Source organism: Streptomyces sp. NPDC029164 (assembly GCF_055563995.1).
The window spans coordinates 37,312-92,511 of the sequence record NZ_JBVHWW010000030.1 but is presented as its reverse complement, the minus strand read 5'-3'; the positions used below and the strand labels follow the sequence as shown (position 1 = coordinate 92,511).

Below are 55,200 nucleotides of genomic sequence, written 5' to 3'. Positions count from 1 at the left end.
GCACTGGAACTGGCCGGCCGGGACCATCTGCTGGGCGATGGCCTTGACCTGAGCGACCGTGTAGGAGCTCTGCAGGGCGAAGTCGCCCGCGTCGCGGGCGGCGGAGCGGCTGGCGACCTCTGCCTTCGCGTCGCGCTCCTTCTTCGCCTTCTCGTCCGCCGCCTTCTGCGCTTCGGCCTTCTTGGCCTTGGCGTCCTCGGCGGCCTGGAGGCGGGCGCTCTCCTCGGCCGAGCGCTTGGCATCGGCGTCGGCGGCGTGGGCGATGGTGTCGGCCTGCTGCGTCAGCGACGCGCTCTGGACCTCAGCCTGGTCGCCGACCGGGATGTCGGCAAGGAGAGTCGCGCCGGAAGCGGTCGTCTCGAGATCGTTCGTGGGGTCGCCGGTGGCAACGCCCACGACTGCGCCGACGGTGGTGACCGCGGTGGCCGAAGCCACGGCGAACCCCCGGACCGAGATCCGGCTCACACGGTGTCCTTCCAGCAGCGTCCGCAGTGACCGCGCGGGCGCAAAAGTGCCCCTCGACTCTGGCCTCCGTGGTTCTACGGTCACTGGAGGCGCGGGCCCGTGGACAACTCCCTCGCGGGGGTTGCTCCGTGAAACTCCGGGCGGCATACGGCATTCGACTGTGGAGTTGTGGTGCTGCGCGTACCTCACGGGAGATACAGAAGTGCCGTATGCGGGGCCTGACGGAAACCAGACTCTGCCGGAACGCGACACCGCAAGGCAATTCTCCGTTGCGTGGGAAAGGTCACACCTGGCATGTCGCCATCTGTTTCGCCAAAGGCCTGTGCAGCACGACGCCGCCCGGCTAGGCTCTCGGGCCTTTGCCGGGCGGCGCCAACTCACCTTCCCGCTATGAGGTTTTTGACCGTTTCGGCCTCCCGGAAGGGGGCGCTGTCGGGGTCAGAGGTTTTCGAGCATCTCGGTGACCAGTGCGGCGATCGGGGAGCGCTCGGACCGGGTGAGCGTGATGTGCGCGAAGAGCGGATGTCCCTTCAACTTCTCGACCACGGCGACGACTCCGTCGTACCGGCCGACCCGCAGGTTGTCCCGCTGGGCCACGTCGTGGGTCAGAACGACCCGCGAATTGGCCCCGATTCGGGACAGAACGGTCAGCAGGACGTTCCGCTCCAGCGACTGCGCCTCGTCCACGATCACGAAGGCGTCGTGCAGCGAACGGCCGCGGATGTGGGTGAGCGGCAGGACCTCCAGCATCCCGCGGTTCAGCACCTCCTCGATGACCTCCCGCCCGGCGACCGCCGAGAGGGTGTCGAAGACCGCCTGCGCCCAGGGGCTCATCTTCTCGGCGGCGTCCCCGGGCAGGTAGCCGAGGTCCTGGCCGCCGACCGCGTACAGCGGCCGGAAGACCATCACCTTCTGATGCTGCCTCCGCTCCAGCACCGCCTCCAGGCCGGCGCACAGCGCCAGCGCGGACTTTCCGGTGCCGGCCCGGCCGCCCATCGAGATGATCCCGATCTCGGGGTCGAGGAGGAGGTCCAGCGCGATGCGCTGCTCGGCGCTGCGGCCGTGCAGCCCGAAGGCCTCGCGGTCGCCCCGTACGAGCTTCACGTTGCCGTCCGCGGTGACCCGGCCGAGCGCCTTGCCGCGCTCGGACTGCAGGACCAGTCCGGTGTGCACGGGCAGCTCGGCGGCCTCGGGCACGTAGAGCCGCTCCTCCGAGTAGAGGAGGTCCACCTGCTCTCCGGAGAGGGCGAGCTCGCTCATGCCCGTCCAGCCGCCATCGGTGATCGCGAGCTCCGCCCGGTACTCCTCCGCGATCAGCCCCACGGAGGAGGCCTTGATGCGCAGCGGGAGATCCTTCGAGACCACCGTGACGTCGTAGCCCTCGGCCTGCAGATTGCGGGCGACGGCGAGGATCCTCGAGTCGTTGTCCCCCAGTCGGAAGCCGGCGGGCAGGACACCCGGGTCGGAGTGGTTGAGCTCGACACGCAGGGTGCCACCCAGATCGCCCAGCGGGATGGGAGCGTCGAGGCGACCGTTGCGAACCCGGAAGTCGTCGAGCAGGCGCAGGGCCTGGCGCGCGAAGTAGCCGAGTTCGGGATGGTGCCTCTTTGCCTCCAGCTCGGTGATCACCACGATCGGGAGCACGACCTCGTGCTCGTCGAAGCGGGAGATCGCGTTGGGGTCTGCCAGCAGGACGCTGGTGTCGAGGACATAGGTCCGCCTGTCGGGCAGGCGGCGCTTCGTGCTGGTCACCACGGAAGGACGTACCCCCTCGGAAGAGGTCGGGCCATGAAGACCGGACCGGTCATCGGCACCCATGCCGGGGCCGATTTCCGGCCCTCCCACTCCGTCCGTGCGCATCGCACGTGCGTCCTGGTGCAAAGGGCCTCCCGGGCGGACGACCCCATGCCGTCCGCTGAGACTCGACACCCGTGGATCGGGCGTCGACCTGAAAGGGATATTCCCCGATCAGGCCAGGCCATGCCATGGCATATGACGGACGCTCGGTGAATCCCTGGTGAAGGGTTCGAGGGAAGGGGCCGAGGGGATCCGCGGGGACCTGCCGGCCCCGCGCGGGATCAGGTGCCGTAGCGCCGGTGGCGGGCCGCGTAGTCGCGCAGGGCCCGCAGGAAGTCGACCTTGCGGAAGGCCGGCCAGAAAACTTCGCAGAAGTAGTACTCGGAGTGCGCGCTCTGCCACAGCATGAATCCGGACAGCCGCTGCTCGCCGCTGGTGCGGATCACGAGGTCCGGGTCGGGCTGGCCGCGCGTGTAGAGGTGCTCGGCGATGTGGTCGATGTCGAGGATCTCGGCGAGCTCCTCGAACGAGGTGCCCTTCTGCGCGTGCTCCAGGAGCAGCGAGCGCACCGCGTCGGCGATCTCCTGCCGGCCGCCGTAGCCCACCGCCACGTTGACGAGTATCCCGTCGACGCCGTGGGTGGCCTCCTCGGCCTCCTTCAGGACGCTCTGGGTCCCGGCGGGCAGGATGTCGAGGTTGCCGACGTGGTGGACGCGCCAGCGGCCGTCCGCGGCGAGGCCCCTGACGGTGTTCTCGATGATGTTGAGCAGCGGTCGGAGCTCGACCTCGGGACGGTCCAGGTTGTCCGTGGACAGCATCCACAGGGTGACGACCTCGACGTCCGTCTCGGTGCACCAGCCGAGCATCTCGGAGATCTTGTCGGCGCCGGCCTGGTGGCCCTGCACCGTGGAACTCCCCGAGGCCTTCGCCCAGCGCCGGTTCCCGTCCAGGATGACGCCGATGTGCTTGGGCGCCGCGTCATGGTCGAGGCGGCCTTCCACCCGGCGTGCGTAGAGCCTGTACACCAGGTCGCGCAGCTTCACGATCTTCCAGCCCCTCCGTGCAATGCCCCCGTGCCATTTGCGGTCTCCCCCGAGGCGGCCACATTACTGCGCGGCGGGATGGGGTACCCAACTCGGTCTGTCACAAGTCCGTGATAGGGAGGACAACGTGACTGATACCAATCCCTATCGGGCAGAGCCCTCGCGCTACGACTCCATGGAGTACCGGCGCACCGGCCACAGCGGCCTCAAGCTCCCCGCGATCTCCCTCGGCCTCTGGCACAACTTCGGCGACGACAGGTCCCTGGAGTCCCAGCGGGCGATCCTGCGCCGGGCCTTCGACCTCGGCGTCACCCACTTCGACCTGGCGAACAACTACGGACCGCCGCCCGGCTCGGCCGAGCTCAACTTCGGGAAGATCTTCGCGCAGGACTTCGCGTCCTACCGCGACCAGCTGATCCTCTCCACCAAGGCCGGCTACTTCATGCACGAGGGGCCCTACGGCGAGTGGGGCAGCCGGAAGTACCTGCTCAGCTCGCTGGACGCCTCGCTGAAGCGGATGGGCGTGGACTACGTCGACATCTTCTACTCGCACCGCTTCGACCCGGAGACCCCGCTGGAGGAGACCATGGGCGCCCTCGCGTCCGCGGTCCAGCAGGGCAAGGCGCTGTACGTGGGCGTCTCCTCGTACACGGCGGAGCAGACGGCCGAGGCCGTGCGCATCCTGCGCGACATGGGCGTGCGCCCCCTCATCCACCAGCCCTCGTACTCCATGATCAACCGCTGGACGGAGGAGGACGGGCTGCTGGACACCCTGGAGGACGCCGGCATGGGCTGCATCTCCTTCGCGCCGCTCGCGCAGGGGATGCTGACCGCCAAGTACCTGAAGGGCATCCCGGCGGACTCGCGCGCCGCGCAGGGCAAGTCCCTCAACCCGGACCTGCTGTCGGACGAGGTGCTCCGCCGGCTCGTCGGCCTCAACGAGATCGCGGCCCGCCGCGGCCAGTCCCTGGCCCAGCTGGCGCTCAAGTGGGTGCTGCGCGACGAGCGGATGACGTCGGCTCTGATCGGCGCTTCCAGCGTGAAGCAGCTGGAGGAGAACGTGGCCGCGCTGGCGTCCGCGCCGCTCTCCGAGGCCGAGTTGAAGGAGATCGACTCCTTCGCGGTGTCCACCCCCGGCACCAACATCTGGGCCCAGCGCGGCTGACCTGCGCGTTCGTCTCACCGGCCAGCCGAGGGGCGGTGAAACGAAAAACGGGCCGGTCCGTGGGGGGGATACGGACCGGCCCGAGGGGGGGGTTCCACCATAACCCTTCGTAAAGCATGCTGCGTGCATTGGCGCGCCACGACTACGCTCCGAAACCACCCAGCAGCACTCCGGTGAGTGTTCCGGCCGCCATGAAGGGGCCGAAGGCGAAGCCCTGCTCGCGGGTCCCTGAGCCGCGGAGCAGCAGGATGAGGCCGTACAGGGCCCCGTAGAGGAGCCCCAGGAAGGCCCCCGCCGCCCATACCCCCCACCCGTACCACCCAAGAGCGACCCCCAGCGAGAGCGCCAGCTTGACGTCCCCGAAGCCCATCCCGGCGGGGTTGATCAGGTGGAGCAACAGGTACGCGGCTCCGAGCGCGCCGCCGCCGAGCAGTGCGAGCCGCCAGTCGCCTCCGGCGCGGGGCAGGAGGGCGGCCACCCCGAGCAGGGCCGCCGCACCGGCCGCGAGCGGGAGGGTCAGTACGTCGGGCAGCCGGTGCACGGCGCGGTCCACGAGGGCGAGCAGCACGACCACCGGGGCGAGCCCCACGTGGACCATGACCTCGGGGCGGGCCCCGACGGCCGCCGCGAGCACGGCACAGAGCGCCCCGACGAGGACGGCGAGGGGGACGGCGGCTCGCCCGTAGAGGTGCGGCGCCGCGTCCGCGGTCGGCAGGGTGTCCGAGCCCCGCACGACGACCTCCGCGGCGACCCGGCAGCGGGCCGGGCCGAGCCAGCCGCGCACCCGGTGCCTCTCCGGACAGCGGTCACGCCAGGGCTCCCCCGGCTCGACGGAGAGCCGGTACGCGGCACGCGGCAGCAGCCATCCGGCGGTGGCGCCGTAGCCGGCGGCGAGAACGATCAGGGCGAGTCCCATGCGGCGACGGTAGCCCCGAGGGCCCCCGCCGCGCGTGGCTTCCGGGGCCCGGCCCCGATCTCCCCGCCGGCGTTCGAGGCGCGGGGTCCGGGACGGAGCCCCGATCTTCAAGCCCCGCCGGCGTTTGAGGCGCGGGGTCCGGGGGCCCGGCCCCGAACCCCGCCGGCGTTCGAGGCGCGGGGTCCGGGGCGGAGCCCCCGGCGCCTAGGCTGGCCGGCATGGCGAACTGGCAGGACGGCCCCGGCACTCTGCACGCCGGCACGCACCGCATCCCCGTGGAGGTCGCCACCTCGTACGGCGCAAGAACCCGCGGCCTGCTCGGCCGGGACGGGATCGACGGCGCCATGCTCCTGACCCCCGCCGCAAGCGTGCACACCTTCCGGATGCGCTTCGCGATCGACGTGGCCTACCTCGACCGGAACCTCCGCGTGCTCGCCGTGGTCACCATGCCCCCGGGCCGCCTCGGGCTGCCCCGCCCGCGCTCCCGGCACGTCCTGGAGGCGGCGGCCGGAGCCATGGCCGGCTGGGGGCTGCGCCCCGGGACCGCCGTCAAGGTGGACGTACCGGGGCGTCTCACGCCCGGCTAGGCGGCACCCCTTCGCGGCAGTAGGTTGGGGCGGTTGAGCTGGGGCATCAGGGGAGCGGCATGACGGAGAACGCGCGGATCAAGGCGCTGGAGCAGATCATGCCGGCGACGCACGGCGCCGACGAGGACATCGACTGGCCGGCGGCCGAGGCCGCTTGGGGGACCCGGTTCCCGGCCGATTTCATCGCGTTCATGGGCCGCTTCGGCGCGGGCTCGATCAACGGCGAGGCGAGCATCCTGCTGCCGCTGCCCAAGCCCGGACTCCAGTGGGATCCGGCGGAGATGGCCGAGGAGACCGAGAACGCCCGGCAGGCCTGGGAGACGGAGGGCGGTCGCGCCGCCTTCGACGTGGACCCGGAGGCGATCATCGCCTGGGGGGTCACCGGCGGCTCGGACATCCTGTGCTGGCTCACCTCCGACCCCGACCCGGACCGGTGGCCGGTCCTCGTCTGCGGGCGGCACACCGCCGACTCCTTCGCGGTGTATCCGTACGGCATGGCCGAGTTCCTCTACCGGCTCTGCTCCGACGAGTTCGACGTGAGCCCCGTCAGCATCACGTTCTGGGACGGCGGCCACCTCAGCTTCGTGCACTGGCGCAAGGCCCAGCGGCGCTGGCAGGAGGGCCGCAACCCGGAGACGGGCGAGCCCGACCCGTACGCCGGCGAGTTCGCCGACTGAACCGCCGGGCCCCTCAAGGCCCTCGCCCGCCCCCAGCCCGTTTCCGTGACCGGAAACGGGCTTTTCGGCAGGTCTACGCGCGTCCGAGTCGTTGATCACATATCGGAAAACACCAGCCGGAAAAGCCGCACTTGGAGCATTGACCACAACTACGCCCCCAATGCAATCAACCACCCCTTCGTCGGGAGAGAATTCCGGCCAACGGGCACATCCAGATACACCTCAGCCCGGAGCAACTCATAAGTAACAACGGGATTCAAAAGAAAATCAGGGGAATACACCCGTGCGACGAAGAATCTTCGGCACGACCGCCACCACGGTTGTGCTCGGCCTGTTGATGCCTCTGGCCGGATGTGGTGGCTCCGGAGACAGTGCAGGTGACGGCAGTACGCTGCATCTGGTCGCCGCCGAATACGGCGACAGCTCGGCCACCAGTTCCAAGCCCTACTGGGACAAGATGACGGCTGATTTCACCGAGGCCAACCCCGGAATCAAGGTCGACGTCAAGCTCCTTCCGTGGGCCGACATCGACCGCGAGGTCTCTCGTATGGTCAAGGCCGGCAAGGCGCCGGATGTCGCGCTCATGGGCTCTTACTCGGACTTCGCGGCCCAGGGTCAGCTCTATCCCGCGGACGAACTCCTCTCGGTCACCGCCGAGGCGAATTTCCTCCAGCCGCTCGCCGACGCCGGTTCCGTCGGCAACACCCTCTACGGCCTGCCCTTCGTGGCGAGCAGCCGCCTCCTCTTCTACAACCAGGCGCTCTTCACCAAGGCCGGCATCAAGGAGCCCCCGAAGACCTGGTCCGAGCTCAAGGCCGCCGCGAAGGCGCTCAAGGACAAGGGCGTGGCGTACCCGTACGCGCTGCCCCTCGGCCCGGAAGAGGCGCACGCCGAGGCGATGATCTGGGAGCTGAGCAACGGCGGCGGCTACGCCGACAGCGCCGGCAACTACGCCCTGGCCTCCGATCAGAACATCAAGACGTGGGGCTGGGTCAAGGACCAGCTGGTCGCCCCCGGTCTCACCGGACCGACCGCGCCTTCCAAGCTCAACCGCGCCGACGCCTTCGCCGCCTTCCTGCGCGGCGAGGTCGGCATGCTCAACGGCTACCCGTCGCTCGCCCACGAGGCGCGCGGCAAGGGCATCACGGTCGGCACCACCGCCATGCCCGTCTCGGACGACCTCGGCGTCGGGGAGAACCCGCCGGCCGTCGGCGTGGCCGACTGGATGATGGCCTTCAAGCAGAGCGGGAAGCGCGAGGAGATCGCCAAGTTCCTGGACTTCGTCTACCAGGACAAGAACCTGACCGAATTCGCCAACCGCTACCACCTGCTGCCCTCGACCATCACCGCGTCGCGCACCCCGGCCGGCGGCGGCCTGGACAAGAACGACCAGCAGTTCCTGGACGCGCTGCGCGGCGCACAGCTCTACCCGGTGAACGACCCGACCTGGCTGACGGTCAGCGACACCATCAAGCGCAACATCGGCCGCGCCGTGGAACCGAACGGCGACCCGAAGGGCGTCCTCGAGGACATCGCCGCCCAGGCGAACCAGGCCGCCAAGAAGAACTGAAAGACCCTCGACACGGGACTTTCACCCCGGCCGCAGAGCACCCCATGCGGCACCATGGCCACTACGGCACTTGATCCAAGGCCGCGGCCCAGTCGCCCGCCGAGCACCCACAAGGTGCGCGGGGCGGCCGGCCCCCACTCGTCAGCGCTGCTGTCCGTGGTTCGTGGCGAACGCCGTCCGGTACTGCTCGCAGCTGGAGTTCCAGCGCAGCGTGCCCGTGAGCGTCCCGTAGCCCGAGCGCGTCACCGACCACTCCACCGCGTACTCACCGGTGTCACAGGCGATCCGCTTGCCGCCCGCGACCTTCTCGCGCCCGGTCGCGGGCTTCCCCGTCAACTCCTTGCGCACCTGCGCCACCTCGGCCCCCTTGGCCGTCCGCAGCACGGCGCGCACGACGATCGGGTGCGTGCCCTCCTTGACCGTCACCGCCTTCTTCACCACCGTCGAGTCCGACACCGACCAGGCGAACTCGTACGAGGGCAGCCACGCCAGCGTCTTCGGGTCGGCGACCTGGCGCTCGAGGGCCGGCCCGTCGGGGTGGCCGGGGCGGGCGACCGTCTTGTACTGGACCCCCGGGTAGAGCCGGAACTGACCCTGCACCTTGTGCATCTCGTCCTTGGTCCACATCGACTTCATGCCCTTCTCGCCGCCTGCCGGGTCCTGGAGGTACGGCGCCTCCGCGGCGGTGGCCGGCTGGCCGAGGGCGGGGGCGAGGGCCGCCGCGGCGGTGGCGAGGGCGAGGGCTGCGATGCGGGTGCGCTTCATGCCCGGCCCAACGGGACCCTCCGGCGGGCCGGAACGACGCCGGGCGCGCTTTCACCCGTACGGGAGCGCGGTGGCGCCGTCGACGTACGCGGCGGCCGATCCGGCCTCAGGCCTGACCGGTCTCGAAGCGGCTGATCCGGCCGCCGCCGGGGGCGATGACGAAACGCCAGGTGGTGCGCATCTCGCCCCAGGTGTCGTTGCGGTAGTTGACGAGCAGGGTGCGGCCGCCGTCGGACTCGGACTGGACGTCCATGTGGCCGCCGGAGTCGAAGATCTCGCGGTCGATCCACTCGTGCAGGTCGCGGTCGGAGCCGTCGTCGGACATGGTCGCGTCGGCGGTGAGGACCGCGAGGAAGGCCTCCTTGTCGTGCGCGTTGACGGCGGCGACGAGGGCGCCGACCGAGGGGTCGGACAGTTTGCCGGGGGCGATGGCCACAGGAGCCTCCTGGTGGTGCGTACGAGTGGTGCGACCAGAGAACAACGCGGGTGGCTCCGTACGGTCGACCCTCACCCGTTCGCCGGGCGGACGGCGTGTCAGGGGGCGGTGCGGACCGGGAAACCGGTGGGGCGGCCCTGCTCCTCGAGCCAGTACAGCACCTGGTCGAGGGCGTCGACGGTCTGCGCGCGGTTGCCGCCGCCGTCGTGGAAGAGCACGGTCGGGCCGTTGCCGATCTCGCGCTTGACGGCGTCGACGATGGCGGCCGTGCCGGGCTTGCCGAAGTCCTTCGTGTCGACGTTCCAGCCGAGCGGCCGCATCCCGTGCGCGGCGGCGATGCGCCGGCTGTCAGGGGTGAACGCGCCGCCGGGGGCGCGGTAGTACTCCACCTTCGCACCGCTGCCCGCGGCTTCCTCTATCAGCTTCTTCGCGTCCAGGATCTGCTGCTCCTGGTAGGCGACGGGCTTCTTGTCCATCGCGGTGTCGTGGTCCATGGAGTGGTCGCAGAGCCGGTGCCCGGCCGCGACCACCTTCTTGACGAGGTCGGGGTGTGCCTTGGCCTGGGGGCCGACCATACAGAAGGTCGCCTTGACGCCGTGCCGTTGGAGGACCTCCAGCACCTTCGGGGTCCACCGGGGGTCGGGGCCGTCGTCGATGGTGATGTTGACGGCGTTCTCCCCGGCCTCCGACGCGTGGGCTATGCCCTCGGGTATCGCCTGCGGCCGCGACCCGGCGGCGCCACCGGGGTCCGTCGGCCGGGACACGTTCTGTTGCGTGGCGGCCTTGCCCGGCTCCACCAGGGTCGCCACTCCCCACACGGTCGCCGCGACGGCGGCGGCCGAGGCCACGACGACCACACCTGCGCGAATGCCCCGCTTGTTCTCTCCCGCCATGAACCTCATGAAGTGTCCACTCCCCATCCGCTGTGTGAGCGTTCCGTGGATCAGGACGTCCCACGCCACCGAGGAGTTCCAGTCAATTAGGCCTTAAATTCCATGTAATGACACCAAAGTGACTGATGGGACTTTAGCCCCGATCCCCAACTGGGGGTGTGTGCCGAGGTGACGCCGCGATGCCACCCGTTTCCCGCTGCGGGCGCCTCTGACGCCGGCGAAGCCGCAGTGGTGCGGCCGCGGTGCATGGCGCGACTCAAACGCCGGCGAGGCTGAATTCGGGCTGGGGTAGCAGCCGGGCCGGTTGGGACGGGGTCGGGTGTGTGCCGGGGTGTCCCCGCAGGGCGCCGAACACAACAAGGCCGATCAATCCGACCCCTCGTCACGTTCGGCGCCCGAGGAGACACCCCGGCGCGCGCCCGACCCCGGCCCAATCGGCCCCCACCCCGGCCCAAGCGGCGCAGCCAACAGGCGGCACCACCGACCGTTCCGGTGATGCCGCCTGTTGTGTCGAACCGTTAGAACCGATCAGCGTGCGACGGACTCCTGAGCCGCAGGAACGGCGGCCTCATCCGGAGCCTCGGCCGCCGGCGCCGGCCCGGCGCCCCGCAGCGGCACCTCCTTGACGAACCAGGCCGCCGCGAACCCCAGTACGGCGATACCCGCGCCGAGCAGGAACGCCGAGTGCGTACCGGCGGCCACCGCGTGCTGGTAGGCGTCCCGCACGACCTCCGGCAGCTTCGCCAGGCTCGCCGCGTCCAGCTGCGCGGACCCCGCGGCCCCGGCCGCCTCCGGCCCCAGCCGCTCGGACATGGTGTCCGTGACCCGGGTCGTGAAGAGGGAACCCATCAGCGCCACGCCGAAGGATCCGCCGAGCGTACGGAAGAGCGTCGCCGAGGACGACGCGACGCCCATGTCCTTCATCTCGACGCTGTTCTGCGCGACCAGCATGGTGATCTGCATCAGGAAGCCGAGCCCGGCGCCGAGGACGGCCATGTACAGCCCGGACACCAGGCGGGTGGTGTCGGTGTCCATCGTCGCGAGCAGGAACAGCCCGACGACCATCAGCGCACCGCCGATGATCGGGAAGATCTTGTACTTGCCGCTGTTGGTGGTGACACGTCCCGCGATCAGCGAGACGACCATCATCGAGAGCAGCATCGGCAGCAGGAGCAGCCCCGAGTTGGTGGCGGACGCGCCCTGCACCGACTGCTGGAACAGCGGCAGGTACAGCACGCCGCCGAACATCGCGAAGCCGACCAGGAAGCCGATCACCGACATGAGGGTGAAGTTGCGGCTGCGGAAGATGTGCAGCGGCATGACCGGCTCTTCGGCCTTGGTCTCGGCGTAGAGGAAGGCGGCGGTCGACAGCACGCCGACGACGATCAGGCCGATGATCTGGCCGGAGCCCCAGGCGTACTCGGTACCGCCCCAGGTGGTGACGAGCACGGTGGAGGTGATGGCGATGGTCAGCAGCGCCGCGCCGAGGTAGTCGATCTTCGGGCGGACCCCCGGCTCCGTCTTCTTCGGCAGGTGCAGCACCGCCGTCACCATGGCGAGCGCCACGGCGCCGAGCGGCAGGTTGATGTAGAAGGACCAGCGCCAGCCCATGTGGTCGGTGATGGTGCCGCCGACGAGCGGGCCGCCGATCATGGCGAGGGACATCACGCCGGCCATCATGCCCTGGTACTTGCCGCGCTCACGGGGCGGGATCAGGTCGCCGATGATCGCCATGACGCCGACCATCAGACCGCCGGCGCCGAGGCCCTGGATCGCGCGGAAGCCGATCAGCTGGCCCATGTCCTGGGCCATGCCACTGAGCGCGGAGCCGATCAGGAAGATGACGATCGAGGTGAGGAAGGAACCCTTCCGCCCGTACATGTCGCCGATCTTGCCCCAGATCGGGGTGGAGGCGGCGGTGGCCAGCGTGTAGGCGGTGACCACCCAGGAGAGGTGCTCCAGGCCGCCGAGCTCGCCGACGATGGTGGGCATCGCGGTGCCGATGATCATGTTGTCGAGCATCGCGAGCAGCATCGCGATCATGAGCGCCATGAGGACGACCCGTACGCTGCGCGGCTTCACCTCCCCCGAAGTCCCCGCAGGCTTGACTGAGTCCACCATGTCCACTCCCCCGGCCCACAGGCCCTGCTACTCGCACTTCGTCCCGCACCGGCACTTACTTGCCGCCCGGCTAGTTCACTACACTGGGGACGGTAGACCCGTAACTAGCCGGGCGTCAAGTAAGTAATTTGGGGAGAGCCATGTCCAGCAGCAGTCCGCAGCGCCGCCGTGGCGACACGCGTCAGCGCATCCAGGACGTCGCACTGGAGCTCTTCGTCGGGCAGGGGTACGAGAAGACGTCGCTGCGCGAGATCGCGGAGCGGCTGGAGGTCACGAAGGCGGCGCTGTACTACCACTTCAAGACCAAGGAAGACATCATCATCAGCATCTTCGAGGACCTGACCCGGCCCATCGACGAGCTGATCACGTGGGCCGAGGGCCAGCCGCGGACGCTGGAAACCAAGCGCGAGGTGCTGCGGCGCTACAGCGAGGCGATGGCGGCGGGCGCGGCGCTCTACCGGTTCATGCAGGAGAACCAGGCGACCATGCGCGAGCTGAGCATCGGCGAGACGGTGAAGGCGCGGCTGTTCCGCCTGGTGGAGCTGCTGCGCACGCAGGACGGCCCGCTGACGGACCAGGTCCGCTGCGTCAGCGCGCTGTTCACGCTGCACGCCGGGATGATGTTCCTCCAGCACGTGGAGGGCGACCCGGAGGAAACCCGCCTGGCAGCCCTGGAGGTCGCCACGGACCTCATCACCCAGGCGCACCACGAGGCCTGACGACGCATCCGGCGGCGTGGCGGTTCACATGCCGCGGCGCGCGCGGGCGGCGAGCGCCCGGGCAGGGCCGCGGGGGCGGTTGAGTACGGCTACGCGTACCCTCCCCCGATGCCCGGCGGAAGCTGTCGGCATGGCGCAGCGCTCCCACGACCCCACCAGCCGACCCCGCGTCCGCACGGCGCCGGAAGGCCCTCGCGGCGTCGGCTGTCGAGCCGGCCCTGGCCATCGTGGTGGCGCCGCGGTGGGATTCGCCCGGTGGTTCACCCCGATCCGGGAGGGGGCGACCGCCTTGAGGCGCGGCGCGCGCCGACTGCGCCCGCCATCCGGCGGGCACCCCGCCGACCGGCCGCGGGGATCCGCGCCTGCCGGCCCCGTGGGCACCCTCCCAGCTGCGCGGGGAGTCACCCGTGCAGGATCAACTGCCCGCCGGCGCCGGTGTGGTGGCGGACCAGAAGTCGTCCTGAACGTCCGGACGCGGAGGGTACGGGGCAGGACGGTCCGGGGTGTTCGGCTTGGAGGTGGGCTGCTGGATGCCGGTGTCCTCCAGGCACGGCGTGGACGCTCCGAGGAAGAACTGGCCCTCGCCGGCGACCTTGACCTCCAGGCTGTAGCCGTCGGGAGTACTGGCGTAGATGCCGGGGAACGTCGGGCTCTTGCGCACGCTGGTGATCTTGTAGCCGCGCTCCTTCCAGGACCGCTCGATGACGCCCAACAGGGCACCCCGGCGCTGTTCGGACACGATGGTCAGGACGGCGATCGACCGGTCGGCGGCCGCCATGCCTGTCGTATTGCCCAAGGCGTTCGTGCAACCGGCGTCCGAGGACGGACCGTGGTTCCACTTCAGTTCCGGCTGCACGGCGGCCAGGGTCTCCTGAAGGATGACGTCGGCGCGCTCGGCGCCCTGCTGCAGCTGCACGGTGTCGTTCCTCTTGGCTGATCCGTCGTCGGCACCCGGGCCGCAGCCGGCAACGAGCGCTGCCAGGGCGAGGAGTGCGCCTGCGGTGCGGGGTGACTTCATCGGGGTTCCTCGGTGCTGATGTCCTGGGGATGCCCCGCAACGATGAGCGCGATGTTGGTCGCGGACTCTCTGTCCTTCGTGGGGTTGAAGTAGTTCGAGTGGGCGTCCATGGGGCCGTCGCCCCCGATGATGGGCCTGGGCCCGTCGTCCACCTTGAACCGGTTGGCACCGAACTCCCTGCGGGACGGATCCGTACCGAAGTAGTTCTGACTGTCGTCGGTGACGGCATCGCCCACGACGAAACCGTGGACACCGCCGACGACGCCTCCGATGAACGCTCCGCCCACCGTACCGACCGGCCCGAGGGCCGATCCTGCCACGCCGCCGGCGACGGCAGCCACTCCGCCACCCACCAGCATCGCCCCGGACTCCACCTTGTTCGGGGCCTTGGACACGGGGTCGTTGTCGGCAGCGCCGACGAACACGTGGTCCTTGCCCACCCCCAGCTGTTCGGCGCGCTGGGCACCGGTGCCGGGGCTGCCCACCAGGACGATGTCGTCGACGCCCGGGATCCCGCCGCTCTGCAGCGCCGCCTGGCCCACGGTCAGCGATCCGTACGAGTGGCCGATGGCCGTGACGTGAGGGTCGGGGTTCTGGTTGGTGGCACTGATCCCCGCCATGAACTGGTTGTACGCGGGCGCGCCCTTCTCGGCGTGCTCCTGGAACATGACGTCCGTGTTGTCGACCACACGCGCCGCGGGCAGCTGCGGCGCGTCGTAGCCGAGCCAGACGATCGACGCCGAGCTCGAGTCGAACTCCTGCGCTCCCTTGGCGGTGTCGCGAGCACGCTTGAGGTCGTTCCGGGCGAACTCCGCGTCCAGTGCCGTGCCCAGCCCGGGTATGTACGCGGAGACGTTGCGCGACGTGTCGGGGTTGCCGTAGGCCACGATGGCCCGGCCGCCGCCCTGGTCGCCGATGCCCAGCAGGTACATCGGCGGGTCCTTGGGCCCCGGGTTCCGCAGCTGGTCGTCGATCGAGCGCATGCCCGCCAGCTGGGTCTGGGACTTCTCGTCGCTCTGCTCCGACAGCTTGCCGATCAACAGTTGCAGGTTGTCCCGGTTGGCCTCGTCCCGGACCTCGGACGGGACACCGTCCAGGTTGCCGATCACATCGGGATAGGTGGCCAGGAGCTCGGCCCGCTGGTCGTCGCTCAGCCCCTGCCACCAGCTGTGGCGGTCCGCCGGGGACCTGTCCTCCGGGATGGTGTCGCGCAGGTAGTCCCCCGCCTCCTTTCGGACGACGGCGGCGTCGCCCGCCGCGTCGGCCCAGGTGGCCTCCGTGACGTCGAGCCCTTCCGGGGCCTTGAGGCGATTGAGCGCCTGGGTGAAGCGGGAGTCCACGTCCTGGGCTGCCTTCAGCGCGTCCAGGATGCGGGTGGCGATCTCCTGGGCGAGGCCGTGGTGGGGGTTCGCGTTGGTGGGGAACGGCGCCTTGCCCAGCGGGTGGGTGTCCGCGCCCTGGAGGTACAGCGGCTTGTCGACGCCCCGTACGGAGCCGCCCGGCACGGGTTCCTTGGTCAGGAAGTTCTCGCCCCCGGGCGGGTACTGCACCGATCCGTCCGGATGCACGGTGAAGCCGCGGGCTGACGCGTCCTCCAGCGCCGCCTTGAGGCGCACCTGCTCCTCGGCGAGCTCGTGGGCCAGAGAGTTCAGCGTGGTGCGGACGAGGCCGCATTCGGTGTGGATGAAGTCGAAGTTCCGGTCGACCCGCTTCAGCCGATCGCGCGCCGCTGTCGCCGACACGCCCTTCTGGTCCTCCAGCGACTTGATCATCCGTACGCTGATCCGGTCGCGCCCCGCGTCCGCCCGGGTGCTGACATCCGCCCACGCCGCTGCCGCCTCGGTGAACTCCTGGGTCTTCGCATCACGCAACTGCTGCCAGGTCAGGGTCACTTCGACGCACCCTGATGCGTGACGAGGTACGAGAACCTCAGCCTGTTGTTCTCGTCGATCTCGCCGATCTCCCGCGCGACGTTCTGCAGGGCGGACTGCACCGACCCGCACTCGTCACGTACGGCGGCCACCCGCTTCTCCCAGGAGGCGCGGACCGCGGCCAGTGCGGCCGTGGCGGAGAGTCCCGCCGTACCGGCCTCGACGCCCTCATGGGCGGCCGCCATCTTGCCCAGGCCCTGCGCGGTGGTGACGCGCAACTCGCCGGCCGCGGCCGAGGCCTTGGACCAGGGCCCGCCGGAGTGGGCCAGATCCTCGCCGGCGCCGCCGTTGCCACCGCCCGGGGCGTCCGTCGACGCGAGCCGCATCGCCGCCGGTTCGCCGAACAATTCCTGCCAGCGCGCCGGCAGATCCGTCTGTGTGCTCATGTGCCGTGCCGCTCCCCCTGGGCGCTCCCCGCGCCTACGCCTCGTACGAAACCAATACCGGGCTCTCGAACACAAGCTCATCGGGCGGCGACATGGGGATTGACCTGCGATGACATAGCAGCCGGGGTCGGGGCCGGCAAGGGGCGGCATACTCAGGTGCAGGCCCGGCGCCTGAGCCGGAGCACTCACCGGGCCCGGGCGCCGGGGGTGGGCGGGTCAGAGCAGGCGGCGGGCCTCCGGGGTGATCGGGACGTCGTTGATGCTGGCCTCGCGGCGGCTCATCAGGCCGTCGGGGGCGAACTCCCACTGCTCGTTGCCGTGGCTGCGCCACCACTGGCCGGCGGCATCGTGCCACTCGTACTCGAAGCGGACCGAGATGCGGTTGCCGGTGAAGGCCCAAAGCTCCTTGCGCAGGCGGTAGTCGAGCTCGCGCTGCCACTTGTCGGCGAGGAACGCGCGGATCTCGGTCCGGCCGGCGAGGAAAGTGTCGCGGTTTCGCCAGACCGAGTCCTCCGTGTACGCGAGGGCGACGCGCTCGGGATCGCGGCTGTTCCAGGCGTCCTCGGCGGCCTGGACCTTGGCGCGGGCGGACTCTTCGGTGAAGGGGGGCAGGGGCGGACGTGTCACGGCGCATCCTTGGGGAGCAGGGGTGAGAACGATCGTTCTCCAGCCTAGGAGAACGAGCGTTCTCCTCGCAAGGGGGGAACGAGCTACCCTGCCTTCATGGACGACGAAGAGGCGCGGACCCGACTGCTGGACGCGGCGGAGGAGCTGTTCTACCGGCACGGCATCCAAGCCGTCGGCATGGACCGCATCCGCACCGCCTCCGGGGTCCCCCTCAAGCGCCTGTACCGACTCTTCCCGGCGAAGGAGTCCCTGGTCACGGCCTATCTGGAACGCCGCGACCAGCGCTGGCTGGACTCACTGCGCACGGCGGCGCTCGCGCCGTCGGAGCCGCGGGCGCGGGTGCTGGCGGTGTTCGACTGGCTGGCGGCCTGGTTCGCCGAGCCCGACTTCCGGGGCTGCGCGTTCCTCAACGCGTACGGGGAACTGGGCGCGGCGGCGCCGGAGATCGTTCGGGTGCACAAGGCGGAGCTCCACGCCCTGCTGGCCGACCTGGCCGCCGACCCGGCCCTCGCCGACCAGCTCCTGATCCTGACGGAGGGGGCGACGACGGTGGCCGCACTGAACCCCGGCCCGGAGCCGGCGCACCGGGCCCGGGAGATCGCGGAACTCCTCCTGGCTGTGTGACGCAGGTCACATTCACTGAGCCCGCGAGGCTGTCACATCCGGGCCGCGTTTTCCGTCAAAGCTGTGTAACCGTCGACACGACAAGGACAGAACGATGGAAGCGCGTCTCGACTTCTTCGGCAACGCGGTCTCAGCCAAGTTCGGCCGGTACATCAACTCCGCGAACAAGGTCATCGTGGACTCGACCCTGCCGCACGCCACGCAGGAGCTGGTGAAGCTCCGCGCCAGCCAGATCAACGGCTGTGGATTCTGCACCGACATGCACTTCAAGGACGCCTCGCACGCCGGGGAGGACCCGATCCGGCTCAACCTGGTCGCCGCCTGGCGCGAGGCGAAGGTGTTCACCGACGCCGAGCGGGCGGCCCTGGAGCTGACCGAGCAGGGCACCCGCATCGCCGACGCGGCCGGCGGCGTATCGGACGAGGCCTGGGCCAACGCGGCCAAGTACTACGACGAGGACCAGCTCGCCGCGCTGGTCTCTCTCATCGCGCTGATCAACACGTACAACCGCATGAACGTGATCGTCCAGCAGCCGGCGGGCGACTACCAGCCGGGCCAGTTCGACTGATCACGCGCCGCACGCCGCGGACCCCGCGCCGGACCGGCCCCGACAGGGGAGGGGCCGGACCGCGCGCACCGCTCCGCGCAAGCCCCGTCCCGGGTACGGGTAGGGGTACGGGTACTCACGACAGGACCCCCGGATCCACCCGACCATGGAGGGAGTCCACACACTCCGGGTCGGCGAAGGACAGCCCGAGACGTGGCCCTTCCTGCCCGAGCTCGTCCTGTGCGCGTACTGGCCCAGTCGCTCTGCTCTGAACGTTCGCCGGAGCCCTCCGCGGCCGCCTCCGGCGCGACGGGACGCGCAAGGACATCGGCTGAGGAAGCGAACCCGCGCGGGACGGTTCCGGCCGCTTAGCCGCCGGCGCTGCGGGGGAAGGTGATCTCGACGCGACGGTTCTTCTTGCGGCCTTCCTCGGTGCTGTTGTCGGCGATCGGGTAGTCCTCGCTGTACCCGCGGACGTCGAAGACCACGCTGGGATTGGTGACGGTCTTGGAGAGCTCGGCCTGGACGGCGTCGGCGCGCTGCTTGGACAGTTCCTTGCCGTGCTCGTAGCTGCCCTGGTCGTCGGTGAAGCCGAACACCCGTACGCGGGTGGCCTTCTGCGTGTTGATCTCGGCGGCGATGGCCTGGATCCGGGCGGCGGCCTGGGCGTTGAAGACGGCACTGTTCTCCGGGAACAGCACCTCGGACTGCAGCGCCATCATGACGGTCTGGTTCGTCTCCTGCCGCCGCTGCTCGCCGCCGAGGTCTTCGACGACCTCGGCGATGTCCAGCACCTTGACGGGAGCGAGCGTCCCGCCCTGCGGGATCTTGAGCCCGGGGGCGTTGGAGTCGATGGCCACGGGGGCGGAGGCGGATGGCTCCGTGCCGGGGGGTACGGACGGCTTCACGTCATCGGCGTAGGCGGCAGTGGCCCCAATGAGGTGCCCTCCGGCGATAACGAGTGTAGAAACTATGACAGTTGCGGCTACTTGATGGCGTGTGGTCATGGGGTCACCCAGAGATTTTGACAGCGGCCGTGGCGAAGGTCGGGAGGCTGAATTCCACCTCAGTGGTAGAAGCCGGGGGTGCCGGGAACTGAGCGAAGAACGGGATCACCTGGCCGGCGTCGACGCTGGATACGCCCGTCGTACACAAGCACCTGGACTCCGTGTCCCGAAGCACGTAGTAGCGCTTCTTCCCGGCCTTGTCGACCAGCGTGGCACCGGCGACCGACTCTCCGGTCCCCTTGAGCTCGATCCCACGCCAGGCCACGGTGTCCTTGTACGACTGGGTGCCCGTGTTCTTGATCTGCCCTGTGACAGTGAGGAAGCCACCGGATTCTCGGCGCGCCGAGTTGATCAGAAGGGTCATGCCGGCCTGTCCGTTCAGCGTGGCGATGACCTCGGTCGGCTCCGAGCCCTGGCTTGCGCTCGGTGCCGGGTTCTGAGAACCCGCCCCTTGAGGTTGCGGCGTCGAGGACTTCTGCGGGTCCTTCGGCTTGTTGCTGTCGCCATCGCCGCCACACCCGGCCAGCGTGAGGACCATGACCGCCACACTTGCAACGGCCAGTCCCCCACGGACCTTCACCATGCGCCGAATGCTCATCTATGAACGCTTCCTTGTCTCTTCGTTCCCTGTCAGCCGACGAGTCGCACGCCGAACAGCTTCTTGGTCAATGCCTTGAGCGAGCCCGGATTCAGCGGATCAAGTTCGATCAGCTCCCCGCCGCAGGTGAAGGTCACCGTTGACGGAACCGGCTTGGGCGCAGGCGTAGGCGTGGGGGTCGGTGAGCCGCCCTCAGCCGGCGCTGTGGGGGTCGGACTCGGAGTGGATACCGTGCCTAGACGGCACTTCGACTCGATCAAGGCCGTGGCCGTTGCTGTTCCATGCATGCTGCCGGTCTCAGGAATCACTGACTCTCCGACTGTCCCGTTCGTCTCCACCGTGACGGTGAGTTTCGGGAGCAGGGAGTCGTCGCACCCCGTTGCGTTTGCGTCGTTCTTCGCCGCGAAGGCTTCCGCCGCCGCACAGGCCTCACCAGCCGTGAAGAAGTCCCCATCCACGATCTTCTTCCACTCCGCGGGCTTCAGCGCGGAGAGATTGAGACCGGGCAACAGCCTGTCCCTGGCCTCACGCCCGGCAGCCAAGGCGGCAGCATCCGCAGCCCCCTGGGCATCGCTTCGCCTGACCGACGCCTGACCGATGGCGAAGAAGGCGAGTGCGGCGAAGACCAGGCCCGCCACGACCACCACGTAGATGGGAAACGCCTGCCCCCGGTCACGCCCAGGCTTCCCCCCGGTGTCCACTAGCCGGCTTTGATGTCCGTCACCGCTTGCTTGATCCGCTTCGTGATCTCCGATCCGACTCCGGAACCGACGATCGCTCCCACGATCACGATGACCACCAGGATGATGCCCAGGTATTCGAAGGCCGTCTGGCCGCGGTCGGGGTGGGCGTGGCGCTTGCGGAGGGTTTTTACGGCCGTGTCCGTCCAGCCGTTCACCCTGATCCGTGCCTCCACGGCGGCCTTCAGCAGCGTGTTCTGTGACATGGGGGTTCCCTCCCGGGCCGGTACCGGTGTCGATCTGCGGACGGTACGGCGAGTCACCAGTCGTAACCAAGGGTCCCGGGACCCAATTACGGACCCACTGCGCACTCTGTCTACCCATGACCGGTCACTCCTGGACGGGCGGTTCCCAGCCAGCGGGCTATCGCCTCGCTGCGCGTCGCGCTCTGGAGCTTCGCGAAGATGCGGTTGATGTGGTTCTTGACCGTCTTCTCGCTGATGAAGCAGGCTGCGGCGATCTGCTGGTTGCTCATCCCGGACGCGATCAGATCCATGATCTCCACCTCCCGGGAACTCAGCCCGAAGACAACAGAGTTGTGCATCCGCTCAGAAGACTGTGCCACAGCTCGTTGCGGATGCGAAGAGGCCCGGAGTTCCGCGAGGAGTGCGCTCGCCGCCGTCGGGGTGAAGTGGGGGCGGCCCAGCGGGGCGTCCCGGACCGCCCTCAGCAGCTCGTCCGTCGTGAACTCGCCGTGTACGAAGTAGCCGCCGGCGCCCAACGACAGGGCCTCGCAGATGATGTCGGCTTCCCTGCTGTACGTCAGCATCAGTACGGGAGCCAGCTGGACCAGGTGCGGCAGCGCCGAGATCCCGTCCACGCCCGGCATCCGGACGTCCAGCAGGATCACGTCCGGGGCGTGCCGGCGGGTCAGGCTCAGTGCCTCGCGGCCGTCCTGCGCCTGGGCCGTCACGTCGAGGTCCCCGGCCGCGCTGAGGATCGCCGCCAGGCCCGCCCTGATGACCGGGTTGCCGTCGGCGATGAGCACGCTCAGCCGTGCCATGGCTCAGCCACCCCCGAACAGCGCGCCGAAGTCGACGTTCGCGCCGTAGACGAAGCCGCAGACCAGCAGGATCAGCGTGCCGGGGAGCATGAACATGGTCACCGCGAACGTCGCCTTGGGGACGGCCCGGGCCGCGCGGCGGCGGGCGTTCTGGGCGTCCGTACGGCGCATGTCCTCGGCGATCGCGATCAGGGTGTCGACGATCGGGGAGCCGAGCTCCTCGCCCTGCTGGAGGGCCGTCACGAACTGCGCGACCTGTTCGCTGTCGTTGCGGCGGCGCAGTTCGTCGAAGGCCTGGCGGCGGCTGACGCCCATGTCCATCTGCTGGAGCGTGATGCGGATCTCGTCCGCCCACGGGCCCTCGTACTTGTCCGCCACCCGGTCCAGCGCCTGCCGGAAGCCCAGACCCGCGCTCACCACCACGGCGAGCACGTCGAGGAAGTCGGGCAGGGTCCGCTCGATGTGGTCGCGGCGGACCCTGATGGCCGACCACAGGCCGGCCTCGATCCAGAAGAGCCCGAAGGCCACCATGAGCAGGGCGGCGACCAGCTGGCCGTTGATCAGCATGGAGAAGGCGCCGAGGGCGCCCAGGGCCCCGTACACCGCCCGCCGGGCCGCGTACCGGTCGATCGTGAGGCCGGCCGGGTTGCCCGCCATGTCGATCTGACGGCGCTTGCGGGCGACCCGGGCCGGGCCCATCACGCTCAGAACGAGCGGGGCCCAGCGGATGCCCATGCGGTCGACGAGGGAGCCGACCGCCGTCGTGCGGGTGGCTCCGACCTCCAGGGCGAGCGCGAGGTCCGTGGGCAGTTTCACGTCCGCGCGGTAGAGGCGCAGGCCGTGGAAGGCGCCGAGGACCGACAGGGCCACGGCCAGTGCGAGCAGAAGTCCGATCATCGTCCCGTCCGCCCCCTCACACGTCGATCTTCGACAGGCGGCGGATGAGGATGAAGCCCAGGGCGAAGAGGCCCAGCGCGACGAGTACGGCCGTCTGGCCGAGGAACGCGCCCGTCATCCGGTCCAGCGCGCCGGGCATCATCATGTCGACGAGCAGCAGCGAGCCGAGTCCGATGGACGGGACGAGGTACGCCGTGACCGTCACCTGGGACAGCTGGGTACGGATCTCACGGCGGGTCTCCTTGCGCTGTTCCAGCGTCACCGTCAGGTTGCGCAGGCTGTCCACGATGGCGCCGCCCGCGCGGGCGGACAGGACGAGGGTGGAGACGAGGACGACCAGCTCCCGTGACGGGAGGCGTTCGGTGAGTTCGCCCAGGGACTCCTCGATGGAGTGGCCCACGGCGAGGCGGTCGGCGACGCGCGCCAGTTCCTCGCCCGCCGGAGCCTCCAGCTCCTCGGCCGCGATGCCGATGGCCGTACGGAGGGCCAGCCCGGCCTGGGTGGCGTTGGCGAGGATGCGGGCCAGGTCGGGGAGCTGGTTGATGAAGCGTTCCGTACGCCGCGCCCGCTGCCAGTTGAGGAAGGCGTTCGCCGCCCAGACGCCGATCACGCCCGCCACCGGACCGAAGAACGGCGCGAGGAGAGCGGAGGCGATGAGCCAGACGCCCGCGATCGAACCCAGCATGTAGACGAAGAACTCGCCCGGCGTGAGGTCCAGGCCGGTGGTCGCCAGCTTCAGCTCGATGCGGCGGCCCAGCCTGGTCGTGCGCAGCCGCCGGTCGACGCCCCGGAAGCGGCGCCGCCGCCCGAGGGGCTCCGGCATTCCGCTCGACGAGAGGCGCTCGATCAGGGCGGCGCGCTGGGCGCGCCCGGCGACGTACGCCTGGAGGCCCGCGACGACGAGCACGCACGCGAGCAGGGTGGCGCCGAGGGTGAGGAGGATCAGTGGGTTCACAGGGCGGTCCGGGTGATGTGCGGGGTGGTGAGGGGGTCGTCCGGCAGGGCGACCCCGAAGGCCTGCGGGATGGGCTGGTTGTTCATGTAGAGCCGCTCGGCGATCCGGCGCGGCAGCGGGTAGTACTCGAAGTAGCCGTGCACGCGCCCGTCCGCCGCCATCGGCTGGGCGGCGAAGCGGCAGACCGTGGTGATCCGGAAGGGTTCGCGGCCGTGGGATTCCAGGATGGAGATCTCCGTGATGCGGCGTGAGCCGTCCCCGAAGCGGGTCAGCTGGACGATGACGTTGACGGCGCTGTTGATCTGGTCCTGAAGGGCCTCGAAGGGGATCTCCACCTCCGACATGGAGGCGAGGGTCTGCAGGCGCATGAGCGCGTCGGAGGAACTGTTGGCGTGGACGGTGGCGAGGGAGCCGTCGTGGCCGGTGGACATCGCCTGGAGCATGTCGAGGGTCTCGCCGCCGCGGACCTCGCCGACGATGATGCGGTCGGGGCGCATGCGCAGGGAGTTGCGTACGAGGTCGCGGATGGTGATCTGGCCCTTGCCCTCCACGTTCGGCGGGCGGGATTCGAGGCGGATCACGTGCGCCTGCTGGAGCTGGAGTTCTGCCGAGTCCTCGATGGTGATGATGCGCTCCCCCTCCGGGATCAGGCCGGAGAGGGCGTTCAGGAGGGTGGTCTTGCCGGTGCCGGTGGCGCCGGAGACGATCAGGTTCATCTTGGCGGCGACGAGCCCGGACAGCAGGAGCAGCATCTGCTCGTCGAGGGAGCCGAGCGCGATCATCTCGTGCAGGGTGAAGGCCCGCGGGAAGCGCCGGATGGTGAGGGTCGCGCCGGTCAGGGAGAGCGGCGGGATGATGACGTTGACGCGTTCGCCGCTGGGCAGGCGCGCGTCGACCATCGGATTGGCCTCGTCCACGCGGCGGTTGACGGTGGAGACGATGCGCTCGATGGTCTGCATCAGCTGCTCGTGCGAGGCGAAGCGGAGCGGGAGCCGCTCCACGCGGCCGGCGCGCTCGACGAAGATCTGGTCGGGGCCGTTGACCATGATCTCGGAGATCGAGGCGTCTTCGAGGAGCGGTTCGAGCACACCGAGGCCGAGGGCCTCGTCGACGACCCGGCGGATCAGCTGGGCGCGCTCGACGGTGGAGAGTACGGGGCCCTCGCGGCTGATGATGTGGCCGAGTACGCGCTCCAGGCGCGCCCGGCGCTCGGCGGGCGCGAGCGCGGACATCTCGGCGAGGTCGATCTCCTCCAGCAGCTTGGCGCGGTAGGAGGAGACCAGCCTGCCGTCCTCGCGGGGGCTGTGCCGGTCGTCGGGGGTGTTGACCCGGGAACGCAGGCTCATGGTCCGGTCACCTTCGGGTCGTCGTTGGGCATGACAGCCGTTGCCGATGCCTTGTGGGCGTCGAGGCCGGGCACGATGGAGTTGGCGGTGAGGGTGACGGTGACGCTGACCGCATCGGCCGAGGTGGCCCAGTCGAACGCGGCGCTCTCCGCCAGTCCGCCGCTGATCGCGGCCCGGCCCGCCGCCTCGCCACCCTTGCCGTTACGGGCTTCCACGCGTGCGGCGGTACGCGCCGCCGTGTCCGCCTGCTCCTCGGCGTACGCGACCCAGCCGAGCTGGATCGCGCACAGGGCGACGAACAGCAGGATGGGCACGAAGCCGATGTACTCCAGGGCCACCTGGCCCCGGTCGGAGCGCCAGTTCCGGTTCCGGTTCATGTCACTCCTTCTCCATCGCCGCACCGCCCGTGCCCGTGATCTCGCCGAAGTTGAGCCCGGGGTAGAGGACGGGGATCTTGAGCCTCACGGTCGCCTTGTAGATGTCGCCCGAGGGGGCGCAGACCGCGCGCATGCCCCACGCGTCCCCGATGTGCTCATTCGCCGCCGCAATACAGGCCGCCTGCTCCCCCGTCACCGCCCCCGCCCGCGCCCCCTCGTCCGCCGCGTTGCCCGCCAGGGAGAACGCGTAGCCGATCAGTACGCACTCCCACACCGCCGCCACGAGCAGCAGGATCAGCGGGACCATGCCGACGAACTCGATCGCCACCTGGCCCCGGTCCCCTCTCCGGGCGGGCATCCGTCAGCCCTCCCGGCCGCGGCGCAGGCGGGACACGGCGCCGGCGGCGCGCACCGCGACCGCCGCGCCCGGGGCGGCAGGGGCCGCGGCGGTGTCCGGGACGGAGAGGAGGCCGAGTTCGCCCGCCAGCGTCCACAGGGCCTGCTTGACCGTCGAGCGGTTGTCGAGGTCCTGGACCCGGCCCGCGTCCACGACCGCCTGGAGTTCCTTGAAGGCGGCCGGGACCGGGGTGCGGGTGGCGCGGGTCTTGGTGATCTTCTCGATCAGGGCGGGCTGGATCTCCGTGTGCTTGCTCCAGCGGTTGACGACCATCGCCGTGTCCTCGGCCTTGCGCACCTGGAGGCGTTCCCACATCCGGACCATCCGCTTCGCCGCCCGTACCGCGACCACGTCCGGGGTGGTGACCAGCACCGCGACGTCCGCCATTTCCACGGCGGCGGCGTTCGCGCCGGTCACCTGGGTGCCGCAGTCGATGACGACGAGTTCGTAGCGGCTGCGCAGGGCTCCGACGATGTGCCGGGCGGCCCGGTCGTCGACCTCCTCGCCCCGCTCCCCGTCGGCCGGGGCCAGCAGCAGCGCGAGGCCCGTGCGGTCGTCGTAGACGGCGTCCTGGAGGACCCGCGGGGAGATGTCCTGGATCCCGGCGAGGTCGGCGATGGAGCGGCGGAACTGCACGTCGAGGTACGAGCCCACGTCGCCCGCCTGGAGGTCCATGTCGACCAGTGCCGTACGCCGTCCCGAGGCGGCCGCGGCCAGCGCGAACTGCACGGCGGTGAAGGTGGCGCCGACCCCGCCCTTGGCTCCGGCGACCGTGACCACGCGGCCGCCCGGCCCCGTGAAGACGTCGGCGGCCGAGCCCTTGCCGAGGTGGCGGCGTACGCCCACGGACCACTGGGCGGCGGCCTGGACGCGGGCGGCGAGCTCCTCGTAGGAGAGCGGGAGGCCGATCAGGCCGCGCGCGCCCGAGTCCATGGCGGCGGAGAAGAGCGCCGGGCCGGCGTCGGAGGAGACGAGGACCACGCCCACCGCCGGGAAGCGCAGGGCGACTTCGCGGATCAGTTCCAGTGCGGGGACCGGGCCGATGCGCTCGTGGACGAGGACGACCTCGGGCAGCTCGTCGATGGAGTCGACGGCCAGCCGGGCGAGGGTGTCCAGCAGCGAGGTCGAGTCGGGGACCGGTGCGGCCGGCTCGGCCGACGGGAGCTGGCTGAGGAGGGTGGAGATGGCTCGCGCGGCGTCCGGGTCGCCGACCGCGGGGAGGATTCGGGTGGTCATCCGTGATGCCTCACTTGTCCCCGTCGAGGGTGTACGTACGGTCGCCCGGGGCGGGTGCCGAGTCGGTTCCGGGGGCCACCAGGGCCAGGCGTACGTGCTCCGCGAAGGACTCGGCGTACGCGACGCGCTGGGTGTCCTTGGTGTTCAGGGCGAAGGTGATCGGGACCGCCTCGGCGGGGCCCTTGCGGTCGCTGTCCTTGGCTTCGAGGGCGGTGAGCCGGCCGACGCCCAGGACCCGGGCGTTGGCGACGATGATCACCGACCGCGAGGGGTCGGTGTCCTTGGCGCCCTTGAAGGTGGCGATGATGTTGACCTTGGCGCCAGAAGTGATCTTGCCGGCCACACCGGTCGCCGCGTCGATCATGATGGCGATCTCCTGCTCGCCGGGCTGGAGCTGCGGACGGTCGACGAACATGTCCGCCTGGAGCAGCGAGCCCTTCTTCAGGGTGGTGAGCGCGATCTTGTCCTTGAGCGCGCCGAGGTCGGTGACGGCGGTCTCGGACAGCCAGCGCCTGGGGATCCTGACCTCCTCGAACTGCCCGGCGGCGAGCGGGCTGTACGGCGCTATGTCGCCCTTGGCGCGGTACGCCACGACCTCGGCCCCGACCTTGGAGTTGACGTCGCCGATCACCACGAGGACTCCGGCGAAGGCGCCCAGGGCACACAGGACCGACAGGAGCAGCAGGATGACGCCGCGGCGCTGGCGTGAGTTCATCGGTCTTCCTACCTCGCCGTTCTTCGTTCGTTCGCAGGGGTCGGTCGGTCAGGGTCTGGATCGGGCGGTGCTCGCCGGGGGCGGTGGCGCGGCGGGCGCGGCCGTGAGCGGGGCGGCGCAGAAGCCGCAGCGGTCGCCGATGAGTTCGAGGCCGCACCAGCGGCACTGCTCGCGGCGGACCGAGGCGACCAGCTGGTAGAGCACGGACAGGTCCGGGATGCCGGCGGCGAACTCGACGAGCTTCTGGGTGCCCCACCAGCCGGGCGAGCCGGCGGGCAGCGGGTTCTCCATGACGCCCTGCACCTGCCAGGCGGGGGCGAGTTCGGCCGTGACCCAGTCGGAGGCGAGCTGGCCGCGGGCGAAGGTGAGCTGGGTGGCGAACCCGGGTCCGGCGGGCACCGCGGCCGACGCCTGCGCCCCGGCGGCCCCGAGCTTGGCCAGGTGTGGCGTCGGGTGGGCCAGTACGGCGAACTGCGCGCTCGGCGACCAGGACCTGGCGTGCGCCCCCAGCCCGACCGGGACCCGGACCCGGTCGAGCTTGGCGACCGAGCCCAGGAGGGCGCCCGCGTAGACGTAGTGGGACAGCAACCGGGCCGCGGAGGCGATGATTCCGGGGCTGAAGTCGCAGACGCTGAGCTGACGCAGCTGACGGACCAGCAGGGCCGTGCCGAGCGGCGGCAGATCGATGCCGAGGAGCGCGATCCGGTCGGTCTCCAGGATGGCGCGTACGGTGTGCAGCCGCTGGACGGTGGCGCGCGGGAGCCAGGGCGGTACGAGGGCCACGAGGTGGCCGTGCCGCTCCAGCAGCGCGCTGGTCTCGGCGAGCGCGCCCTCCAGGTCGAGCTGCTCGGGCGGGTGCAGTACGGCGGCCCCGGGCGTGTGCCGGTCAGGGGCCGGAAGTACCAGATCGGCGCTGGTGACAGCGATGGCGGTCGGCACGTGAATTCCCCCGTTCCCCCACGTTCACCCGTGTGCCACGGGCCCGTCGCGCGCTGGACGCGAAGACGCCGCGCACGCGCATGTCCTGCGCGACCGCAAACGATCGACGAGCTTCCCCCTTGCCTCAGCACCATATCCGCGCCACCCCAGGCGGGGCAGGGCCTTGCCGATTCCCGTACGGCCGCCCTCTGTCACAGGTGGCGGGAAACCCGGACAACAGGGATCGACTCTTCGGTCATTTCAAGCCACATCGCAAAGACTCTTGACACGAGGATTGGTCTGGACCAACTTGGCAGCGCACGCCTTGAGTCGGACTCACCCCACCCGGTCCTCCTCTCCCTTCACCACCTTCCTCCCCCCACCGGAGCCCACGTGAACCGCATACGCTCCCTCGTCCTCCCCATCGCCGTCACCCTCACCGCGGGCGCCCTGACGGCCCTCGCCACCGGTACCGCGCAGGCCGTCGACGTCAACGTCGCCCGCAACGGCGGCTTCGAGTCGGGTCTCGCCAACTGGTCCTGCACCGGCGGAACCGGCGCCTCCGTCTCCTCGCCCGTCTACGCCGGAGCCGGCGCCCTCAAAGCCACCCCGGCCGGACAGGACAACGCCCGCTGTAGTCAGACCGTCACAGTCAAGCCGAACTCGACCTACACGCTCAGTACGCAGGTCCAGGGCAGCTACGTCTACCTCGGCGCGACCGGGACCGGCACCCAGGACGTGTCCACCTGGACCCCCGGATCGGGCGCCGGCTGGCAGAAGCTCTCCACCACCTTCACCACCGGCCCCAGCACCACCCAGGTCACGGTCTACACGCACGGCTGGTACGGCCAGCCGGCCTACGTCGTCGACGAGTTCAGCGTGTTCGGACCGGACGGCGGCGGCGGCACCGACCCCGGCCCGGCCATCCCGGGAGCCCCCGCCGGGACCGCCGTTTCCGGCCAGAGCGCGAGCGCTCTCACCCTTTCGTGGAACGCGGTCGGCGGGGCCGCCGGCTATTACGTGTATCAGGACGGCGTCCGCGTCCGGACCGTCACCTCGGGCGCCTCCACCCAGCTCACCGGACTCGCCGCCTCGACCTCGTACTCCTTCCAGGTGAGCGCGTACAACGCGGCGGGCGAGGGCGCCAAGTCCGCTCCGGTCACCGGCACCACGACCGGCACCGGCCCCGGGCCGGGTCCCGGGCCGGCCGTCCCCAAGCACGCCCTGACCGGCTACTGGCAGAACTTCGACAACGGCGCGACCGTCCAGAGGATCTCCGACGTCTCCGCGCAGTACGACATCATCGCCGTCTCCTTCGCCGACGCCACCACCACGCCCGGCGCCATCACCTTCAACCTCGACTCGGCCGGCCTCGGCGGCTACACGGTCGCCCAGTTCAAGGCCGACGTCGCCGCGAAGAAGGCGGCCGGCAAGTCGGTCATCCTCTCCATCGGCGGCGAGAAGGGGACCATCTCGGTCAACGACTCGGCCTCCGCCAACAACCTCGCGAACTCCGCGTACGCGCTGATGCAGGAGTACGGCTTCACCGGCATCGACATCGACCTGGAGAACGGCCTCAACCCCACCTACATGACGCAGGCGCTGCGCTCGCTGTCCGCGAAGGCCGGCCCGTCACTGGTCATCACCATGGCCCGCAGACGATCGACATGCAGTCCACGCAGGGCGGCTACTTCAGGACGGCGCTGAACATCAAGGACATCCTCACCGTCGTCAATATGCAGTACTACAACAGCGGCTCGATGAACGGCTGCGACGGCAAGGTCTACTCCCAGGGCTCGGTGGACTTCCTCACCGCGCTCGCCTGCATCCAGCTGGAGGGCGGCCTCGACCCCTCCCAGGTGGGCATCGGCGTCCCGGCCTCGCCGAGCGGCGCGGGCAGCGGCTACGTCTCCCCGACCATCGTCAACAACGCCCTGGACTGCCTGGCCAGGGGGACGAACTGCGGATCCTTCAAGCCGTCGAAGACTTACCCGGGGCTGCGCGGTGCGATGACCTGGTCGACCAACTGGGACGCCAAGGCGGGTAGTGCTTGGTCGAACTCGGTGGGTCCGAAGGTCCACGGGCTCCCGTAGGCGGTACGTGTGGGGGTGGCCGGATCGGTTCGGCCCGCGCGGCGGGTCCTTGACCGGGACATGCCATGAGAGCACGCTGTGCGCGTCCGCACGGCTACCCCCACACTCCCACCCAGGAGAACGCATGCGGCTCCATACCCGCCGGAGGGCCGCCGTCACGGCGGCCCTGCTGGCGCTCGCGCTGGGCGCACCCGCCTACGGCATGAGCGCGACGGCATCGCCACCGCCCACCCCGTCCACCGCCACCCAGGACGAGGCCATCGTCCAGTACCGGATCCACGGCCCCTCCACCCCCGCCGACCGCACCGCCCTGCTCCGTACGGGCGTCTCGATCGACGAGGTGGACGACCACACGGTCGTGGTCAGCGCGGACACCATGCAGGCGAAGAACCTGCGCGCGCTCGGCTACCGGCTCACCGCGCTGCCCGGGCCGCCGGACCGCTCGCTGCCCGGCATCGCGGCCAGCCCGATGGACTTCCCCCCGGCGGACTCGAAGTACCACAACTACGCCGAGATGAACACGGAGATCGACCAGCGCATCGCCCAGTACCCGGGCATCATGAGCAAGCGGGTGATCGGGAAGTCGTACCAGGGCCGCGACCTCATCGCCATCAAGATCAGCGACAACGTCGCGACCGACGAGGCCGAACCCGAGGTGCTCTTCACCCACCACCAGCACGCCCGCGAGCACCTGACCGTCGAGATGGCGCTCTACCTGCTCAAGGAGTTCGGCTCCAAGTACGGCACCGACTCCCGGGTCACCAACGCCGTCAACGGCCGCGAGATCTGGATCGTCCCGGACCTCAACCCGGACGGCGGCGAGTACGACATCGCCACCGGCTCCTACCGCTCCTGGCGCAAGAACCGCCAGCCCAACAGCGGATCCTCGTACATCGGCACGGACGAGAACCGGAACTGGAACTACAAGTGGGGCTGCTGCGGCGGCTCCAGCAGCAGCAAGAGCTCCGAGACCTACCGGGGCGCGGCCGCCGAGTCGGCGCCCGAGGTGAAGGCCGTCTCGGACTTCGTCCGCAGCCGGGTGATCGGCGGCAAGCAGCAGATCAAGGCCGCGATCGACTTCCACACGTACAGCGAACTGGTGCTGTGGCCCTTCGGCTACACCTACAACGACACCGCCCCGGGCCTGACCGCCGACGACCTCGCCGTCTACAAGAAGATCGGCACGGGCATGGCGGCGAGCAACGGCTACACGCCGGAGCAGTCGAGCGACCTGTACATCACCGACGGCACGATCGACGACTGGCTGTGGGGCAACCAGAAGATCTTCGCCTACACCTTCGAGATGTACCCGGCGAGCGGCGGAGGCGGCTTCTACCCGCCGGACGAGGTGATCGACCGCGAGACCGCGCGGAACAAGGACGCCGTGCTCCAGCTGCTGGAGAACGCGGACTGCATGTACCGCTCGATCGGCAAGGAAGCGCAGTACTGCTCGTAGCCCGTGTGTGAACGGGGCGCCCCGCCGCCAGGGGGGCGCCCCACCCGCGTGTCCGGCCGCGGCTCAGCCGAGGACGGCGAGGGCGTCGATCTCGACGAGCAGCCCGGCCGGCAGGCCCACGTACACGGTGGTGCGGGCGGCGGGGGCCTCCTTCAGGCCCTGCTGCTCGAAGTAGGCGTTGTAGATGCCGTTCATCTCGGCGAAGTGCCCGGTGTCGGTGAGGTAGACGCGGATCATCATCACGTCGTCCCAGCTCGCGCCGCCCGCCTCCAGTACGGAGCGGACGTTCTCCAGCGTCTGGAGGGTCTGCTCGCGCAGCGTCGGCCCGGCGGGGGTGGGCGGGTGCCCGTCGACGTGCGGGAGGAAGCCGACCTGGCCGGCAACCTGGAGGATGTTCCCCTTGCGGACGCCGTGCGAGAACCTCGCGGGCGGGACGGTGTGGGTGTCCGGGGTGATGGCGGTCTTCGCGGTGCCTGCGGTGCTCGCGGTGCCTGCGGTGTTCGCGGTCACGTTCTCTCCTGTGCTCCTGAATAGTCCTGGCTGATGGCATCGGCGGTACGGAGGACCTGCGGCAGCAGTTCGAGGAGCCCCTCGGCGGAGACGACCACACCGGGCGCGGAGACGGACAGCGCGGCGACGACCCGCCCGTCCGGCCCGTGCACGGGCGCGCCGAGGCAGTTGAGGGACTCCTCGTGCCCGCCGAGGTCGGTGGCCCAGCCCCGCTCGCGCACGAGGTCCAGCTCGCGGAGGAAGGCGGCGGCGTCCGGGGTGGAGCGAGGGGTGTAGCGGGGGTACTCGATCCGCTCGGCGAGGGCCCGGCGCTCGGCCTCGGGCAGGTCGGCGAGGAGCAGCTTGGCGACGGCGGCGACGGTGAGGGGGACGGGCCGGCCGATGCGGGAGTACATGCGGACGGGGTAGCGGCTGTCGACCTTGTCGACGTACACGACCTCGTCGTCCTGGTGCAGGGCGAGGTGAACGGTGTGGCCGGTGGCCCGGTTGAGCTCGACGAGGTGGGGGTGCGCGATCTCCCGGACGTCGAGGTTCTCGATGGCCTCGGCGGCGAGCGCGAAGAGCCTCGACCCCAGGCGGTAGCGGCCGTCGGGCTGGCGGTAGACGAAGCCGTGCTCGTCCAGCGTGCGCAGGAGGCGGAGGGCGGTGCTCTTGTGGACGCCGAGCTCGTCCGCGACCGCCCCCAGGGGGGCCGGGCCCTTCGCGAGCAGCGGCAGGATCCGCAGCGCCCGCTCCACCGACTGGCTCATGCCGCGTCCTCTCGTGAGCGTCACTGCGAACACCGGCTCCGCCGACGGCGCGGCGGCGCGCGTTGACCCACCGTCACCCGGGATGTTAGACAGCACGCAGCGGCATACGCAACGACCGTTGCACACCACGCAACCCCCCGGGAGGCACCCGCATGGCCAGCGCCAGCGACCCCGTCCAGGACCTCGCCGACGAGCCGGTCGACCACCGGTTCAAGGGGCTCCCGCCGGACGCCCAGACGCAGGGCCTCACCGTCGGGCAGCTCGCCGCCCAGCGACGGGACCTCCACACCGGCGGCTTCACCACGCCCGTCCTGACCCTCGACGCCGACGCGCTGGAGCACAACCTCGCCGCGCTCGGCGCCTACGCCGCCCGGCACGACCTCGCCTTCGCCCCGCACGGCAAGACCTGCATGGCCCCGCAGCTCTTCCGCCGTCAGCTGGACCACGGCGCGTGGGGCATCACCGCGGCCGTTCCCCACCAGGCCCGCGTCTACCGCGCCTTCGGCATCCGGCGGATCTTCCTCGCCAACGAGCTCGTCGATCCGTCCGCCCTGCGCTGGGTCGCCGGCGAGCTCGCCGCCGACCCCGACTTCCGCTTCGTCTGCTACGTCGACTCCGTGCGCGGGGTCCACCTCATGGACCGGGCCCTGCGCGACGCGCCCGCCGTCGTCGACGTCGTCGTCGAGCTCGGCGCCGGTGAGGACGCCCGCACCGGGGCCCGCACCGAGCAGGACTGCCGCGCCGTCGCCGACGCGGTCGCCGCCACCGCCACCCTGCGGCTGGCCGGCGTGGGCGGCTACGAGGCCGAGGTGCCCGAAGCCGACCCGGACCGCGTCCACGCGTACCTGCGCCGGCTCACCGCCCTGGCCGTCGAGTTCGACAAGGCGGGCCGGTTCGCCGCCGACCTGGAGGAGATCGTCGTCAGCGCCGGCGGCTCCGCCTGGTTCGACGCGGTCGCCGATGTCTTCGCCGAGCTCCCGGAGCTGTCCCGCCCCACCCTGAAGCTGCTCCGCTCCGGCGCGTACGTCTCCCACGACCACGGCTGGTACACGCGCCTCACCCCCTTCAACCGCCACCCCGAAGAGGGCGGCCTGCGCCCCGCGTTCCGGCTGTGGACCCAGGTCGTCTCCCGGCCCTCCCCCACCCAGGCCTTCGTCAACGCGGGCAAGCGCGACATCGCCTACGACCTGGGCCTGCCCGAGGCCGAGCTGGTCCGTGACGCCCTCACCGGCGTCGAGCGGCCCGCCACCGGCATCCGCGTGGTCAAACTGTCCGACCAGCACGCCTGGCTGGAGACCGGCTCGGCCGACGACGTGCAGGTCGGCGACTGGGTGGCCCTCGGCATGTCCCACCCCTGCACGATCTTCGAGAAGTGGCCGCTGATCCCGGTCGTGGAGGCCGACGGCTCCGTCACCGACTACGTCCGCACCTTCTTCTAGGAACGGACCGGTGGACCTGGTCATCCGGGGGGCCCGCGTCGTCGACGGCACGGGCGGGCCCTCGTACACCGCGGACGTCGGCGTCCACGAGGGCCGGATCGCCGGGATCGGCCCGCTCCCCGGGGGCCGCGAGACCCTCGACGCGCACGGCCTGGCCCTCGCGCCCGGCTTCGTCGACATGCACGCGCACAGCGACCTCGCCCTGCTCCGCGATCCGGACCACAGCGCGAAGGCCGCCCAGGGCGTGACCCTCGAAGTCCTCGGCCAGGACGGCCTGTCGTACGCACCGGCCGACGACCGGACCCTGGGCGAGGTGCGGGCCGCCATCGCGGGGTGGAACGGCCCCGGGGACGACATCGACTTCGACTGGCGCACGGTCGGCGGCTACCTCGACCGCCTGGACCGGGCCCACGGCGGCCACGGCATCGCCGTCAACGCCGCCTACCTCGTCCCGCAGGGCACCGTCCGCGCCCACGTCCTCGGCTGGGACGACCGCCCGGCGACCTCGGCCGAGCTGGACCGGATGCGGCAGCTCGTCGCCGACGGCCTGGCCGAGGGCGCCGTCGGCATGTCCTCCGGCCTCACCTACACCCCCGGCATGTACGCCTCCGGCGCCGAACTGACCGAACTGTGCCGGGTGGTGGCCCGGTACGGCGGCTACTACTGCCCGCACCACCGCTCGTACGGCCGCGGCGCGCTGGCCGCCTACGCCGAGATGGTGGGGCTGACCCGGGAGGCCGGCTGCGCCCTGCACCTGGCCCACGCCACCATGAACTTCGGCGAGAACGAGGGCCGCGCCCCCGAACTGCTCGCCCTGCTCGACGCGGCCCTGGCCGAGGGCGCCGACATCACCCTCGACAGCTACCCGTACACCCCCGGGTGCACCACCCTCGTCGCGCTCCTGCCCAGTTGGGCGAACGAGGGCGGACCGGAGGCGGTCCTGGGCCGCCTGCGCGACGACGCCCAGGCCGGGCGCATCCGCCACGCGCTGGAGGTGGAGGGCGCGGACGGCTGCCACGGGGTCCCCGTCGACTGGTCGGCGGTGGAGATCTCGGGCGTCGCCGATCCCGCCCTCGCCGCGTACGTCGGCACGCGCGTGGACGGCTGGGAGACCGCCCGCCGGCTGCTGCTGGACGACCGCCTCGCGCCGACCGTCCTCCAGCACGTCGGCCACGAGGAGAACGTCCGGGCGATCATGCGCCACCGCGTCCACACCGGCGGCTCCGACGGCATCCTCCAGGGCGCGAAACCGCACCCGCGCGCCTACGGCACCTTCCCGCACTACCTCGGCCACTACGTCCGCGAACTCGGCCTGCTCTCCCTGGAGGAGTGCGTGGCGCACCTGGCCGGCCGCCCGGCGGCGCGCCTGCGCCTGCCCGACCGCGGCCTGGTCCGGGTGGGCCACCGCGCCGACCTCGTCCTCTTCGACCCCGACACGGTCGCGGCCGGGTCCACGTACGAGCGGCCGCGGGTGCTGCCGACGGGCATCCCGCACGTCCTGATCGACGGGCGTTTCGTCATGCGCGACGGGCGCCGGACGGACGTGCTGGCCGGGCGTTCGGTGCGCCGCACCGCCCGGGATCTTCGGTAGATCGGACGCCTACGATGGGCGGCATGGTCGCCTTCGCCCTCGCCGCCCTGCTGTTCCTCGCGTTCTGCATAAGCGTCCGGCAGGACCGGCGCCGCTTCAGCAACGCCGTGCTCCTGGGGCTGACCTTCCTCAGCGCCTGCTCCGCGCTGTTCCTCCAGGTGGGCAGGCTGCCCACCTGGGCGGCCGTCACGGTCGCCGTGCTCGCCTTCGCCTCACCCGCGTTCGGCATCCTGGCGCTGGGCGTCTTCCTCGTCCGCAACGGGGTGACCATGGTCCGCAAGGAGGGGCTGCGGCCGGCCAACCTGCTGTCGATGCTCGCGGGCCTCGCGATCTTCGCGCTGATCGCCCTGCTGATCCTCGTCGGCGTGGTCGGCTCCCCCGTCCTGGGCGGCATCGCCGGAACGCTCACCGTGGTGGCCGGCTACGTCTCCTTCGTCTTCTTCTGCTTCCTCGGCTACGCCTTCCTCTACGGGCGGATCAAGGTGCGCGGCGACGTCGACCACGTGGTCATGCTGGGCTCGGGCCTGGTCGGCGGGGACCGCGTGCCGCCGCTGCTGGCCTCGCGCCTGCGCAAGGGCCGGCAGATCTACGAGAGCCAGCTGGCCCGGGGCGGCCGGCCGCCGGTGCTGCTCGTCTCGGGCGGCAAGGGATCGGACGAGAAGGTCGCGGAGGCCCGGGCGATGGCGGACTGGCTGATCGCGGAGGGCGTGCCGGCGGAGCACATCGTGCTGGAGGACCGGTCCACCACGACCGAGGAGAACATGCTCTTCAGCCGCGAGCTCATGGAGGCGCACGATCCGGCGTACCGGTGCGTGGTCGTCACCAACAACTTCCACGCCTTCCGGGCCGCGATGCTGGCGCGCAAGACCGGCGTCAACGGGCAGGTGCTGGGCTCCCCCACCGCGAAGTACTACTGGCCCAGCGCCACCATCCGGGAGTTCGTCGCGGTCTTCTGGGAGCACCGGACGGTGAACCTCGCGATCTGCGGCCTGCTGGCCGTGCTCGGCGCGCTCGGCACCCTGGCCGCGGTCCTCGTCTGATCCCGGGCACGCGGAGGTGCCGTGACTCCCCCCTTGGCAGCCACGGCACCGGCCCTCTCCCGTGCTGCTACAGGCGCTGCCAGAGCGCCGGGACGTTCGGCGGCTCCCAGCCCGGCTGAGCCTGGTGCCCCTGGACGCAGCGGTAGCTCGCGCCGCCGTGGGTGACGGTGGCGCCGGCCGCGTAGACGGTGCCGGCCTTCCAGGTGCCGCCGGGCTCGGGCTCACCGGGGCCGGGGCCGGGGCCCGGGTCGCTGCCGGTGACCTTGAGGGTCAGTCCGTACGCCGACAGGATCGGGTTCAGCGGCTGGAAGAAGGTGGTCCCGCCGCTGGAGCAGTTGCCGGAGCCGCCCGAGGTCACGCCCTGGGCCTGGCTCCCGGAGATGTAGGAGCCGCCGGAGTCGCCCGGCTCGGCGCAGACCGTCGTACGGGTCACCCCGGAGATGGTGCCCTCGGGGTAGGTGACGCTGGTGCCGTGCTGCTGGATCGTGCCGCAGTGCCAGCCGGTGGTCGAGCCTGAGCGGCATACCGAGGCCCCGACCGGCTGCAACACCGAGCCCGTGACCTGCACGTTCGCGCCTCCGCTGCCCTTCACGTACGGGGTGGAGGTCCACTGGGTGTTGGCGGCCACCCAGGCCATGTCGTTGCCGGGGAACACCGAGGCCTGGAAGGAGCCCTGCGCGACCTGGTTGAAGCCGCTGGTGCTCGTGCCGGCGCGGCCGCAGTGGCCGGCGGTGGCGAAGCCGTTCACGGTCCCCCTGGTGACCGGGAAGCCGACGGAGCAGCGGCCGCTGCCGTTCATGTAGTAGGCGTCCCCGCCGCGCAGGTCGTAGAGCGGACGCGGGGCCTCGGCCGTACGGACCACCGTGACCAGGGCCGCGTCGGTCCCGGTGGCGGCCAGCAGCCGCGCCGCCGCGCCCGGCTCGGCCTCCTCGACGACCAGGGTGTTGGAGCGCGGGTCGACGTACCGCACGGGGGTCCCGGTGGTGGCCGCCCGGTCCAGGGCCGCCTTGGCGGAGTCCAGGTCGGCCAGGGCGCGGGTGACGAGCCGCGCCGTGGCGCCGGTGGCCCGTATCGCGGCGGTGTCGGCGGCGCGGGTGGTGGCGACGGTGAGGGTGGCGGCGTCGGCCCCGTCCACCCAGGCCCCGGCGAAGGCCGCACCGAGCCGGTCCCGCAGCCGGGCGGCGGTGGCCCCCGCCTCGGCCTCGTGCGCCAGTCGGGCCTTGGCCTGCGTGGGGGTCAGGCCGAGGTCGCGCTGCATGGCGGCGAGCAGCTCGGGCGGGGCGTCGGCGGTGCGCAGGGTGGTCGCCGCCGAGGGGGCTGCGGGGGCGGAGTCGGCGGTGGCGCCGCCCGTCCCGGCCAGCAGCAGCCCGGCGGCGGCCAGGGCGGTACACGCCGTGCGGGCGTGTCGCTTGAGCATGGGGGATCTCCTCGGTTTCCGGGGGCGTCTGCGGAAACCGTAGAAATCCGAACCGGCGCGCGGGAGCTGCCGGTTGGCCCCTCCCCCGGTGTTATGCCCGCGGCGCCGCGGACGCCGACGTGCGTTCATGGGCCGGCGGTCGGAGTATGGGGCCAGGGGAAGGGGAAACCGTAGGAGGTACGCGATGGTCAGTGAACCCGACGAGCAGCCCACACGGTCGGACCGGCTCTTCACGGGCGGGGAACGGCCGTACGACCCCGAGGACCTCGTGATGGTGACCGGCCACGACCCGACTCCGGAGCGGGTCGCGAAGGCACGTGAGCTGATCGAGAAGGAGGGCCCGCAGGTCATCGAGCGCTACCTGCCGTAGGCAATCCGCGCCCAGGCTGCCCCGACACCCCCGGCCCCGCCGGGGGCGTCCGCCTTTCGCAGCCCGGCCACACCATCCAGCCTCGCCGGCGTTTGAGGCGCGGGGCCCGGCGCGGAGCCCCGATCCTTCAGCCTCGCCGCACCATCCAGCCTCGCCGGCGTTTGAGGCGCGGGGTCTGGGGCGGAGCCCCGGCATCGGAGCCGCGGCCCGGCGGGCGGACTAGGCCGCAGACCACGGCAGAGCGGGCCGCAGGCCCCCGGCCCTGCCCAACGCCTCCGCATGCGCGGCCCGAGCCTGCTCCAGCACATCCGCGGCCCGCGCGGCAGCCCGCCCGGCGGGATGCCAGCCCAGCAGGTGCCGCCACACCAGCGGCGTCCCGGCCAGCGGCCGCGTGACCACCCCCGGGGTCGCCGGGAACGTCGCCCGGCACAGTCCGACCGCCCGCCCGACCTGGACCAGGTGCACGCACGACGCCGTGTCCGTCTCGTACACGCAGGCGGGCGTGAACCCGGCCCGCACGCACGCCGCGGCGAAGCAGTCCCCGAAGCACCCGTCCCCCGGCACGTCCGCCCACGCCTCGGCGGCCAGCTCGGCCAGGTCGACCTCGTCGCGCGGGGCGAGGGCCAGCGGATGGTCCTCGGCCAGCATCACGTGCACCGGGTCCCGCGCCACCTCCATCCAGGCGAGCCGCCCCGGCTCGGGCGGCGCGCTCTCCCCGCAGACCCCGAGCAGCGCGAAGTCGAGCCGCCCGTCGGCGACGCTCCCGGCGAGCTCCCGCTCGGACCAGGAGGTGTACGTGGTCACCGGCACCCCGGGTTCCGCGCGCGCGAGCCGGTCCACGAGCCCGCCGAGCAGCGGGCCGTGCGTCCCGCCGAGCCGGTGGCCGTGCGTCTCCTGCCGGGCGAACCGCTGGGCCTCCTCCTGCAGCTCGCACACGGCGGGCAGCAGTACCCGCGCCCGCTCCAGTACGAGCTCCCCGAGCGGGGTGGCCCGTACCCCCTCCCGCCCGCGCACGAACAGCGTCCCGCCCAGTGCCCGCTCGATCCGCTTCAGCTGGGTGCTGAGCGCGGGCTGCGCGAGGCCGAGGGCGGTGGCGGCCCGGGTCAGACTCCCGGCGTCGGCGACGGCCCTGACGATCTTGAGGTGCCTCAGCTCCAGATCCATGCGACGAGCTTGGTCCAGACCTACAAGGGTGCGCTACGGGTCGTGCGCATCCAGAATCGTTAATGCTCGTTAGCCGCCAGGGGGCCACGACCCTAAGGACAGGTAAATGCACGCACTCGATGTCGACTGGGAACACCCCACGGACCCGCGACCCGGCCCACGGCTCGACCACGTCCGCGCGTACGTGACCACCGCGGGCGCCGACGGGCACCTGTGGCACGGGGTCCCCACCCTGCTGCTCACCACGGTGGACCGCCGCACCGGCCGCACCGTCCGCACCCCGCTGATCTACGGCGAGGACGCGGGCCGTTTCGTCGTCCTGGCCGCCGGTTACGGCGCCCCGGACCACCCCCGCTGGTACCTGAACCTCACCGACCACCCGGAGGTCCGCCTCCAGGTCGGCGCGGCCACCGTCAAGGCGACGGCGCGCACGGCCACGCCGGAGGAGCGCGAGACGTACTGGGACATGATGACGGCCCTCTGGCCCCCGTTCGAGGACGACCAGAGGGCCGCCCGGCCCCGCGAGATCCCCCTGGTGATCCTGGAGGGGTAGCGCGTACGGAACCGGTTTCCGACGGTGTCGGCAGGCAGGCAGGCAGGACGGACCCGGGAGCTACGCCGCGGCCTCGAACTTCACCGAGCGAACTTCGAGGTCGTCGCGCGCCGGGTTGCCGTTCGCCCGCAGCCGGTACTCGGGGCCGGCGCAGTTCGCCCCCTTGTAGACGATCACGGGGGTGTCGGTCCGGTTGTGCGGGCCGTAGCCGGGCTGCACCTCGTCGGAGCCGACGGCGTACAGGTTGATGCACTTGCCGGTGTGCGGGTCGTGCAGCACGATCTTCTGCTCGTGTCCGAGGTTGTCGACGTACTTGTAGGAGAAGTCGCCCGTGGCGGCCAGCGCCGATCCGGGCAGCGACAGGGCCAGGGCGAACGCGGCCAGGGCGGCGGCCGCGGCGTTGCGGAGCTTCATGCGGAGGAATCCCTTCCAGGGGGGGCTGGGTCGTGCGGGCACGACCCTAGGAGGGCGGAACGGGACGAATCGATCCTCCAAGATCGCTCGGCGTGGCGCCGGTCGGCTGCGCCGCGCTTGCCGGATGTGCCGGGGCCGGGCGCGGGTTGGCTGCCGGGTGGCTGCGCCGCTCGGGCCGGGCTTGCCGGTTGCACCGGTCGGACCGGGGTGGTACGGGGGGCCGCTCGGGCCGGGGCCGGGCGCGCGCCGGGGTGTCTCCTCGGGCGCCGAACGTGTCGGGGGGTCGGAGAGATCGGCCTTGTTGTGTTCGGCGCCCTGCGGGGACACCCCGACACACACCCGACCCCGTCCCAACCGGCCCGGCTGCTACCCCAGAACCTGGGACCACTCCGCACCATCCAGCTCGCCGCACAATTTCCAGCTCGCGCACCATATTCAGCCTCCGCCGCACCATCCAGCCCCGCCGGCGTTTGAGGCGCGGGGTGCGGGGCGGAGCCCCGGTCTTTGAGGCGCACCGCCCAACCCCGCCGAACCCTCTCCAGCCTCGCCGCACCATCCACCCTCCGCCGCACCATTCAGCCTCGCCGGCGTTTGAGGCGCGGGGTGCGGGGCGGAGCCCCGGGCTTTGAGCCGCACCGTTCAGCCTCGCCGCACCATTCAGCCCCGCCGGCGTTTGAGGAGCGGGGTGCGGGGCGGAGCCCCGGCCGGGCGGCGCATCGGGAGACGGCGGCGGGTTAGGTGGTCGGCGCGGCCACGGCGTTGTACGTGCGGCCGGCCGCGACGTACTCGCCCAGCGGGATCATGCCGAAGCCGTCCACATGCACCTTCCAGGACGGCACGTTGTCGGCCTCGATGAACGCCACCACCGCTTCGGCCCGTTCCGAGGCCGCCGCCACGGCCATGGTGAACAGGGCCCGGGCCACGCCGCGCCCCCGGTATCCGGCGTCGACCACGACCGGCCCGTAGAGCAGCCACCGCGTCTCGCCGAGGGGGTGCCCGTCCCACTCAAGGGCGTCCTGCGCGCGGAGCAGGCCCGCGACCGGCGGTGGGGGATCCGCCAGGCCGGCGGCCGCCGACAGGGCGAGCAGGCCGGCGACCCGGCCGGTGTCGTCCGCGACCAGCAGTTCCCCGGCCCGGGCCATCGCCCGCAGGACGTCGGCGTCGAGGCCGCCTTGTACGAACCCCTGCTCCGCCCGCTGCCGCTCCGTCAGGGCGTCGTGGTGGTTGGCGGCGAAGAGCTCGGCCATGGCGGGCGCGTCGGCCTCGGTGGCGTACCGGTACTCCATGCCGCCGATCGTGCCACGCCCCCAGCACCCGACCCCGCCGCCGACACCGCGTCTAGGGCTGAAGGAGGATCCGGGCGCGGGTGAGGTCGACCTGGGCGCCGGTGCCCACATCCAGGAAGCAGTCGGCCTGCCAGGCCTGCGTCGCCCGGGCCTGCCGGCTCTGCGTCGCGACCCACGGCGGGTAGACCCGGAGGGCGCGCTTGCCGCCGGACCCGTCCACGGACAGGATGCCGCGCTCGCGGAGCACCTCGCGGGAGAAGACGAACTGCCCGAAGCCGTCCGCGTCCCGGGTGCTGACGACGACGAGGTCGACGGGGTCCGTCACGTCGAAGGGCCGGATCGGCCCGCCGTCGGACCGCTTCCACACCGTGACGAACTGCCCGGCCTTCGTCGGGGTCGTCCTGGCCGCGCGGAAGGTGACCCGCAGGCCGTCCAGCGTGAGCGTGTACGCCCCGTACCCGGCGCTCTCCGCCTCGGCGACCGGCCGCGAGCACGTGAACCCGCAAGCGTCGTAGACCAGCGCCTTCGCCGCGAGGAGGTCTTCGTGGACCGCGCCCGCCCAGGACCCGCCCCCGGGCACCTCGGGCTCACGCATGGTCGTAGACCGTCACTTCCACGTCCCGCGCGCACAGCGCGTCGGTGATCAGCGGCTCGACGCGTGACCACTTGCCGCCCGCGAGCCCGCACCCGATGCGCGGCATGTGGACGCCTGCCCCCAGCTCGGCGGCGTGCCCGGCCAGCGCGTCGAGGCAGCGCTCCACGGCGTCGTAGCGGATCGGCGGTCCCCCGCTCCCGGTGCGCATCCCGCGCTGCCCGACCATGTTGGCCACCCAGGTGTCGGGCTTCACCCGCACCACCTGCACGGCGCCCAGCCCGAAGTCGTTTCCGCTGCGTCCCCGGTGCCAGTCCCGGTACGCGGCCTCCGGCTCTGGCCACCGCTTCGAGACGGCCAGGACGAAGCCCTTCCCCCACCCGCCGAGGTCGTTGCAGAGGTGGGCGATGATCTTGGGCCCCTTGGCCTGGGGGCTCGTCGCGTCTCCGGCGATGATCCTGAGCGGCTTCATGTCCCGAACGGTAGGCGAGGCCACTGACAACGCGGGCCGGGCCTCCGCCGGCCCTCAGAGGTACTCGCGTGCGAACTCCACCGCCCATTCGACCGCCGCCACCGGGATCGCGGCCGACTCCGGGGCGATGGTGATGCGGGCGGACTCCCAGCCCTCGTCGTGTTCACGGAAGATCGCGAAGTGTCCTTCCTCCGCGCCCCCCTCCGGCCTGACGAGGAACTCGATGGCCCGGTCGTCGCCATCCGTGCCGACCGTGGTGATCGCCATGTCACCGACTACGAACTCCACTGCTCGCGCCCCTCAGTAGCCGCTGTTCAGGAACACCAGGAAGAGCATCGCCGCGAAGATCGCCCCCGCCGCCATGACGACGCCCGCGGCGGCCACGATCACCGTGCCCACCCTCTCCGTGCCCCGGCGGTAGTCCGCCGGCTTCCACTCGCCCTGGTTCATGTGCCCAGCCTCCCCCGCGCCCGGCCCCGCCGCATGAGTGCGCGTACTCAGCCGACGTACTCAGCCGGAGTACTCCGTCACCCTCGGTCCTCACCCGTCCACCGAGGTGACGAGCGCAACATCCCGCGTTTTCGCCGGCCCCGCCCCCACCCATTCCGCAGGGCGGAACGCGTGCCCGGCCCCGGATTCCAAGGGGGGACCCCACCACCACCCACCCATTACCTGAAATGGGACATTTCGCTCGTCGAGCCTCTCTTCGAAAACGCACGTCAAGCCCGCACCGGGGCCCGTAAGCTCCCGTCATGCAGGTGATCCAGTCAACCAAACTCGCCAATGTCTGCTACGAGATCCGCGGCCCCGTGCTCGAAGAGGCCATGCGGCTCGAAGCAGCAGGTCATCGCATCCTCAAGCTCAACACCGGCAACCCCGCGGCCTTCGGCTTCGACTGCCCGCCGGAGATCCTTGAGGACATGCTCCGCAACCTGGGCAACGCCCACGGCTACGGGGACGCGAAGGGGCTGCTCTCCGCGCGCCGCGCGGTCATGCAGCACTACCAGACCAAGGGCATCGACCTGGACGTCGAGGACATCTACCTCGGCAACGGCGTCTCCGAGCTGATCCAGATGTCGATGCAGGCACTGCTCGACGACGGTGACGAGGTGCTGGTCCCGGCGCCGGACTACCCGCTGTGGACCGCGTCCGTCTCCCTCGCCGGCGGCACGGCCGTGCACTACCGCTGCGACGAGCAGGCCGACTGGATGCCGGACCTCGCCGACATCGAGCGCAAGGTCACCGACCGCACCAAGGCGATCGTGATCATCAACCCGAACAACCCGACGGGCGCGGTCTACGACGAGGAGATGCTGCGCGGGCTGACGGACATCGCCCGCCGCCACAACCTGGTCGTCTGCTCGGACGAGATCTACGACCGGATCCTCTACGACGGCGCCGTGCACCACAACACCGCCGCCATCGCCCCCGACCTGCTGACGCTGACCTTCAACGGCCTCTCGAAGAACTACCGCGTCGCCGGCTACCGGGCCGGCTGGATGGCGGTCTGCGGCCCGAAGAAGCACGCCTCCTGCTACATCGAGGGCCTCACGGTCCTGGCGAACATGCGCCTGTGCGCGAACATGCCCTCGCAGCACGCCGTGGCCACCGCGCTCGGCGGCCGGCAGTCGATCGAGGACCTGGTCCTGCCCGGCGGGCGGATCCTGGAGCAGCGCAACGTCGCGTACGACATGCTCACCCAGATCCCCGGCGTCACCTGCGTGAAGCCGAAGGGTGCGCTGTACGCCTTCCCGCGGCTGGACCCGTCCGTCTACAAGATCAAGGATGACCGGCAGATGGTCCTCGACCTGCTGCGGGCCGAAAAGATCATGGTCGTGCACGGTACGGGCTTCAACTGGCCCGAGCCCGACCACTTCCGGATCGTGACCCTGCCGAACGCCACGGATCTGGCCGATGCCGTGACGCGCATCGGCAACTTCCTCGACGGCTACAGCCAGCTCTAGCGGCGGACACGGGCGGCTAACAACAGGATTCAGCTCAACTTTAGAACCAATCCAATGTAGGATGGTCTCCTGACCACGCAGGAGGCCACCTCATGTACGAGCCGATCCGCACCAAGTCGGTCGTCCACCGCATGGGCACCGCCCCGTCCGACTACCCGCACAGCAGCCGCGGCGAAGCGCTGGACATCCAGCTCGCCGGCCACCTCGCGGCCCTGCTCGCCGTCACCGACGAGCTCGGCCTCGACGGGGCCGCCGCCGAGATCGCCGCCCAGGTCGGCCGGCTGCGCGGGTCCCAGCCCGCACGCGCTCCGCAGCGCTCGGCCGCGAACACCGCCGCGCTGCACCAGCGCGCGCACGACCTCGCCGCCCGCGCGCTCCTCGTCGCCGCGTCCCGCGCCGACACCACCGCCGCGATCCTCGCCGCCGAGCGCATGGACGCGCACGCCGCCGCCCTGGAGTCCGCGGACCTGGCCGGCGCCCTCTAGACGGCCCCGGTCCGGGGCCGCGGAGGCTCCGGACCGGGTGCCACATCCCGGTGTCGACCGCGCTCGCGCGGCATGCCCTGCGGCAGGCTCAGCGGCCCGTGACAGGGGCGGGAATTGGACAGAATCCGGTGCTCCGAACACGATGAGGGCTGAAACTTCGCGGCAGCACGGGGGAGGCCGCTCACATGGTCCATCTCCTCCACGCCGCTTCGTCCCCATTTCAGCAGCCTGGAGAGACTTCACCGATGAGCTTCGGCGACCCGAACAACCCCTACGGCCAGCAGCCCCCGCAGGGCCAGCCCGGCTACCCGCAGCAGGCCCCGCAGGGCGTCCCCCCGCAGTACGGCTACCCGCAGCAGCCCCCGCAGGGTGCGGCTCCGCAGTACGGCTACCCGCAGCAGGCGCCGCCGCCGGCCTACGGCTACCCGCAGCAGCCGGGGATGCCGGGCATGCCCGGCATGCCGGGTGCGGGCATGCCGCCGCTGGCCCACTGGGGCCTGCGCGTCGGCGCGTACCTGCTCGACGCGCTGATCATCGCCGGCCCGATGTACGCGCTGGCCGGCATCGGCGCGGCCATCAGCGGCGGGGACTCCGACTCCGCGGCGGCCGGCGTGCTCGGCCTCATCGGCATGCTGTACGCCCTCGGCATGTTCTTCTTCCAGCTCTACAAGGAGGGCACCACCGGCCAGACGATCGGCAAGAAGGTCGTCGGCATCAGCCTCCACAAGGAGGCCGACGGTGCGACCCTCGGCTTCGGCATGGCCTTCGTCCGCAAGCTGGCGCACATCCTGGACGGCATCCCCTGCTACATCGGCTGGCTGTGGCCGCTGTGGGACGCCAAGAAGCAGACCTTCGCCGACAAGGTGTGCAGCACCGTCGTCGTCAAGGTGAAGTGACCCGTTGAGCGCACACCGGCCCGCGCCGCACGGCGCGAGCCGGTGACGCGGGCCCGGTGACACGGACCCGATGACACGGACCCGGTGACGCCCCCAACGCCCGCCGTGCCGGGACGCGTCAGGGCGTGTCGGGCGTCCGCTCGAACTCGGCGCCCGCGACCCCGCACCACGGCACCGTCGCCACCGGCCACACCGGACCGACCGCCTCCCCGCGCTCGGCAGCGCCCGGGGCCACGCCCGGGATCCTCACCAGCGCCTGGGCGGCCCGGCGCTCGGGGTCCGGTTCGGCGCCGTCGCGGAACTCCACCGTGACGACGTACGCGCCGACGCCCTCGGCCCGCCCCGCCGCCTCCACCGCGGCCACCACCCGCCGGCTCGCCGGATCGATTCGGCACCCGGTGACCCGTACGTCCTCCAGGGCCGCCCTGGGCGGCGCTCCGGGAGGTTCGCCGCCGCTCGCCCACACGTACAGGCCCAGCGGGGCGAACACCAGCAGCCCGGCCAGCGTCACCAGACCGACCAGCCAGCCCTGCCACTTCAACGCGCTCACGCCCATCCCCCGATCCTCCCGGGCGACCGCCCCGCCCACCAGCACCCACGGGCTCACACAGCATTTCGAAGTGGGACCGCCTGGACACCTGACGTTCATTCAACTCGTCGCGGAATGTGGGTTTCCGCAAGCACGCTGCTCCCGTGAGACGCATCCTAGGAATCGTCCTGGGCCTCCTCCTGATCGGCGGCGTGCTCTACGTCGTCGCCTTCCAGGGGCAGGATCACCCAGAAACCACGGCAACGAAGACCGTGCGTGGCGTCATCGGCTCGGAGAAGTCCGAATTCTTCCGCGACCCCGACGTCGTCAAGGCCCTTGCGGACCAGGGCTACACCGTGAAGACGGAGACCTCGGGCTCCTGGGCGATGGACCAACTCGCCCTCAAGGAATTCGACTTCGCCTTCCCCAGCAGCAGTGAACCCGCCAAGGAGGTCGCGGCCGCGGCCGGGGTGAAGGGGGCCCAGGAAACCAAGCCCTTCTACTCCCCGCTCGTGGTCATCGCCCGCCCGGGCGCCGCCAAGGTGCTGGCCGACAACGGCCTCGCCAGGATGACCGGCAAGAACCTCGGGACCCTGCTCATGGGCCCCTTCCTCAAGGCCGCCGCCGAGGACCGCACCTGGCAGCAGCTGCCCGGTTCCTCCGCCCACGCCGAGCTGACCGGCACGGTGTTCATCAAGACCACCGACCCGGCCTCCTCCAACTCCGGCGCCCTCTTCCTCGCGGCCACCTCCAACGTCGCGAACGGCAACAGCGTGGTCGCCGACGACGCCGGGATCGAGCGCACCGCACCGCTGATGCGCAAGCTGATCTCCGTCCAGGGCGCCCTCGAACAGAGCACCGACGACCCCTTCCGGGCCTTCATCAGCGGCAGCGGCGAACCGCTGATCCTGGTGTACGAGTCCCAGGTGGCCTCCCTGCTGCTCCAGCACCAGAACCCCGGCGACATGGTCGTGCTCTACCCGGACACCACCGTCAACACGGCGCACACCTTCGTCCCGATCACCGAGCAGGCCAAGGAGCTGGGCACCCTCCTCGCCACCGATCCGCGGCTGCGCGAGCTGGCCGTACAGCGCGGCTTCCGCCCGCAGGAGGGCGTGCCCGAGTTCACCGCCGCGACCGCACCGCACGCCGGCTACCTCAACCCCGGGCTGGCCGGCATCCGCCAGGTCGGCACACCCACCGTCAAGATCCTCATGGCGCTCGCCCAGCGCGCCAAGGGTTAGGGGCCACACCATGACACTGACACCACCCGAGGACGGCACGTTCGTCCTCAGCGCGCCGGAGCCGGTCCCGGCCGTCCGCCGCGAGCACGCCGCCGGACTGGTCCCGCTACCGGACGGCGTACGCGACGAGATGGCCCGCCGGGCCGGGGAGTACGTGGGCTCGCTCGCCGGGATCGACACCCGCTCCCCCGAGTTCGCCCACCGCATCGGCGAGATGGCCGGGCTCGGCGCGGCCGACATCCGCAGCGCCGCCCAGCAGTCCAACCGGATGCTGGAGCGGGCCGTACGCTCGCTCGGCGCGGACGGCGGCGGCGACGCCCAGGCCCGCGTCGCCGGCTCCCTCGTCGAACTGCGCCGCACCGTCGAGGACCTCGACCCGCGGGACACCCCCGGCAAGGGGCTCGGCAAACTGCTGGCGAAGCTGCCGGGCGGCAACAAGTTCCGCGACCACGTGGCGAAGTACGCCTCCTCGCAGGCCACCCTCAACAAGATCGTGGGCTCGCTGCGCAGCGGCCAGGACGAGCTGCGCCGCGACAACGCGGCCCTGCACACCGAGCGGGCCCGCCTGTGGGAGACCATGGGCAAGCTCCAGGAGTACGCCGTCCTCACCGAGGCCCTGGACGGGGCCGTCGAGCAGCGGATCGCCGAGGCGGAGCACACCGACCCGCAGGCGGCCGACGCGCTGCGCGCGGACGTGCTGTTCCCGGTCCGGCAGAAGCACCAGGACCTGCTGACGCAGCTGGCCGTCTGCGCGCAGGGCTACCTGGCGATGGACGTGGTCCGGCGCAACAACGACGAGCTGATCAAGGGCGTCGACCGGGCGGCCACGACCACCGTCTCGGCGCTGCGGATCGCGGTCATGCTGGCCGCGGCCCTCGACAACCAGCGCAAGGTGATCGAGCAGGTCAACGCCCTGAAGGGGACCACCGAGGACCTGATCCGGGGCAATGCGGAGATGCTGTCCACGCAGAGCGGCGAGATCCAGCGGATCGCGGCCGATCCGGCGGTGGGGGCGGAGACGCTGCGGACGGCCTTCGCGCAGATCTACAAGACGCTCGACGCGATCGACACCTTCAAGGTGCAGGCCACGGAGAGCATGGCGGCGACCGTGGAGTCCCTGGCCGGGGAGCTGCAGACCGCCTCGGCGTACCTGGCGCGTACCCGTACCGCCGGCGCGCTCGAAGGCGGTGCCCGTTGAGACGCGGCTGGATCGGTGCGCTGATGGCACTCGCCACGCTCGCCACGGCGACGGCCTGCACCTCCGAGGGCCCGGCCAGGCCCGCGGAGTCGAAGTACAAGGAGGGCCACCTGCGGGTGCTGGCCTCCAGTGAGCTCTCCGACATGGAGCCCGTGCTGAAGTCCGCGAAGGCGGCCACCGGGGTGAGCGTCGAGCTGACCTCGTCGGGGACCCTCGACGCGGTCGAGCAGATCGCCTCGGGGAAGGCCGACGGGAAGTACGACGCGATCTGGCTGTCCTCCAACGACTACCTGCGGCTGCGGCCCGACGCCGCCGGGAAGCTGTCCAGCGAGACCCCGGTGATGTCCTCGCCGGTGGCCATCGGCGTGAAGCCGGAGGCGCTGGCCCGGCTGGGCTGGAAGCCCGGCGAGGTGACCTGGTCGGCGGTGCACGAGGCGGTGGCCGGCGGGAAGCTGACGTACGGGATGACGGACCCGGTGCGCTCCAACTCCGGCTTCTCCGCGCTGGTCGCGTTGGCATCGGGGCTGTCGGGCGCGCAGGCGGCGCTGAGCGACGCGGACGTGAAGACGGCCCAGCCCAAGCTGAAGGAGTTCTTCGCCGGGCAGAAGCTGACCTCGGGTTCCTCCGGCTGGCTGGCGACCGCGTACGGCAAGCGCGGTGATGTGGACGCGCTGGTGAACTACGAGTCGGTGCTGCTGTCCATGAACCGGGACGCGAAGGACGTGAAGGCGCCGCTGACGGTGATCCGGCCGCGCGACGGCGTGGTCACCGCGCACTACCCGCTGACCCTGCTGACATCGGCCCCGGAGGGGGCGCGCGATGCGGGGCGGGCGCTGACGGACTACCTGCGCGGCCCCGAGGCACAGAAGGCGATCACCGAGCAGACCTTCCGCCGGCCGGTCGCGGCCGGGGTGACGCCGGCCGCCGGGCTGGACCCCGAGAAGCGGCACGAGCTGCCCTTCCCCGGCTCGCGTTCGGTCGCGGACGGGCTACTGGCCTCGTACGAGAACGAGCTGCGCCGGCCCTCGCGGACGGTGTACGTGCTGGACACCTCGGGTTCGATGAGCGAGGAGGACCGCATCGGGCGGCTGAAGTCGGCGCTCACCGATCTGACGGGCAGCGGGAGTTCGGGAACGGGGCAGCGGTTCCGGGACCGTGAGGAGGTGACGTTGCTGCCCTTCGGTTCGAAGGTGAAGAAGGTGCTGACGCACGTCGTCGAGCCCGGCGATCCGGGCCCGGCGCTGGACGCGATCCGCGGCGACGTGAAGTCGCTGGAGCCGGACGGCGGTACGGCGGTCTACGGCAGCCTGGAGGCGGCCTACCAGCACCTCGGCAAGGGCGGCGCGGACGCGTTCACCTCGATCGTGCTGATGACGGACGGGGAGAACACCGAGGGCGTCGGGGCCAAGCACTTCGACTCCTTCTACGCGGCCCTGCCCGAGGCGCAGCGGCAGACGCCGGTCTTCGCGGTGCTGTTCGGGGACTCGGACCGCAAGGAGCTCACCCACATCACCGAACTGACCGGCGGGCGGCTCTTCGACGCCACCGGCGGCAAGGGTTCGCTGGCCGGAGCCTTCGAGGAGATCCGTGGCTACCAGTAGGGGCGGCCGCCGGGGCGGCGGCGTGGCCGGCCGGGTGCTCGGCTACCTGGAGTCGAGGAAGAACCTGACCGGCTCCGCGTGTGGCGTGCTGGGCCTCGGCCTCACCCTCGCCGGGGTGGCCGGCGCCTACTGGCCGGTGGTGGTGGCCGGGCTGTACGGGGCGGGCGCGCTGATCGCCCCGCCGGAGCGGGTGGCGCCGCCGCCGTTCGACCCGAGCGAGGAACTCGACGTACTGCGCGGGGACTTCGCGCGGCTGCGGGAGTACCTGGCCGAGGTGGAGCTGCCGGCGGCGGCCGGGAGCCGGCGGGCCGGGCTGCTGGAGCTGTACGGGGCCCTGCTGGAGCCGGGGTGGGTGGCCGAGGTGCTGGTGACCGAGCCGGAGGCGGTGCACGCGCTGTCCCGGGCGATCCGGCGGGACGTGCCGGAGTGCGTGGACACGTACAACCGGACCCGCTGGTGGAACCGGCTGACGCCGGGCGGGGAGTCCCCGGAGCGGCACCTGGAGCGGCAGCTGGACCTGCTGTTCGAGGAGGCGGAAAGCGTGACGGCGGACCTCCGCGAAGCAGAGGCCCGCCGTCAGCAGACGCACACGGCCTATCTGGAGGAGCGCGGACGCTCCTGAAGACAGGCCGGTGCAGCGGTGGGAACCGCTTGGTCGGGGGCTCCCACAGCGGTGGGCGCCGCTTGGTCGGGGGCTCCCACGTTCATTGGCCCGCTATCGGGCTCGGGCTCAGCCCAGGCGCTCGACGAGCGCGTGGTACTGGTCCCACAGTTCCTTCGGCGTGTGGTCGCCGTAGGTGTTCAGGTGCTCGGGGACCAGGGCGGCCTCCTCGCGCCAGACCTCCTTGTCGACCGTGAGGAGGAAGTCGAGGTCGGCGGCCGGCAGGTCCAGGCCGTCGAGGTCGAGGGAGTCCTTGGTCGGCAGGATGCCGATGGGGGTCTCGACGCCTTCGGCGGTGCCGTCGAGGCGCTCGACGATCCACTTCAGGACGCGGCTGTTCTCGCCGAAGCCGGGCCACACGAACTTGCCCGCGTCGTTCTTGCGGAACCAGTTCACGTAGTAGATCTTCGGGAGCTTCGCCTGGTCCTTGTCGGCGGCCACCTTGACCCAGTGGGCCATGTAATCGCCCATGTTGTAGCCGCAGAACGGCAGCATGGCGAAGGGGTCGCGGCGCAGCTCGCCGACCTTGCCCTCGGCGGCGGCGGTCTTCTCGGAGGCGATGTTCGAGCCGATGAAGACGCCGTGGTTCCAGTCGAAGGACTCGGTGACCAGCGGCACGGCGGAGGCGCGGCGGCCGCCGAAGAGGATCGCGGAGATCGGGACGCCCTTGGGGTCCTCCCACTCGGGGGCGATCGTCGGGCACTGGGAGGCCGGGACGGCGAAGCGGGCGTTGGGGTGGGCGGCGGGGGTCTCCGATTCCGGAGTCCAGTCGTTGCCCTTCCAGTCGATGAGGTGCTGGGGCGCCTCTTCGGTCATGCCCTCCCACCACACGTCGCCGTCGTCGGTGAGCGCGACGTTGGTGAAGACGGTGTTCGCGTACATGGTCTTCATGGCGTTGGCGTTGGTGTGCTCGCCGGTGCCGGGCGCGACGCCGAAGAAGCCGGCCTCGGGGTTGATCGCGTAGAGGCGACCGTCCTCGCCGAAGCGCATCCAGGCGATGTCGTCACCGATGGTCTCGACGGTCCAGCCGGGGATCGTGGGCTCCAGCATGGCCAGGTTGGTCTTGCCGCAGGCGGACGGGAAGGCGGCGGCAAGGTACGTCGGAGATGCGGCCTCACCCTGCGGCGGGGTGAGCTTGAGGATCAGCATGTGCTCGGCGAGCCAGCCCTCGTCGCGGGCCATGACGGACGCGATGCGCAGGGCGTAGCACTTCTTGCCGAGGAGGGCGTTGCCGCCGTAGCCGGATCCGTAGGACCAGATCTCGCGGGTCTCCGGGAAGTGCGAGATGTACTTGGTGGTGTTGCACGGCCACGGCACGTCCGCCTGGCCCTCGGCGAGCGGAGCGCCGAGGGTGTGGACGGCCTTGACGAAGAACCCGTCGGTGCCGAGCTCGTCGAGGACGGCCTTGCCCATGCGGGTCATGGTGCGCATGGCGACCGCGACGTAGGCGGAGTCGGTGATCTCGACGCCGATCGCGGAGAGCTCGGAGCCGAGGGGGCCCATGCAGAAGGGGACGACGTACATCGTCCGGCCCTTCATGGAGCCGCGGAAGATGCCTTCCTGCCCCGCGAAGATCTCCTTCATCTCGGAAGGAGCCTTCCAGTGGTTGGTCGGGCCCGCGTCCTCCTCCTTCTCGGAGCAGATGAAGGTCCGGTCCTCGACGCGCGCGACGTCGGAGGGGTCGGAGGCGGCGTAGTACGAGTTCGGGCGCTTCGCCTCGTCGAGCTTCTTGAACGTTCCCTTGGCGACGAGCTCCGCGCACAGGCGCTCGTACTCGCCCTCGCTGCCGTCGCACCAGACGACGCGGTCCGGCTGGGTGAGGGCTGCGATCTCGTCCACCCAGGAGATCAGCTCCTGGTGATTCGTCGGGATGGTGGTGGGAGCCGCGTTGTCGCGCGCCACGATTGCTCCTTGTTGAGGGGTGTGTTTGGTGTTTGCCCCGTGGGGGCTGCGACCCGGACGCTTCGCGCTCCGCTCATCCGGTGCCGACCGCACTCATCTGATCATCCGGTGGATGTGCGCATATGTCCAGAGGGCCTCTCACGTGAGCATTGCCACGTCCGTCAATCTTCCGTAAAGACGACTGACGGAAACCTACGGACCCGTAGGTAGCATGGCGCCCATGACTTCTGACCCCGCCGCCGCCCCGGCCGCCGAGGCCACACCGGTAGTCGAGGCCCTGGAGGCGGCCGAGACCGCCCTGGAGGAAAAGCCGCTGCTGCGCGGCTGGCTGCACCTCGGAATGTTCCCCGCCGTGGTCGTCGCCGGCCTGGTGCTGATGGCCTTCACCGATTCGACCCGGGCACGGGTGGCCTGCGGGGTCTACATCCTCACGGCCTGCCTGCTCTTCGGCGTCAGCGCGGTCTACCACCGCGGCACCTGGGGGCCGCGCGGCGAGGCCATCCTGCGCCGGCTCGACCACGCCAACATCTTCCTGATCATCGCGGGCACCTACACCCCGCTGACCGTCCTGCTGCTCCCGCCCTCCACGGGACGGACCCTGCTGTGGGCGGTGTGGATCGCGGCCGCCGCCGGCATCGCCTTCCGCGTCTTCTGGGTCGGCGCCCCGCGCTGGCTCTATACCCCCTGCTACATCGCCATGGGCTGGGCCGCGGTCTTCTTCCTGCCCGACTTCATGCGCACCGGCGGCATCGCCGTCCTGGTCCTGGTGATCGTCGGCGGCCTCCTCTACAGCGCGGGCGGGGTCATCTACGGCATGAAGCGGCCCAACCCCTCCCCCCGCTTCTTCGGCTTCCACGAGGTCTTCCACTCGCTGACCCTGGCCGCCTTCGTCGCCCACTACGTCGGGATCTCGCTGGCCGCGTACTCCCACTGACGGCGGGCGGGGGCGCGCCAGAGCATCTCGGAGGCGACTCTTCGAACGGGGAACGACGAGGGGGGGGGGGGGGGGGGGGGGGGGGGGGGGGGGGGGGGGGGGGGGGGGGGGGGGGGGGGGGGGGGGGGGGGGGGGGGGGGGGGGGGGAGAGGTGTTCCATGATC

At 71.1% G+C, this 55,200-nt stretch carries 58 protein-coding genes and 1 pseudogene (1 of these 59 only partly in view); 22 read left to right on the top strand and 37 right to left on the bottom strand.

Annotated features, from left to right (window positions below; translation table 11 throughout):
* The 3 genes from ACZ4VT_RS26965 to ACZ4VT_RS26955 all read right to left on the bottom strand — a co-directional run.
* A protein-coding gene (locus ACZ4VT_RS26965; RefSeq protein ID WP_362797498.1) for an aggregation-promoting factor C-terminal-like domain-containing protein crosses the window boundary here: on the bottom strand, positions 1-465 show its 5' portion. The gene continues 231 nt to the left of window position 1, outside the view; 465 of the gene's 696 nt are visible here — the first part of the coding sequence; it begins with the start codon at positions 463-465; the stop codon falls past the left edge of the window.
* 438 nt (positions 466-903) lie between these two features.
* Positions 904-2,220, bottom strand: coding sequence for a PhoH family protein (locus ACZ4VT_RS26960; RefSeq protein ID WP_467953382.1), 1,317 nt, complete (start codon positions 2,218-2,220; stop codon positions 904-906).
* 323 nt (positions 2,221-2,543) lie between these two features.
* Positions 2,544-3,305 (bottom strand): isoprenyl transferase, encoded by a 762-nt coding sequence (locus ACZ4VT_RS26955; RefSeq protein ID WP_362797502.1) that lies wholly within the window; start codon positions 3,303-3,305, stop codon positions 2,544-2,546.
* Positions 3,306-3,432: 127 nt separating this feature from the next.
* Here ACZ4VT_RS26955 and mgrA point away from each other — a divergent pair, with 127 nt between their 5' ends.
* Positions 3,433-4,470 carry an L-glyceraldehyde 3-phosphate reductase gene (gene mgrA, locus ACZ4VT_RS26950; protein ID WP_467953380.1) on the top strand — a complete coding sequence of 346 codons (1,038 nt, stop codon included), beginning with the start codon at positions 3,433-3,435 and terminating at the stop codon, positions 4,468-4,470.
* 142 nt (positions 4,471-4,612) lie between these two features.
* Here mgrA and ACZ4VT_RS26945 read toward each other — a convergent pair whose 3' ends face one another.
* Complete coding sequence (locus tag ACZ4VT_RS26945) at positions 4,613-5,386, bottom strand: prepilin peptidase (protein ID WP_467953379.1); 774 nt, start codon at positions 5,384-5,386, stop codon at positions 4,613-4,615.
* Between the two features lie 218 nt (positions 5,387-5,604).
* Here ACZ4VT_RS26945 and ACZ4VT_RS26940 point away from each other — a divergent pair, with 218 nt between their 5' ends.
* The 3 genes from ACZ4VT_RS26940 (at position 5,605) to ACZ4VT_RS26930 (ending at position 8,220) form a co-directional block, all read left to right on the top strand.
* Positions 5,605-5,973, top strand: a complete 369-nt coding sequence (locus tag ACZ4VT_RS26940) for a DUF192 domain-containing protein (protein WP_467953377.1) — start codon at positions 5,605-5,607, stop codon at positions 5,971-5,973.
* Between the two features lie 59 nt (positions 5,974-6,032).
* On the top strand, positions 6,033-6,650 hold the full coding sequence (locus ACZ4VT_RS26935; RefSeq protein WP_467953375.1) for an SMI1/KNR4 family protein: 618 nt from the start codon (positions 6,033-6,035) through the stop codon (positions 6,648-6,650).
* A 283-nt stretch (positions 6,651-6,933) separates the two neighbouring features.
* Positions 6,934-8,220 (top strand): extracellular solute-binding protein, encoded by a 1,287-nt coding sequence (locus tag ACZ4VT_RS26930; protein WP_467953373.1) that lies wholly within the window; start codon positions 6,934-6,936, stop codon positions 8,218-8,220.
* Between the two features lie 141 nt (positions 8,221-8,361).
* On the opposite strand, the gene ACZ4VT_RS26925 is transcribed toward ACZ4VT_RS26930, so the two are convergent.
* The 4 genes from ACZ4VT_RS26925 to ACZ4VT_RS26910 all read right to left on the bottom strand — a co-directional run bounded on the left by ACZ4VT_RS26925 (position 8,362) and on the right by ACZ4VT_RS26910 (position 12,435).
* The gene (locus tag ACZ4VT_RS26925; RefSeq protein ID WP_467953372.1) at positions 8,362-8,985 is read right to left on the bottom strand and encodes a hypothetical protein; all 624 of its coding nucleotides are present in this window, start codon (positions 8,983-8,985) and stop codon (positions 8,362-8,364) included.
* Between the two features lie 106 nt (positions 8,986-9,091).
* Entirely contained in the window at positions 9,092-9,421 is a 330-nt protein-coding gene (locus tag ACZ4VT_RS26920) for a nuclear transport factor 2 family protein (RefSeq protein ID WP_467953370.1), read from the bottom strand.
* Positions 9,422-9,519: 98 nt separating this feature from the next.
* On the bottom strand, positions 9,520-10,314 hold the full coding sequence (locus ACZ4VT_RS26915) for a polysaccharide deacetylase family protein (protein ID WP_467953369.1): 795 nt from the start codon (positions 10,312-10,314) through the stop codon (positions 9,520-9,522).
* Between the two features lie 528 nt (positions 10,315-10,842).
* Positions 10,843-12,435: an MDR family MFS transporter gene (locus tag ACZ4VT_RS26910; protein ID WP_467953368.1), complete on the bottom strand. Its 1,593-nt coding sequence runs from the start codon at positions 12,433-12,435 to the stop codon at positions 10,843-10,845.
* Between the two features lie 140 nt (positions 12,436-12,575).
* Here ACZ4VT_RS26910 and ACZ4VT_RS26905 point away from each other — a divergent pair, with 140 nt between their 5' ends.
* Positions 12,576-13,154, top strand: coding sequence for a TetR/AcrR family transcriptional regulator (locus ACZ4VT_RS26905; protein WP_362797520.1), 579 nt, complete (start codon positions 12,576-12,578; stop codon positions 13,152-13,154).
* A 415-nt stretch (positions 13,155-13,569) separates the two neighbouring features.
* Here the strand turns inward: ACZ4VT_RS26905 and ACZ4VT_RS26900 are convergent, their stop codons facing one another.
* From ACZ4VT_RS26900 to ACZ4VT_RS26885, 4 genes are all read right to left on the bottom strand, one after another.
* Entirely contained in the window at positions 13,570-14,172 is a 603-nt protein-coding gene (locus ACZ4VT_RS26900) for a hypothetical protein (protein WP_467953367.1), read from the bottom strand.
* Entirely contained in the window at positions 14,169-16,064 is a 1,896-nt protein-coding gene (locus ACZ4VT_RS26895; RefSeq protein ID WP_467953365.1) for an alpha/beta hydrolase, read from the bottom strand. Before ACZ4VT_RS26895 ends, ACZ4VT_RS26900 begins: the two co-directional genes overlap by 4 nt.
* Positions 16,061-16,489: a hypothetical protein gene (locus ACZ4VT_RS26890; protein ID WP_467953363.1), complete on the bottom strand. Its 429-nt coding sequence runs from the start codon at positions 16,487-16,489 to the stop codon at positions 16,061-16,063. The genes ACZ4VT_RS26895 and ACZ4VT_RS26890 overlap by 4 nt, the downstream gene beginning before the upstream one ends.
* Before the next feature lie 216 nt (positions 16,490-16,705).
* Complete coding sequence (locus ACZ4VT_RS26885) at positions 16,706-17,116, bottom strand: nuclear transport factor 2 family protein (RefSeq protein ID WP_467953362.1); 411 nt, start codon at positions 17,114-17,116, stop codon at positions 16,706-16,708.
* Positions 17,117-17,212: 96 nt separating this feature from the next.
* Between ACZ4VT_RS26885 and ACZ4VT_RS26880 the strand changes: the two genes are divergently transcribed.
* Both ACZ4VT_RS26880 and ACZ4VT_RS26875 read left to right on the top strand, forming a co-directional pair.
* Positions 17,213-17,740 carry a TetR/AcrR family transcriptional regulator gene (locus ACZ4VT_RS26880; RefSeq protein ID WP_467953360.1) on the top strand — a complete coding sequence of 176 codons (528 nt, stop codon included), beginning with the start codon at positions 17,213-17,215 and terminating at the stop codon, positions 17,738-17,740.
* A gap of 94 nt (positions 17,741-17,834) precedes the next feature.
* The gene (locus ACZ4VT_RS26875; RefSeq protein ID WP_362797531.1) at positions 17,835-18,308 is read left to right on the top strand and encodes a carboxymuconolactone decarboxylase family protein; all 474 of its coding nucleotides are present in this window, start codon (positions 17,835-17,837) and stop codon (positions 18,306-18,308) included.
* 347 nt (positions 18,309-18,655) lie between these two features.
* Here ACZ4VT_RS26875 and ACZ4VT_RS26870 read toward each other — a convergent pair whose 3' ends face one another.
* The 13 genes from ACZ4VT_RS26870 to ACZ4VT_RS26810 all read right to left on the bottom strand — a co-directional run bounded on the left by ACZ4VT_RS26870 (position 18,656) and on the right by ACZ4VT_RS26810 (position 28,497).
* The gene (locus tag ACZ4VT_RS26870) at positions 18,656-19,294 is read right to left on the bottom strand and encodes an OmpA family protein (RefSeq protein WP_467953357.1); all 639 of its coding nucleotides are present in this window, start codon (positions 19,292-19,294) and stop codon (positions 18,656-18,658) included.
* 4 nt (positions 19,295-19,298) lie between these two features.
* Positions 19,299-19,892 (bottom strand): hypothetical protein, encoded by a 594-nt coding sequence (locus ACZ4VT_RS26865; RefSeq protein ID WP_467953356.1) that lies wholly within the window; start codon positions 19,890-19,892, stop codon positions 19,299-19,301.
* Positions 19,893-19,924: 32 nt separating this feature from the next.
* Entirely contained in the window at positions 19,925-20,593 is a 669-nt protein-coding gene (locus ACZ4VT_RS26860) for a pilus assembly protein TadG-related protein (RefSeq protein ID WP_467953354.1), read from the bottom strand.
* On the bottom strand, positions 20,593-20,838 hold the full coding sequence (locus tag ACZ4VT_RS26855) for a hypothetical protein (RefSeq protein WP_467953353.1): 246 nt from the start codon (positions 20,836-20,838) through the stop codon (positions 20,593-20,595). The genes ACZ4VT_RS26860 and ACZ4VT_RS26855 overlap by 1 nt, the downstream gene beginning before the upstream one ends.
* Positions 20,839-20,948: 110 nt before the next feature.
* Positions 20,949-21,635, bottom strand: a complete 687-nt coding sequence (locus tag ACZ4VT_RS26850; RefSeq protein ID WP_467953351.1) for a response regulator — start codon at positions 21,633-21,635, stop codon at positions 20,949-20,951.
* Between the two features lie 3 nt (positions 21,636-21,638).
* A complete protein-coding gene (locus ACZ4VT_RS26845; protein WP_467953418.1) occupies positions 21,639-22,529 on the bottom strand; it encodes a DUF5936 domain-containing protein in 891 nt (296 codons plus the stop codon).
* A 19-nt stretch (positions 22,530-22,548) separates the two neighbouring features.
* A complete protein-coding gene (locus ACZ4VT_RS26840) occupies positions 22,549-23,487 on the bottom strand; it encodes a type II secretion system F family protein (protein WP_362797540.1) in 939 nt (312 codons plus the stop codon).
* A complete protein-coding gene (locus tag ACZ4VT_RS26835; RefSeq protein ID WP_467953348.1) occupies positions 23,484-24,833 on the bottom strand; it encodes a CpaF family protein in 1,350 nt (449 codons plus the stop codon). The genes ACZ4VT_RS26840 and ACZ4VT_RS26835 overlap by 4 nt, the downstream gene beginning before the upstream one ends.
* A complete protein-coding gene (locus ACZ4VT_RS26830) occupies positions 24,830-25,210 on the bottom strand; it encodes a TadE/TadG family type IV pilus assembly protein (RefSeq protein ID WP_467953346.1) in 381 nt (126 codons plus the stop codon). Before ACZ4VT_RS26830 ends, ACZ4VT_RS26835 begins: the two co-directional genes overlap by 4 nt.
* A 1-nt stretch (position 25,211) precedes the next feature.
* Positions 25,212-25,538 (bottom strand): TadE/TadG family type IV pilus assembly protein, encoded by a 327-nt coding sequence (locus ACZ4VT_RS26825; RefSeq protein ID WP_467953345.1) that lies wholly within the window; start codon positions 25,536-25,538, stop codon positions 25,212-25,214.
* Positions 25,539-25,571: 33 nt separating this feature from the next.
* Positions 25,572-26,843: an AAA family ATPase gene (locus ACZ4VT_RS26820; RefSeq protein ID WP_467953343.1), complete on the bottom strand. Its 1,272-nt coding sequence runs from the start codon at positions 26,841-26,843 to the stop codon at positions 25,572-25,574.
* Between the two features lie 10 nt (positions 26,844-26,853).
* On the bottom strand, positions 26,854-27,558 hold the full coding sequence (gene cpaB, locus ACZ4VT_RS26815) for a Flp pilus assembly protein CpaB (protein WP_467953342.1): 705 nt from the start codon (positions 27,556-27,558) through the stop codon (positions 26,854-26,856).
* A gap of 48 nt (positions 27,559-27,606) precedes the next feature.
* Positions 27,607-28,497, bottom strand: a complete 891-nt coding sequence (locus ACZ4VT_RS26810; RefSeq protein WP_467953341.1) for a hypothetical protein — start codon at positions 28,495-28,497, stop codon at positions 27,607-27,609.
* A 372-nt stretch (positions 28,498-28,869) separates the two neighbouring features.
* On the opposite strand from ACZ4VT_RS26810, the pseudogene ACZ4VT_RS26805 reads away from it, so the two are divergent.
* Together ACZ4VT_RS26805 and ACZ4VT_RS26800 are read left to right on the top strand one after the other, a co-directional pair.
* A pseudogene (locus tag ACZ4VT_RS26805) lies at positions 28,870-30,569 on the top strand (chitinase).
* 124 nt (positions 30,570-30,693) lie between these two features.
* A complete protein-coding gene (locus tag ACZ4VT_RS26800) occupies positions 30,694-32,025 on the top strand; it encodes a M14 family metallopeptidase (protein ID WP_467953339.1) in 1,332 nt (443 codons plus the stop codon).
* A 63-nt stretch (positions 32,026-32,088) separates the two neighbouring features.
* On the opposite strand, the gene ACZ4VT_RS26795 is transcribed toward ACZ4VT_RS26800, so the two are convergent.
* Positions 32,089-32,535 carry a RidA family protein gene (locus ACZ4VT_RS26795; RefSeq protein ID WP_467953338.1) on the bottom strand — a complete coding sequence of 149 codons (447 nt, stop codon included), beginning with the start codon at positions 32,533-32,535 and terminating at the stop codon, positions 32,089-32,091.
* On the bottom strand, positions 32,532-33,284 hold the full coding sequence (locus tag ACZ4VT_RS26790) for an IclR family transcriptional regulator (protein WP_467953337.1): 753 nt from the start codon (positions 33,282-33,284) through the stop codon (positions 32,532-32,534). The genes ACZ4VT_RS26795 and ACZ4VT_RS26790 overlap by 4 nt, the downstream gene beginning before the upstream one ends.
* A 152-nt stretch (positions 33,285-33,436) precedes the next feature.
* Between ACZ4VT_RS26790 and ACZ4VT_RS26785 the strand changes: the two genes are divergently transcribed.
* From ACZ4VT_RS26785 to ACZ4VT_RS26775, 3 genes are read left to right on the top strand one after another with little or no spacing between them, the layout of a single operon-like run.
* Complete coding sequence (locus tag ACZ4VT_RS26785; protein WP_467953336.1) at positions 33,437-34,723, top strand: alanine racemase; 1,287 nt, start codon at positions 33,437-33,439, stop codon at positions 34,721-34,723.
* Between the two features lie 10 nt (positions 34,724-34,733).
* Positions 34,734-36,314: an N-acyl-D-amino-acid deacylase family protein gene (locus ACZ4VT_RS26780; RefSeq protein WP_467953334.1), complete on the top strand. Its 1,581-nt coding sequence runs from the start codon at positions 34,734-34,736 to the stop codon at positions 36,312-36,314.
* Between the two features lie 23 nt (positions 36,315-36,337).
* Positions 36,338-37,354 carry a YdcF family protein gene (locus tag ACZ4VT_RS26775; protein WP_467953332.1) on the top strand — a complete coding sequence of 339 codons (1,017 nt, stop codon included), beginning with the start codon at positions 36,338-36,340 and terminating at the stop codon, positions 37,352-37,354.
* 67 nt (positions 37,355-37,421) lie between these two features.
* Here ACZ4VT_RS26775 and ACZ4VT_RS26770 read toward each other — a convergent pair whose 3' ends face one another.
* Positions 37,422-38,771, bottom strand: a complete 1,350-nt coding sequence (locus tag ACZ4VT_RS26770) for a carbohydrate-binding protein (protein WP_467953331.1) — start codon at positions 38,769-38,771, stop codon at positions 37,422-37,424.
* Between the two features lie 184 nt (positions 38,772-38,955).
* Here ACZ4VT_RS26770 and ACZ4VT_RS26765 point away from each other — a divergent pair, with 184 nt between their 5' ends.
* Positions 38,956-39,141 (top strand): hypothetical protein, encoded by a 186-nt coding sequence (locus ACZ4VT_RS26765; RefSeq protein ID WP_319731346.1) that lies wholly within the window; start codon positions 38,956-38,958, stop codon positions 39,139-39,141.
* Positions 39,142-39,360: 219 nt separating this feature from the next.
* Here ACZ4VT_RS26765 and ACZ4VT_RS26760 read toward each other — a convergent pair whose 3' ends face one another.
* Entirely contained in the window at positions 39,361-40,305 is a 945-nt protein-coding gene (locus ACZ4VT_RS26760; protein WP_467953329.1) for a LysR family transcriptional regulator, read from the bottom strand.
* Positions 40,306-40,411: 106 nt separating this feature from the next.
* Between ACZ4VT_RS26760 and ACZ4VT_RS26755 the strand changes: the two genes are divergently transcribed.
* Positions 40,412-40,858: a nitroreductase/quinone reductase family protein gene (locus ACZ4VT_RS26755; RefSeq protein WP_467953328.1), complete on the top strand. Its 447-nt coding sequence runs from the start codon at positions 40,412-40,414 to the stop codon at positions 40,856-40,858.
* A 60-nt stretch (positions 40,859-40,918) separates the two neighbouring features.
* On the opposite strand, the gene ACZ4VT_RS26750 is transcribed toward ACZ4VT_RS26755, so the two are convergent.
* The 6 genes from ACZ4VT_RS26750 to ACZ4VT_RS26725 form a co-directional block, all read right to left on the bottom strand.
* Positions 40,919-41,272 carry a hypothetical protein gene (locus ACZ4VT_RS26750; protein ID WP_467953327.1) on the bottom strand — a complete coding sequence of 118 codons (354 nt, stop codon included), beginning with the start codon at positions 41,270-41,272 and terminating at the stop codon, positions 40,919-40,921.
* Positions 41,273-42,006: 734 nt separating this feature from the next.
* Complete coding sequence (locus tag ACZ4VT_RS26745) at positions 42,007-42,558, bottom strand: GNAT family N-acetyltransferase (protein ID WP_467953325.1); 552 nt, start codon at positions 42,556-42,558, stop codon at positions 42,007-42,009.
* A 52-nt stretch (positions 42,559-42,610) separates the two neighbouring features.
* On the bottom strand, positions 42,611-43,153 hold the full coding sequence (locus tag ACZ4VT_RS26740) for a MepB family protein (RefSeq protein WP_467953324.1): 543 nt from the start codon (positions 43,151-43,153) through the stop codon (positions 42,611-42,613).
* Complete coding sequence (locus ACZ4VT_RS26735; RefSeq protein ID WP_467953322.1) at positions 43,146-43,622, bottom strand: macro domain-containing protein; 477 nt, start codon at positions 43,620-43,622, stop codon at positions 43,146-43,148. The genes ACZ4VT_RS26740 and ACZ4VT_RS26735 overlap by 8 nt, the downstream gene beginning before the upstream one ends.
* A gap of 54 nt (positions 43,623-43,676) precedes the next feature.
* Complete coding sequence (locus ACZ4VT_RS26730) at positions 43,677-43,910, bottom strand: hypothetical protein (protein ID WP_467953320.1); 234 nt, start codon at positions 43,908-43,910, stop codon at positions 43,677-43,679.
* A gap of 12 nt (positions 43,911-43,922) precedes the next feature.
* A complete protein-coding gene (locus ACZ4VT_RS26725; protein WP_467953318.1) occupies positions 43,923-44,072 on the bottom strand; it encodes a hypothetical protein in 150 nt (49 codons plus the stop codon).
* 302 nt (positions 44,073-44,374) lie between these two features.
* On the opposite strand from ACZ4VT_RS26725, the gene ACZ4VT_RS26720 reads away from it, so the two are divergent.
* From ACZ4VT_RS26720 to ACZ4VT_RS26710, 3 genes are all read left to right on the top strand, one after another.
* Positions 44,375-45,586 carry a pyridoxal phosphate-dependent aminotransferase gene (locus ACZ4VT_RS26720; protein ID WP_362797583.1) on the top strand — a complete coding sequence of 404 codons (1,212 nt, stop codon included), beginning with the start codon at positions 44,375-44,377 and terminating at the stop codon, positions 45,584-45,586.
* A gap of 92 nt (positions 45,587-45,678) precedes the next feature.
* Positions 45,679-46,071, top strand: a complete 393-nt coding sequence (locus tag ACZ4VT_RS26715) for an SCO4983 family protein (protein ID WP_467953316.1) — start codon at positions 45,679-45,681, stop codon at positions 46,069-46,071.
* A 245-nt stretch (positions 46,072-46,316) separates the two neighbouring features.
* Positions 46,317-46,967, top strand: coding sequence for an RDD family protein (locus ACZ4VT_RS26710; protein ID WP_467953314.1), 651 nt, complete (start codon positions 46,317-46,319; stop codon positions 46,965-46,967).
* Positions 46,968-47,085: 118 nt separating this feature from the next.
* Here the strand turns inward: ACZ4VT_RS26710 and ACZ4VT_RS26705 are convergent, their stop codons facing one another.
* Positions 47,086-47,517: a hypothetical protein gene (locus ACZ4VT_RS26705; protein ID WP_467953312.1), complete on the bottom strand. Its 432-nt coding sequence runs from the start codon at positions 47,515-47,517 to the stop codon at positions 47,086-47,088.
* A 143-nt stretch (positions 47,518-47,660) separates the two neighbouring features.
* Here ACZ4VT_RS26705 and ACZ4VT_RS26700 point away from each other — a divergent pair, with 143 nt between their 5' ends.
* Genes ACZ4VT_RS26700 through ACZ4VT_RS26685 form a run of 4 tightly spaced genes read left to right on the top strand, consistent with a single transcriptional unit; the run spans position 47,661 to position 52,161 of the window.
* On the top strand, positions 47,661-48,740 hold the full coding sequence (locus ACZ4VT_RS26700) for a hypothetical protein (RefSeq protein ID WP_467953310.1): 1,080 nt from the start codon (positions 47,661-47,663) through the stop codon (positions 48,738-48,740).
* A 10-nt stretch (positions 48,741-48,750) separates the two neighbouring features.
* Entirely contained in the window at positions 48,751-49,938 is a 1,188-nt protein-coding gene (locus ACZ4VT_RS26695) for a toxic anion resistance protein (RefSeq protein WP_467953309.1), read from the top strand.
* A 23-nt stretch (positions 49,939-49,961) separates the two neighbouring features.
* Positions 49,962-51,539, top strand: coding sequence for a substrate-binding and vWA domain-containing protein (locus tag ACZ4VT_RS26690; protein ID WP_467953417.1), 1,578 nt, complete (start codon positions 49,962-49,964; stop codon positions 51,537-51,539).
* On the top strand, positions 51,526-52,161 hold the full coding sequence (locus ACZ4VT_RS26685; protein ID WP_467953307.1) for a hypothetical protein: 636 nt from the start codon (positions 51,526-51,528) through the stop codon (positions 52,159-52,161). Before ACZ4VT_RS26690 ends, ACZ4VT_RS26685 begins: the two co-directional genes overlap by 14 nt.
* A 108-nt stretch (positions 52,162-52,269) precedes the next feature.
* Here ACZ4VT_RS26685 and ACZ4VT_RS26680 read toward each other — a convergent pair whose 3' ends face one another.
* Positions 52,270-54,102, bottom strand: a complete 1,833-nt coding sequence (locus ACZ4VT_RS26680; RefSeq protein WP_467953305.1) for a phosphoenolpyruvate carboxykinase (GTP) — start codon at positions 54,100-54,102, stop codon at positions 52,270-52,272.
* Between the two features lie 211 nt (positions 54,103-54,313).
* On the opposite strand from ACZ4VT_RS26680, the gene trhA reads away from it, so the two are divergent.
* Positions 54,314-55,036, top strand: coding sequence for a PAQR family membrane homeostasis protein TrhA (trhA, locus tag ACZ4VT_RS26675; RefSeq protein ID WP_467953303.1), 723 nt, complete (start codon positions 54,314-54,316; stop codon positions 55,034-55,036).
* Positions 55,037-55,200: the final 164 nt, after the last annotated feature.

Coding starts and splice junctions, on each gene's coding strand:
- ACZ4VT_RS26945 (WP_467953379.1), bottom strand. CDS start 5,386: ATGGGACTCGCCCTGATCGTTCTCGCCGCCGGCTACGGCGCCACCGCC.
- ACZ4VT_RS26940 (WP_467953377.1), top strand. CDS start 5,605: ATGGCGAACTGGCAGGACGGCCCCGGCACTCTGCACGCCGGCACGCAC.
- ACZ4VT_RS26935 (WP_467953375.1), top strand. CDS start 6,033: ATGACGGAGAACGCGCGGATCAAGGCGCTGGAGCAGATCATGCCGGCG.
- ACZ4VT_RS26925 (WP_467953372.1), bottom strand. CDS start 8,985: ATGAAGCGCACCCGCATCGCAGCCCTCGCCCTCGCCACCGCCGCGGCG.
- ACZ4VT_RS26915 (WP_467953369.1), bottom strand. CDS start 10,314: ATGGCGGGAGAGAACAAGCGGGGCATTCGCGCAGGTGTGGTCGTCGTG.
- ACZ4VT_RS26910 (WP_467953368.1), bottom strand. CDS start 12,435: ATGGTGGACTCAGTCAAGCCTGCGGGGACTTCGGGGGAGGTGAAGCCG.
- ACZ4VT_RS26905 (WP_362797520.1), top strand. CDS start 12,576: ATGTCCAGCAGCAGTCCGCAGCGCCGCCGTGGCGACACGCGTCAGCGC.
- ACZ4VT_RS26900 (WP_467953367.1), bottom strand. CDS start 14,172: ATGAAGTCACCCCGCACCGCAGGCGCACTCCTCGCCCTGGCAGCGCTC.
- ACZ4VT_RS26890 (WP_467953363.1), bottom strand. CDS start 16,489: ATGAGCACACAGACGGATCTGCCGGCGCGCTGGCAGGAATTGTTCGGC.
- ACZ4VT_RS26880 (WP_467953360.1), top strand. CDS start 17,213: ATGGACGACGAAGAGGCGCGGACCCGACTGCTGGACGCGGCGGAGGAG.
- ACZ4VT_RS26875 (WP_362797531.1), top strand. CDS start 17,835: ATGGAAGCGCGTCTCGACTTCTTCGGCAACGCGGTCTCAGCCAAGTTC.
- ACZ4VT_RS26870 (WP_467953357.1), bottom strand. CDS start 19,294: ATGACCACACGCCATCAAGTAGCCGCAACTGTCATAGTTTCTACACTC.
- ACZ4VT_RS26865 (WP_467953356.1), bottom strand. CDS start 19,892: ATGAGCATTCGGCGCATGGTGAAGGTCCGTGGGGGACTGGCCGTTGCA.
- ACZ4VT_RS26855 (WP_467953353.1), bottom strand. CDS start 20,838: ATGTCACAGAACACGCTGCTGAAGGCCGCCGTGGAGGCACGGATCAGG.
- ACZ4VT_RS26850 (WP_467953351.1), bottom strand. CDS start 21,635: ATGGCACGGCTGAGCGTGCTCATCGCCGACGGCAACCCGGTCATCAGG.
- ACZ4VT_RS26835 (WP_467953348.1), bottom strand. CDS start 24,833: ATGAGCCTGCGTTCCCGGGTCAACACCCCCGACGACCGGCACAGCCCC.
- ACZ4VT_RS26830 (WP_467953346.1), bottom strand. CDS start 25,210: ATGAACCGGAACCGGAACTGGCGCTCCGACCGGGGCCAGGTGGCCCTG.
- ACZ4VT_RS26820 (WP_467953343.1), bottom strand. CDS start 26,843: ATGACCACCCGAATCCTCCCCGCGGTCGGCGACCCGGACGCCGCGCGA.
- cpaB (WP_467953342.1), bottom strand. CDS start 27,558: ATGAACTCACGCCAGCGCCGCGGCGTCATCCTGCTGCTCCTGTCGGTC.
- ACZ4VT_RS26800 (WP_467953339.1), top strand. CDS start 30,694: ATGCGGCTCCATACCCGCCGGAGGGCCGCCGTCACGGCGGCCCTGCTG.
- ACZ4VT_RS26790 (WP_467953337.1), bottom strand. CDS start 33,284: ATGAGCCAGTCGGTGGAGCGGGCGCTGCGGATCCTGCCGCTGCTCGCG.
- ACZ4VT_RS26785 (WP_467953336.1), top strand. CDS start 33,437: ATGGCCAGCGCCAGCGACCCCGTCCAGGACCTCGCCGACGAGCCGGTC.
- ACZ4VT_RS26775 (WP_467953332.1), top strand. CDS start 36,338: ATGGTCGCCTTCGCCCTCGCCGCCCTGCTGTTCCTCGCGTTCTGCATA.
- ACZ4VT_RS26770 (WP_467953331.1), bottom strand. CDS start 38,771: ATGCTCAAGCGACACGCCCGCACGGCGTGTACCGCCCTGGCCGCCGCC.
- ACZ4VT_RS26765 (WP_319731346.1), top strand. CDS start 38,956: ATGGTCAGTGAACCCGACGAGCAGCCCACACGGTCGGACCGGCTCTTC.
- ACZ4VT_RS26760 (WP_467953329.1), bottom strand. CDS start 40,305: ATGGATCTGGAGCTGAGGCACCTCAAGATCGTCAGGGCCGTCGCCGAC.
- ACZ4VT_RS26755 (WP_467953328.1), top strand. CDS start 40,412: ATGCACGCACTCGATGTCGACTGGGAACACCCCACGGACCCGCGACCC.
- ACZ4VT_RS26750 (WP_467953327.1), bottom strand. CDS start 41,272: ATGAAGCTCCGCAACGCCGCGGCCGCCGCCCTGGCCGCGTTCGCCCTG.
- ACZ4VT_RS26745 (WP_467953325.1), bottom strand. CDS start 42,558: ATGGAGTACCGGTACGCCACCGAGGCCGACGCGCCCGCCATGGCCGAG.
- ACZ4VT_RS26740 (WP_467953324.1), bottom strand. CDS start 43,153: ATGCGTGAGCCCGAGGTGCCCGGGGGCGGGTCCTGGGCGGGCGCGGTC.
- ACZ4VT_RS26735 (WP_467953322.1), bottom strand. CDS start 43,622: ATGAAGCCGCTCAGGATCATCGCCGGAGACGCGACGAGCCCCCAGGCC.
- ACZ4VT_RS26725 (WP_467953318.1), bottom strand. CDS start 44,072: ATGAACCAGGGCGAGTGGAAGCCGGCGGACTACCGCCGGGGCACGGAG.
- ACZ4VT_RS26720 (WP_362797583.1), top strand. CDS start 44,375: ATGCAGGTGATCCAGTCAACCAAACTCGCCAATGTCTGCTACGAGATC.
- ACZ4VT_RS26715 (WP_467953316.1), top strand. CDS start 45,679: ATGTACGAGCCGATCCGCACCAAGTCGGTCGTCCACCGCATGGGCACC.
- ACZ4VT_RS26710 (WP_467953314.1), top strand. CDS start 46,317: ATGAGCTTCGGCGACCCGAACAACCCCTACGGCCAGCAGCCCCCGCAG.
- ACZ4VT_RS26695 (WP_467953309.1), top strand. CDS start 48,751: ATGACACTGACACCACCCGAGGACGGCACGTTCGTCCTCAGCGCGCCG.
- ACZ4VT_RS26690 (WP_467953417.1), top strand. CDS start 49,962: ATGGCACTCGCCACGCTCGCCACGGCGACGGCCTGCACCTCCGAGGGC.
- trhA (WP_467953303.1), top strand. CDS start 54,314: ATGGCGCCCATGACTTCTGACCCCGCCGCCGCCCCGGCCGCCGAGGCC.